The sequence below is a fragment of the uncultured Nostoc sp. genome (assembly GCF_964245575.1).
Lineage (GTDB): Bacteria > Cyanobacteriota > Cyanobacteriia > Cyanobacteriales > Nostocaceae > Nostoc.
This window is the reverse complement of the sequence record NZ_CAXTNP010000022.1, coordinates 1-47,530: the sequence shown is the minus strand read 5'-3', so window position 1 is coordinate 47,530 and position 47,530 is coordinate 1. Positions and strand designations below refer to the sequence as shown.

The 47,530-nt window shown below is 41.8% G+C and carries 49 protein-coding genes; 26 read left to right on the top strand and 23 right to left on the bottom strand.

Annotated features, from left to right (window positions below):
• Nucleotides 1–11 precede the first annotated feature (11 nt).
• The 3 genes from ACFFAP_RS05980 to ACFFAP_RS05970 form a co-directional block, all read right to left on the bottom strand.
• The gene (locus ACFFAP_RS05980; RefSeq protein ID WP_375510366.1) at nucleotides 12–458 is read right to left on the bottom strand and encodes a DUF4332 domain-containing protein; all 447 of its coding nucleotides are present in this window, start codon (nucleotides 456–458) and stop codon (nucleotides 12–14) included.
• 396 nt (nucleotides 459–854) lie between these two features.
• Nucleotides 855–1,655: a PhzF family phenazine biosynthesis protein gene (locus tag ACFFAP_RS05975; protein WP_375510365.1), complete on the bottom strand. Its 801-nt coding sequence runs from the start codon at nucleotides 1,653–1,655 to the stop codon at nucleotides 855–857.
• An 86-nt stretch (nucleotides 1,656–1,741) separates the two neighbouring features.
• Complete coding sequence (locus ACFFAP_RS05970; RefSeq protein WP_375510364.1) at nucleotides 1,742–1,867, bottom strand: hypothetical protein; 126 nt, start codon at nucleotides 1,865–1,867, stop codon at nucleotides 1,742–1,744.
• A 175-nt stretch (nucleotides 1,868–2,042) separates the two neighbouring features.
• On the opposite strand from ACFFAP_RS05970, the gene ACFFAP_RS05965 reads away from it, so the two are divergent.
• From ACFFAP_RS05965 to ACFFAP_RS05955, 3 genes are read left to right on the top strand one after another with little or no spacing between them, the layout of a single operon-like run.
• Nucleotides 2,043–2,288, top strand: a complete 246-nt coding sequence (locus ACFFAP_RS05965) for a hypothetical protein (protein WP_375510363.1) — start codon at nucleotides 2,043–2,045, stop codon at nucleotides 2,286–2,288.
• A 47-nt stretch (nucleotides 2,289–2,335) separates the two neighbouring features.
• Nucleotides 2,336–3,718, top strand: coding sequence for an aminopeptidase P family protein (locus ACFFAP_RS05960; protein WP_375510362.1), 1,383 nt, complete (start codon nucleotides 2,336–2,338; stop codon nucleotides 3,716–3,718).
• A gap of 53 nt (nucleotides 3,719–3,771) precedes the next feature.
• Nucleotides 3,772–4,257: a hypothetical protein gene (locus ACFFAP_RS05955; RefSeq protein WP_375510361.1), complete on the top strand. Its 486-nt coding sequence runs from the start codon at nucleotides 3,772–3,774 to the stop codon at nucleotides 4,255–4,257.
• A gap of 591 nt (nucleotides 4,258–4,848) precedes the next feature.
• Here the strand turns inward: ACFFAP_RS05955 and ACFFAP_RS05950 are convergent.
• Entirely contained in the window at nucleotides 4,849–5,478 is a 630-nt protein-coding gene (locus ACFFAP_RS05950) for a Uma2 family endonuclease (RefSeq protein WP_375510360.1), read from the bottom strand.
• Between the two features lie 215 nt (nucleotides 5,479–5,693).
• On the opposite strand from ACFFAP_RS05950, the gene ffh reads away from it, so the two are divergent.
• From ffh to ACFFAP_RS05925, 5 genes are all read left to right on the top strand, one after another.
• Nucleotides 5,694–7,160, top strand: coding sequence for a signal recognition particle protein (gene ffh, locus ACFFAP_RS05945; RefSeq protein ID WP_375510359.1), 1,467 nt, complete (start codon nucleotides 5,694–5,696; stop codon nucleotides 7,158–7,160).
• A gap of 174 nt (nucleotides 7,161–7,334) precedes the next feature.
• Entirely contained in the window at nucleotides 7,335–7,601 is a 267-nt protein-coding gene (gene rpsP / locus ACFFAP_RS05940) for a 30S ribosomal protein S16 (protein ID WP_109011669.1), read from the top strand.
• Nucleotides 7,558–8,001, top strand: coding sequence for a KH domain-containing protein (locus ACFFAP_RS05935; RefSeq protein ID WP_375510358.1), 444 nt, complete (start codon nucleotides 7,558–7,560; stop codon nucleotides 7,999–8,001). The genes rpsP and ACFFAP_RS05935 overlap by 44 nt, the downstream gene beginning before the upstream one ends.
• 500 nt (nucleotides 8,002–8,501) lie before the next feature.
• Complete coding sequence (locus tag ACFFAP_RS05930; protein ID WP_375510357.1) at nucleotides 8,502–9,455, top strand: PhoH family protein; 954 nt, start codon at nucleotides 8,502–8,504, stop codon at nucleotides 9,453–9,455.
• Nucleotides 9,456–9,504: 49 nt separating this feature from the next.
• Nucleotides 9,505–9,909 (top strand): ChuX/HutX family heme-like substrate-binding protein, encoded by a 405-nt coding sequence (locus ACFFAP_RS05925; protein ID WP_375510356.1) that lies wholly within the window; start codon nucleotides 9,505–9,507, stop codon nucleotides 9,907–9,909.
• A 5-nt stretch (nucleotides 9,910–9,914) separates the two neighbouring features.
• Here ACFFAP_RS05925 and ACFFAP_RS05920 read toward each other — a convergent pair whose 3' ends face one another.
• Nucleotides 9,915–10,253, bottom strand: coding sequence for a carbon dioxide-concentrating mechanism protein CcmK (locus tag ACFFAP_RS05920; protein ID WP_375510355.1), 339 nt, complete (start codon nucleotides 10,251–10,253; stop codon nucleotides 9,915–9,917).
• Between the two features lie 118 nt (nucleotides 10,254–10,371).
• Between ACFFAP_RS05920 and ACFFAP_RS05915 the strand changes: the two genes are divergently transcribed.
• Together ACFFAP_RS05915 and ACFFAP_RS05910 are read left to right on the top strand one after the other, a co-directional pair.
• Nucleotides 10,372–11,172, top strand: a complete 801-nt coding sequence (locus ACFFAP_RS05915) for a DUF6816 family protein (protein ID WP_375510354.1) — start codon at nucleotides 10,372–10,374, stop codon at nucleotides 11,170–11,172.
• A gap of 88 nt (nucleotides 11,173–11,260) precedes the next feature.
• Nucleotides 11,261–13,081, top strand: a complete 1,821-nt coding sequence (locus tag ACFFAP_RS05910) for an ABC transporter ATP-binding protein (RefSeq protein ID WP_375510353.1) — start codon at nucleotides 11,261–11,263, stop codon at nucleotides 13,079–13,081.
• Nucleotides 13,082–13,339: 258 nt separating this feature from the next.
• Here the strand turns inward: ACFFAP_RS05910 and ACFFAP_RS05905 are convergent, their stop codons facing one another.
• Together ACFFAP_RS05905 and ACFFAP_RS05900 are read right to left on the bottom strand one after the other, a co-directional pair.
• Complete coding sequence (locus tag ACFFAP_RS05905) at nucleotides 13,340–14,296, bottom strand: hypothetical protein (RefSeq protein ID WP_375510352.1); 957 nt, start codon at nucleotides 14,294–14,296, stop codon at nucleotides 13,340–13,342.
• Between the two features lie 190 nt (nucleotides 14,297–14,486).
• Nucleotides 14,487–14,609 carry a hypothetical protein gene (locus ACFFAP_RS05900; protein WP_375510351.1) on the bottom strand — a complete coding sequence of 41 codons (123 nt, stop codon included), beginning with the start codon at nucleotides 14,607–14,609 and terminating at the stop codon, nucleotides 14,487–14,489.
• Nucleotides 14,610–14,834: 225 nt separating this feature from the next.
• Between ACFFAP_RS05900 and ACFFAP_RS05895 the strand changes: the two genes are divergently transcribed.
• Entirely contained in the window at nucleotides 14,835–16,946 is a 2,112-nt protein-coding gene (locus ACFFAP_RS05895) for a M3 family metallopeptidase (protein ID WP_375510350.1), read from the top strand.
• A 356-nt stretch (nucleotides 16,947–17,302) separates the two neighbouring features.
• Here the strand turns inward: ACFFAP_RS05895 and ACFFAP_RS05890 are convergent, their stop codons facing one another.
• Together ACFFAP_RS05890 and ACFFAP_RS05885 are read right to left on the bottom strand one after the other, a co-directional pair.
• Nucleotides 17,303–17,575, bottom strand: coding sequence for a GlsB/YeaQ/YmgE family stress response membrane protein (locus tag ACFFAP_RS05890; protein ID WP_375510349.1), 273 nt, complete (start codon nucleotides 17,573–17,575; stop codon nucleotides 17,303–17,305).
• 572 nt (nucleotides 17,576–18,147) lie between these two features.
• Nucleotides 18,148–18,390 carry a hypothetical protein gene (locus tag ACFFAP_RS05885; RefSeq protein ID WP_375510348.1) on the bottom strand — a complete coding sequence of 81 codons (243 nt, stop codon included), beginning with the start codon at nucleotides 18,388–18,390 and terminating at the stop codon, nucleotides 18,148–18,150.
• A gap of 298 nt (nucleotides 18,391–18,688) precedes the next feature.
• Between ACFFAP_RS05885 and ACFFAP_RS05880 the strand changes: the two genes are divergently transcribed.
• From ACFFAP_RS05880 to ACFFAP_RS05860, 5 genes are all read left to right on the top strand, one after another.
• Complete coding sequence (locus tag ACFFAP_RS05880) at nucleotides 18,689–19,321, top strand: bifunctional 4-hydroxy-2-oxoglutarate aldolase/2-dehydro-3-deoxy-phosphogluconate aldolase (RefSeq protein ID WP_375510347.1); 633 nt, start codon at nucleotides 18,689–18,691, stop codon at nucleotides 19,319–19,321.
• A 113-nt stretch (nucleotides 19,322–19,434) separates the two neighbouring features.
• Nucleotides 19,435–19,947: a L,D-transpeptidase gene (locus ACFFAP_RS05875; protein ID WP_375510346.1), complete on the top strand. Its 513-nt coding sequence runs from the start codon at nucleotides 19,435–19,437 to the stop codon at nucleotides 19,945–19,947.
• Between the two features lie 502 nt (nucleotides 19,948–20,449).
• Entirely contained in the window at nucleotides 20,450–20,989 is a 540-nt protein-coding gene (locus ACFFAP_RS05870) for a L,D-transpeptidase (RefSeq protein ID WP_375510345.1), read from the top strand.
• Between the two features lie 558 nt (nucleotides 20,990–21,547).
• Nucleotides 21,548–21,742: a hypothetical protein gene (locus tag ACFFAP_RS05865; RefSeq protein ID WP_375510344.1), complete on the top strand. Its 195-nt coding sequence runs from the start codon at nucleotides 21,548–21,550 to the stop codon at nucleotides 21,740–21,742.
• Nucleotides 21,726–22,121, top strand: coding sequence for a type II toxin-antitoxin system VapC family toxin (locus tag ACFFAP_RS05860; RefSeq protein ID WP_375510343.1), 396 nt, complete (start codon nucleotides 21,726–21,728; stop codon nucleotides 22,119–22,121). The genes ACFFAP_RS05865 and ACFFAP_RS05860 overlap by 17 nt, the downstream gene beginning before the upstream one ends.
• Here the strand turns inward: ACFFAP_RS05860 and ACFFAP_RS05855 are convergent, their stop codons facing one another.
• The 4 genes from ACFFAP_RS05855 to ACFFAP_RS05840 all read right to left on the bottom strand — a co-directional run bounded on the left by ACFFAP_RS05855 (nucleotide 22,122) and on the right by ACFFAP_RS05840 (nucleotide 25,880).
• Nucleotides 22,122–23,720 carry an Hsp70 family protein gene (locus ACFFAP_RS05855; protein WP_375510342.1) on the bottom strand — a complete coding sequence of 533 codons (1,599 nt, stop codon included), beginning with the start codon at nucleotides 23,718–23,720 and terminating at the stop codon, nucleotides 22,122–22,124.
• A gap of 247 nt (nucleotides 23,721–23,967) precedes the next feature.
• Nucleotides 23,968–24,363: a hypothetical protein gene (locus ACFFAP_RS05850; protein WP_375510341.1), complete on the bottom strand. Its 396-nt coding sequence runs from the start codon at nucleotides 24,361–24,363 to the stop codon at nucleotides 23,968–23,970.
• A gap of 45 nt (nucleotides 24,364–24,408) precedes the next feature.
• Complete coding sequence (locus tag ACFFAP_RS05845; RefSeq protein WP_375510340.1) at nucleotides 24,409–25,095, bottom strand: hypothetical protein; 687 nt, start codon at nucleotides 25,093–25,095, stop codon at nucleotides 24,409–24,411.
• A 185-nt stretch (nucleotides 25,096–25,280) separates the two neighbouring features.
• Nucleotides 25,281–25,880: a hypothetical protein gene (locus tag ACFFAP_RS05840; RefSeq protein WP_375510339.1), complete on the bottom strand. Its 600-nt coding sequence runs from the start codon at nucleotides 25,878–25,880 to the stop codon at nucleotides 25,281–25,283.
• On the opposite strand from ACFFAP_RS05840, the gene ACFFAP_RS05835 reads away from it, so the two are divergent.
• The gene (locus tag ACFFAP_RS05835; RefSeq protein ID WP_375510338.1) at nucleotides 25,857–26,321 is read left to right on the top strand and encodes a WYL domain-containing protein; all 465 of its coding nucleotides are present in this window, start codon (nucleotides 25,857–25,859) and stop codon (nucleotides 26,319–26,321) included. The two genes, ACFFAP_RS05840 and ACFFAP_RS05835, sit on opposite strands and share 24 nt — an antisense overlap.
• 78 nt (nucleotides 26,322–26,399) lie before the next feature.
• Here the strand turns inward: ACFFAP_RS05835 and ACFFAP_RS05830 are convergent, their stop codons facing one another.
• The 4 genes from ACFFAP_RS05830 to ACFFAP_RS05815 all read right to left on the bottom strand — a co-directional run bounded on the left by ACFFAP_RS05830 (nucleotide 26,400) and on the right by ACFFAP_RS05815 (nucleotide 30,488).
• The gene (locus tag ACFFAP_RS05830; RefSeq protein WP_375510337.1) at nucleotides 26,400–26,639 is read right to left on the bottom strand and encodes a hypothetical protein; all 240 of its coding nucleotides are present in this window, start codon (nucleotides 26,637–26,639) and stop codon (nucleotides 26,400–26,402) included.
• Between the two features lie 339 nt (nucleotides 26,640–26,978).
• The gene (locus tag ACFFAP_RS05825) at nucleotides 26,979–27,962 is read right to left on the bottom strand and encodes a polysaccharide deacetylase family protein (RefSeq protein ID WP_375510336.1); all 984 of its coding nucleotides are present in this window, start codon (nucleotides 27,960–27,962) and stop codon (nucleotides 26,979–26,981) included.
• Nucleotides 27,963–28,495: 533 nt separating this feature from the next.
• Nucleotides 28,496–29,380 carry an aspartoacylase gene (locus tag ACFFAP_RS05820; protein WP_375510335.1) on the bottom strand — a complete coding sequence of 295 codons (885 nt, stop codon included), beginning with the start codon at nucleotides 29,378–29,380 and terminating at the stop codon, nucleotides 28,496–28,498.
• A gap of 52 nt (nucleotides 29,381–29,432) precedes the next feature.
• Nucleotides 29,433–30,488, bottom strand: coding sequence for a glutathione S-transferase family protein (locus ACFFAP_RS05815; protein WP_375510334.1), 1,056 nt, complete (start codon nucleotides 30,486–30,488; stop codon nucleotides 29,433–29,435).
• 727 nt (nucleotides 30,489–31,215) lie between these two features.
• Between ACFFAP_RS05815 and ACFFAP_RS05810 the strand changes: the two genes are divergently transcribed.
• On the top strand, nucleotides 31,216–32,703 hold the full coding sequence (locus ACFFAP_RS05810; protein WP_375510333.1) for a galactose oxidase-like domain-containing protein: 1,488 nt from the start codon (nucleotides 31,216–31,218) through the stop codon (nucleotides 32,701–32,703).
• Between the two features lie 251 nt (nucleotides 32,704–32,954).
• Nucleotides 32,955–34,100, top strand: coding sequence for a hypothetical protein (locus ACFFAP_RS05805; RefSeq protein WP_375510332.1), 1,146 nt, complete (start codon nucleotides 32,955–32,957; stop codon nucleotides 34,098–34,100).
• Nucleotides 34,101–34,504: 404 nt separating this feature from the next.
• Here ACFFAP_RS05805 and rbsK read toward each other — a convergent pair whose 3' ends face one another.
• On the bottom strand, nucleotides 34,505–35,467 hold the full coding sequence (rbsK, locus tag ACFFAP_RS05800; protein ID WP_375510331.1) for a ribokinase: 963 nt from the start codon (nucleotides 35,465–35,467) through the stop codon (nucleotides 34,505–34,507).
• Between the two features lie 242 nt (nucleotides 35,468–35,709).
• On the bottom strand, nucleotides 35,710–36,384 hold the full coding sequence (locus tag ACFFAP_RS05795; RefSeq protein WP_375510330.1) for a tetratricopeptide repeat protein: 675 nt from the start codon (nucleotides 36,382–36,384) through the stop codon (nucleotides 35,710–35,712).
• Between the two features lie 215 nt (nucleotides 36,385–36,599).
• Between ACFFAP_RS05795 and ACFFAP_RS05790 the strand changes: the two genes are divergently transcribed.
• The 3 genes from ACFFAP_RS05790 to ACFFAP_RS05780 are packed head-to-tail and all read left to right on the top strand — an operon-like array spanning nucleotide 36,600 to nucleotide 38,442.
• The gene (locus ACFFAP_RS05790; RefSeq protein ID WP_375510329.1) at nucleotides 36,600–37,361 is read left to right on the top strand and encodes a TIGR04255 family protein; all 762 of its coding nucleotides are present in this window, start codon (nucleotides 36,600–36,602) and stop codon (nucleotides 37,359–37,361) included.
• Nucleotides 37,351–37,974, top strand: coding sequence for a hypothetical protein (locus ACFFAP_RS05785; RefSeq protein ID WP_375510328.1), 624 nt, complete (start codon nucleotides 37,351–37,353; stop codon nucleotides 37,972–37,974). Before ACFFAP_RS05790 ends, ACFFAP_RS05785 begins: the two co-directional genes overlap by 11 nt.
• 9 nt (nucleotides 37,975–37,983) lie before the next feature.
• A complete protein-coding gene (locus tag ACFFAP_RS05780) occupies nucleotides 37,984–38,442 on the top strand; it encodes a hypothetical protein (RefSeq protein ID WP_375510327.1) in 459 nt (152 codons plus the stop codon).
• A 208-nt stretch (nucleotides 38,443–38,650) separates the two neighbouring features.
• On the opposite strand, the gene ACFFAP_RS05775 is transcribed toward ACFFAP_RS05780, so the two are convergent.
• The gene (locus tag ACFFAP_RS05775; RefSeq protein ID WP_375510326.1) at nucleotides 38,651–39,955 is read right to left on the bottom strand and encodes an Nramp family divalent metal transporter; all 1,305 of its coding nucleotides are present in this window, start codon (nucleotides 39,953–39,955) and stop codon (nucleotides 38,651–38,653) included.
• Between the two features lie 95 nt (nucleotides 39,956–40,050).
• On the bottom strand, nucleotides 40,051–41,733 hold the full coding sequence (locus ACFFAP_RS05770; protein ID WP_375510325.1) for a SulP family inorganic anion transporter: 1,683 nt from the start codon (nucleotides 41,731–41,733) through the stop codon (nucleotides 40,051–40,053).
• Nucleotides 41,734–41,777: 44 nt separating this feature from the next.
• Between ACFFAP_RS05770 and ACFFAP_RS05765 the strand changes: the two genes are divergently transcribed.
• From ACFFAP_RS05765 to ACFFAP_RS05755, 3 genes are read left to right on the top strand one after another with little or no spacing between them, the layout of a single operon-like run.
• The gene (locus tag ACFFAP_RS05765; protein WP_375510324.1) at nucleotides 41,778–42,116 is read left to right on the top strand and encodes a hypothetical protein; all 339 of its coding nucleotides are present in this window, start codon (nucleotides 41,778–41,780) and stop codon (nucleotides 42,114–42,116) included.
• On the top strand, nucleotides 42,101–43,909 hold the full coding sequence (locus ACFFAP_RS05760) for an ABC transporter ATP-binding protein (RefSeq protein WP_375510323.1): 1,809 nt from the start codon (nucleotides 42,101–42,103) through the stop codon (nucleotides 43,907–43,909). Before ACFFAP_RS05765 ends, ACFFAP_RS05760 begins: the two co-directional genes overlap by 16 nt.
• A gap of 39 nt (nucleotides 43,910–43,948) precedes the next feature.
• Entirely contained in the window at nucleotides 43,949–44,377 is a 429-nt protein-coding gene (locus ACFFAP_RS05755) for a hypothetical protein (protein ID WP_375510322.1), read from the top strand.
• Between the two features lie 65 nt (nucleotides 44,378–44,442).
• On the opposite strand, the gene ACFFAP_RS05750 is transcribed toward ACFFAP_RS05755, so the two are convergent.
• Together ACFFAP_RS05750 and ACFFAP_RS05745 are read right to left on the bottom strand one after the other, a co-directional pair.
• Nucleotides 44,443–45,990 (bottom strand): hypothetical protein, encoded by a 1,548-nt coding sequence (locus ACFFAP_RS05750; protein ID WP_375510321.1) that lies wholly within the window; start codon nucleotides 45,988–45,990, stop codon nucleotides 44,443–44,445.
• 247 nt (nucleotides 45,991–46,237) lie between these two features.
• A complete protein-coding gene (locus ACFFAP_RS05745; protein WP_375510320.1) occupies nucleotides 46,238–46,669 on the bottom strand; it encodes a biotin carboxylase in 432 nt (143 codons plus the stop codon).
• A gap of 137 nt (nucleotides 46,670–46,806) precedes the next feature.
• On the opposite strand from ACFFAP_RS05745, the gene ACFFAP_RS05740 reads away from it, so the two are divergent.
• Nucleotides 46,807–47,418 (top strand): hypothetical protein, encoded by a 612-nt coding sequence (locus ACFFAP_RS05740; RefSeq protein WP_375510319.1) that lies wholly within the window; start codon nucleotides 46,807–46,809, stop codon nucleotides 47,416–47,418.
• The last annotated feature ends 112 nt before the right edge of the window (nucleotides 47,419–47,530 follow it).

Below are 47,530 nucleotides of genomic sequence, written 5' to 3'. Positions count from 1 at the left end.
CTCCCCACTTCCTACTCCCCATTCCCCACTATTTTCGCTTGCTGACTCCACTGTTGTACTAATTCAATCGCTGGACACAAATCTCGTCGCTGCATTGTTGCTACCTGCAAGCGCATAATTTGTTGGTGCAATCTGTGAGTGGGAGTCTGAGCTAACTGTGCTACAGAAGCAATACCTGCATGAAGCAATAAACCACAATATTGTATGCCTACACTGGGAATACGCGCCAAGTCAGCTAAAGCCATCCATTTATTTACATACTGAAGATGAATCTGTAGTTTATTTGCTAACGCTAGTCTTTTCTCTAGAGTCTTTCCTTGTTTGACTAGCGCTACTGTGCTAGTAATCCCACAATGTTGCAGTTGAGATTGTTCCTCGTGGTTCAGTCCAGGTAATTGCTCAATTGGCCAGTCACGAGATGTGATAAGACTTGGATTATTTGTATTTTTAGCAGACATTTTTGAATTTAAAATATAGGCTTGTTTAGATATTGTGACAGTCGCTTCTTTGCAAAAGTAGGCTCTTGCAGTCTATTTGTATTGCTGTGCGATTTTAACCCAACCTCTTGCAATGAGATTGCATCGTCTTACAATGCGATTGTATCGGCTGACAATGCGATTGCATCGGCTGACAATGCGATTGCATCGACTGACAATGCGATTGCATCGACTGACAATGCGATTGTGTTGGCTTGCAATGCGATTGTGTCGGCTTACAATGCGATTGCATCGCGCAAAAATTAGGTAAAGTCGATGATCAATACCTTTGCCAAAAATAGAGTTAGGTGTAAGTTTTGCCGAAACAGTCCCAGATAGTGAGTTTTTACCGGATGCGATTGATTGGTAATATTAGGTTTATCCGGTAAATAATTCACCTCGCATCACAGTTACCGCTTGTCCGCCGAGAAAGACGCGATCGCCTCCGTCATAATACACCTTCACTACCCCACCGCGACTGGATGCCTGATAAGCCAACAGATTATCTTTGTGCAAGCGATCGCGCCAGAAGGGAGCGAGACAACAATGAGCCGCCCCAGTCACTGGGTCTTCATTAATACCTAATCCCGGTGCAAAGAACCGTGAGACGAAATCATATTGAGAATCAGATTGTGTGAGGCTGGTGACAATGACTTCAGTTACAGGCAATGTTTTTAGTAGCTGGAAATTGGGCTGCATTTGCCGCACTAATTCTTCAGATTCCAATTCCACTAAATAGCCAAGGGAATTTTGGCAGACAGATTTGTATGGTACACCCAAAGCTTGTCCCAGTTCTGGAGGAGCGACTGTGGCTTTGGAGTAATTCACGGGAAAATCTAACTCAATCCATTCACCTTGTAACTTGGCAACGAGTACTCCACTTTTGGTATAAAAACGCGCAACTTCATCAGGTGATAAATGTCCTTCTGACCAAAGCACATGGGCACTAGCTAAGGTTGCATGACCACAAAGTGGCACTTCCACCGTCGGCGTAAACCAACGCAGATTAAAGCGATCGTTTTGTTTGACTAGAAAAGCCGTCTCAGATAAATTCATTTCCTGCGCTATGTTTTGCATCCAAGCATCATCTTGGGGAGTAGGTAAAACACAGACAGCAGCAGGATTACCTGCAAACGCTGTATTAGTGAAAGCATCAACCTGAGTAATGATTTTTCCCATAAAATTACTTTCAAAGTACTATCAGTCGCTGTTCGTAAATCAGTAAAATGAGATCCACGTAGCCAAAGATAAATTTTACACAAGTTTTAGTAATCTATTAAGTCACCTGTCTTTAGACGGATATGCAGCAGTGGCTTTAAAGCTAGCCTTAACAACATCATCGTCACTGCTACTAATGAAATTTTGGCAACGCTGACTGGTATTAATACCACGACATTGACTGCCGCTAATTTCACTATCGTCTAGAATATGTTTTTGCCCACACACGGCGGTTTCTTTTCGTAGATGATAGCGATTTTTAGAGAAGCAAAATTGTACTTTCGCTTTGTTAACGCCTTTCTACATTCAACTCTAAGTAAATTCGACTTTTTGTTTTGGCACAAATCAATGTTGAATCCAAATGGAAACTTGAGGATAAAAATTTTCAGAAGCACCTTTGCTGTTATCAACTTAGCGCTCATTTCTGGAGGATTAGTTAGTTGTGTTGTTGAAGTACCGCAGCCACCAGCTCCAACTGAGCAACAAAAACCAGTCCTACAACCTACGCAACAGCCTAACCAAACAAACCAGAATGACAAAGATGACGATCGCAAGGATAATAAACACGATGACGATAAAGACGATAACGATTAAATAAAGGCAAAGCTATAACCTTTACCCTTCTTTTTGAATTTCCATTTATGCTAATCCAACAAACTTCTACTTCCCTAATCGATACTTTACGCCTCCGACGGCAACAACTAGCCAACCTGATTGATTTTCCAGTAATTCTGTGGTCAGGTAGCAATAGTTCGCGCAACTTTCCTGCAAATCCCTTTCCGTTTCGCGCTAGCAGTCATTTCCTCTATTTTGCCGGACTACCATTATCAAATGCGGCAATTCGTTTAGAAGCGGGCAAGCTAGAACTATTCATCGATGATCCATCACCCAGTAGCGCCCTTTGGCATGGAGAAATGCCAAAGGGCCAGGAAATAGCCCAGAAGATTGGGGCAGATGTGGCTCGACCAATGGCAGAATTAGAGTCTTGGGTAGAAGATGCCGCCACACTTGCTGTACAAGATGCAGCTACTTGGACGCAACAATCGCAGCTATTAAATAGATGGGTTTTACCACAAAGTCCTCCCCAAGGAATTGACTTGGAGTTAGCTAAAGCGATCGCTTCTCTTCGCCTCACTCATGATGAAGCTGCATTAACCCAGTTGCGAAAAGCTGCGGCTGTCACTGTTGAGGCGCACAAAGCTGGGATGGCTGCAACACCTAAAGCCAAGCTGGAAGCAGAAGTTCGGGCAGCGATGGAAGGGGTTATTATTGCCCACAATATGACTACCTCCTACAACAGTATTGTCACCGTTCACGGTGAAGTTTTGCATAACGAACAGTATCACCATCCCCTACAACCAGGTGACTTATTACTTGCCGATGTTGGCGCTGAAACTGAGACGGGTTGGGCTGGTGATGTAACTCGTACATGGCCCGTTTCTGGTAAATTTTCATCTACCCAAAGAGATATTTATAATGTTGTGCTGGCAGCCCATGATGCTTGCATTGCCAAAATATACCCTGGTGCAGAGTATGGGGATATTCATTTGCTAGCTGCTAGGGTCATAGCTGAAGGTTTAGTAGAGTTAGGCATTTTACAAGGAAACCCTCAAGATTTAGTAGAGATGGATGCCCACGCGCTGTTTTTCCCTCATGGTATCGGTCATCTACTAGGTTTAGATGTTCATGATATGGAAGATTTAGGTGATTTAGCTGGGTATGAAGAGGGACGTTCTAGGAGCGATCGCTTTGGCTTAGGTTACCTGCGTTTAAATCGTCCTTTGCGTCCAGGAATGTTAGTCACAATTGAGCCTGGTTTTTATCAAGTGCCAGCAATTTTAAATGATACCAATGTCCGCTCAAAATATCAGAATGTGGTGAATTGGCAGCGTTTATCTGAATTTGCTGATGTGCGCGGAATCCGCATCGAAGATGATGTTTTAGTTACCACAGAAGGTAGCGAAGTTTTAACAGCCGCATTACCGAATAGTGCCGATACGATAGAAAATTTAGTAGGTTGTTAATCTGTGCATCATGCCTTGCTAATTGATAGCGTAAAAGCATAGGATGTTAACTTATGAGAAAAAAACCCATAGGATTACTACTCAACGGAGTTATTGTCACCTTCGGACTATTACCATTATTAGCTCAAGCACAGCAGCCGGTTTCTGATACCCAAGTTGCGGCGATGGTAGAGGCGTTGCGACAGGCTGCACCGCAGACAAAAAACCCCAACGATGGACTTTACAGCCAATGGCAAGTTAAACCAGAAACCCTCAAAGGCTGGTCAAAAACTTGTCTCAAACGAGAACTAACACCGACGCAGTTTGAAAACAGCCCTGCGATCGCCCGCCAAGTTGTCTCTTGCATCACGCGCCGTGAGTTAACCAATCAGTTTCGCGCCACCAATAATAATGAAATTGCATCTGTGCGTGGTGCAGCTTGTTGGTGGATGACTGGTAGTTATACAGGTTGTAACAAAGGTTTCACTGCTGAGTATGTGCAAAAAGTTGTCCGCTTTTATCAACAACAGCTCTCAAAACCAGCGGCGACTCAATTATAAAAGGGTGACTCTTTAGAAAGAGTTAAGATAATTGCTTTACCTTTTCGACAACCCAATCAAGGCGATCTTTTGCCCAAAATCTTTCGCCTTCGACTACCCAAGTCGGGACTTTGGGACAGCCAAACTGCTCGTATTCTGCCAAAGCTGCCACTGCTGCAAGTTTTGGCTGCTTCCCCGTGGATTAACTCAAGAATGCGATCGCCATTCAGTCCAAGTCAACCAACCTTTGAATTCAAAATCTTTTCTAGAAACCGACATACACATTTGTTACACCCAGCACTACTTCAAGTTTAGTGGTTGGGAGGGGATAATATATATTCTTTCGACTGCATACTGTTGACCTTCTGTATGTGGGGTTAACTGAAGCCAATTTTGAAAGCTTATTCCTAGTTGTTGGATAACTTGCACTTCTACTAAATAAGCTTCAAAACGATTATAGGTTTCAATTATCTGTTCAATTGTTTTTAACTTTATTTCAAATGTAAAGGAATTAATCCTTTCTTCTCGAATATCCTCGCAACACTCATTCAATTTTAGTAGAAGCTACAATTAATATTATATATCTGTCTAAATTAATTCGTTAATTTAATATTAAATTTGGCTTTTAACCCATTGGCGAAATTCTTTAACTAATTCCAAATAATCTTTTTCTCCCACCTGCTCTAAAAAATTAGAAATTTCTGTTAATGGCAGATTGGGAAATACTAAACTCTGTTCAACAGATATATATTTCTGATTTTCTAAAACGTTAATACTAAAAGAATTGCCATCATATCGCCAGATTTCAGGCACACCCATATCAGCATAGACTTCAAAGCGATTTTTAGAGCTGCTAGTAATATCAATTTCTACTACCAAGTCTGGAGGTGGATCTTGCGTTAAATCTATTCTTTTTTTGCCTCTTATTAGATTAATATTTTCAATGTAAAAGCATTTGTCTGGTTCTGCACCACTAAGTTGTGGACGTTTAAAAGTAGTAGAACCAAGGCAGTCAATTCTAACTTCTAGTTCTTCTGCTAGAGTTTCCACAAATCGGCCCACAATTTCTTTGTATCGTTCATGTTCAGGTGAAGGAACCATGATTTCTAAAGTACCTCGATTGTAAGTAAGCCGGAGACGGCGACTAGCACTAAGTTCAGTTAGCAAGTTTTCATAGGTTTGCCAACTGATACCCGATAGGTGGATGATTTCTGTGGGTTGAAGCAGTGTGTTGCTAGTCATAGCGATATGTGATGTAGGTTCTCGCTGTACAATAGCCCTTCTTACCCTCATTGTACTTTAAGCTCAATCTTCTATAAAGGTAGGTATCTGGTTGCTACAGTCGGGGTGAAAAATACTAAGCTGGTAGATAGCACGTTTAAAATTTAGCGGAAATTCGGAATCGCATTCATCGGCGGTTTAGAATTCCTCATTGGCGAACTACCTGTAATTACATTATGTTTGATGCTCTATCTGACCGTTTAGAAGCCGCCTGGAAAAAACTGCGGGGACAGGATAAAATTTCTCAATCCAACATTCAAGATGCATTGCGCGAAGTGCGCCGCGCCTTGTTGGAAGCAGATGTCAATCTCCAGGTAGTCAAAGATTTTATTAGCGAAGTCGAAGCCAAAGCACAGGGAGCCGAGGTGGTTACCGGCGTGCGACCTGATCAACAGTTCATCAAAATTGTTCACGATGAATTGGTGCAGGTGATGGGAGAAGAAAATGTTCCCATCGTAGAAGCCCAGGAACAGCCTACTATTGTGTTAATGGCTGGGTTGCAAGGTACTGGTAAAACCACAGCTACCGCTAAGTTAGCCTTACATTTGAGAAAATTAGATCGTAGCTGTTTGTTGGTGGCGACAGACGTATATCGTCCAGCCGCGATCGACCAGTTGGTGACGTTGGGTAAGCAAATTGACGTACCAGTATTTGAACTAGGAAGCGACGCAGATCCCGTAGAAATTGCCCGACAGGGTGTAGAACGCGCTAGGGCAGAAGGTGTAAACACAGTAATTATTGATACTGCTGGTCGCCTGCAAATTAACGAAGACATGATGGCGGAATTAGCCCGGATCAAAGCAACTGTCCAACCCGATGAAACTCTGTTGGTGGTGGACGCGATGACTGGTCAAGAGGCAGCTAATCTTACCCGCACCTTCCATGAGCAGATCGGAATTACTGGGGCGATTCTCACCAAGTTGGATGGTGATAGCCGTGGTGGTGCAGCGCTTTCGGTGCGAAAGATTTCGGGAGCGCCGATTAAATTTGTGGGCGTGGGTGAGAAAGTCGAGGCACTGCAACCGTTTTATCCCGATCGCATGGCATCCCGGATTTTGGGAATGGGCGATGTGCTGACCCTGGTAGAAAAAGCCCAGGAAGAGTTTGACTTAGCAGATGCTGAAAAAATGCAGGAGAAAATTTTGTCAGCAAAGTTTGACTTTACTGACTTTCTCAAGCAGTTGCGGATGTTGAAGAATATGGGATCTCTGGGAGGCTTGATCAAGATGATTCCAGGGATGAACAAGCTCTCAGATGATCAGCTCAAGCAGGGAGAAACCCAGCTCAAACGCTGTGAGGCGATGATTAACTCCATGACTCGCCAAGAACGCCACGACCCCGATTTATTAGCCAGTTCTCCCAGTCGGCGGCGGCGAATTGCTTCTGGCTCCGGCTATAGAGAGTCAGATGTGACTAAACTAGTGGGTGATTTCCAAAAAATGCGATCGCTCATGCAGCAAATGGGTCAAGGTGGCTTCCCTGGAATGCCGGGAATGTTCGGCGGCGGCGGTATGGGCAACGCCTTCGCAGGTGCAGGCAATCGTCCCCCAGCCCCCGGATGGCGAGGTTATGGCGGTGATGCCACAGGCACGAAAAAGAAAAAAACCAAAGATAAAAAGAAAAAAGGTTTCGGCAATCTTTAGTTCTTGGGCATAGGGCACTTGTACTGAGCGGCGTCGAAGTATGGGGCATTGAGCATTGGTAATTTGCTAATGACAAATGACTAATGACTAATGACTAATAGCACCAAATGCTAGACGAGTGCTAAAATTAGCATTTCGGCATACTTACCAATTAGGAGAATAGATTCTTCAACCATGATCAAACTGCGCTTGAAGCGATACGGTAAAAAGCGGGAAGCAAGTTACCGCATTATCGCCATTAACAACCTCGCTCGCCGCGATGGTCGTCCCCTAGAAGAGTTGGGATTCTACAACCCCAGAACTGATGAAGTGCGACTAGACGTTCCCGGCATCGTCAAGCGACTACAACAAGGCGCTCAACCCACTGACACCGTCCGTCGCATTTTAGTAAAAGCCAATGTTTTTGAACAGGTCAGTGCCACAGCTACAGCCGCATCATAATTCCGAAACAATATCCCCAACAGCTAGTCCCAACTATGTTGGGCTGGTTCGGTTTTTAGTGCAGCCGTTTTTGGAATCTCCAGAGACTTTAAGCGTCGATTGTGAAATTTCTCAGGGCCTCAACCGGGCTTGGATTCGCATCGCCTTTGAAAGCACGGATAAAGGGAAAGTGTTTGGTCGAGGGGGACGCAATATTCAGGCAATTCGTACAGTAATTGCCGCCGCCGCCGCTGCTGCTGCTGGGCAATCAGTATACCTGGATATCTACGGCAGCACTACGCCGGGTCGCGAGGGTATGTCTTTTGATGAAGAGACAGAAGAGCGATCGCCACCGCCGACTAGGAGAGAACCGCGTGGAAATGATGGGCCTAAACCCATTGTTAAACCCCGCCTCCGCTAGGTTGAAACTAGAGAGCAAGTCTGAGCGGTTGTAGTTACCTCCGCTCAGAATTTTTGTAAAGATGGAAAGTAGCAAAAAGATTTTTGGATCTTTTTTTGAACTCTTCAGCGAAGAGGCAGGGGAGCAGGGGGAAAGGGGCCCCCACGCAGTGGGGATTGGGGGAGAGGGGGCAGGGAGAAAGATACTGAAATACACTGCCACAAACGTTAGAGAGCAACTAAATTTATTTATGCCCAAAAGTAAAAGTATTTATTTCGAGATGTGTAACACGAGAAATAATACGTCCTTACTTTCAGCAGCTCTACATTCATGTATGGGGATTCCACCCCCTGCCCCTTTTCCTTTTTTTGACCAGTAGGGGCGTACAGTTTTATGCCCCTACGACAATTCATTTGTTGCAAAAATTTTTCCAAAATGTAAGTAATAAAAGCGTAATTTCGCCAAGGGCGAAAAAACATTAACCTTTGTCAAACACAGATCCTCACCAATTTAGAAATTTTATGGCAGGTGCCTTAACAATTCAGCTGCCCAATATTCCCAGTGCGATCGCTCTTGCGGGAGATGCAGAAGAAAATCTCAAAATCCTATCTCGGCAAACAGGAGCCACTTTAGTGCTACGCGGACAGGAATTACTGATTTCTGGTAACGAAGGGCAAATTGATCTGGCTTCTCGATTAGTGCGATCGCTTGAAGACCTCTGGATTAAAGGCAATACTATTTCCAGTGCCGATATTTTAACAGCTCGTCAAGCCATAGATAGCGATCGGCAAAGGGAACTGCAAGATTTACAGCGAGATGTCCTTGCCAAAAGTCGCCGGGGTGAAGAAGTCCGTGCCAAAACCTTTCGCCAGCGTCAATATATCGACGCACTTCGTAGACATGATCTCACCTTTGGTATCGGGCCTGCTGGTACCGGCAAAACTTATCTCGCTGTTGTTGTCGCTGTGCAAGCACTTCTTGCTAACCAGTTTGAAAAGCTAATTTTAACTCGCCCTGCCGTCGAAGCCGGTGAAAAACTCGGTTTTTTACCTGGAGACTTACAGCAGAAAGTTAATCCCTATCTTCGCCCACTTTACGATGCTATTTATGAATTCATCGATCCAGAAAAAATACCAAGTTTAATGGAACGCGGTGTGATTGAAGTCGCACCACTCGCCTATATGCGGGGACGCACCCTCAATAACGCCTTTGTAATTGTGGATGAAGCACAAAATACTACACCTGCTCAGATGAAAATGGTTTTGACTCGTTTGGGCTTCCGTTCTCGGATGGTAATTACAGGCGACATGACACAAACAGATTTACCACTTCACCAACAATCGGGTTTAGGAGTGGCTTTACAAATTTTAAAACACGTTGAAGGCATTGCTTTTTGCGAATTTTCCCAAAAGGATGTCGTGCGCCATCCTCTAGTTCAGCGCATTGTCGCCGCTTATGAACAATACGAAAAATAGTCATTTGTCATTAGTCATTTGTCAAAAAACTGAGAAAGGATAGCAATTTATGAGTACTACTTTGAAAGAATTTTTAGCAGCTTGTGAGACTTTAGGAACTTTGCGTTTAATTGTTACTAGCAGTGCTGCTGTATTAGAAGCACGAGGCAAAATAGAAAAGTTATTTTATGCAGAATTGCCTAAAGGTAAGTACGCGAATATGCATACTGAAGGCTTTGAGTTTCACTTGAATATGGACAAAATCACTCAGGTCAAATTTGAAACAGGTGAAGCGAAGAGGGGTAATTTTACAACCTATGCTATTCGATTTTTAGATGATAAACAAGAGCCTGCTTTAAGCCTCTTTTTGCAATGGGGTAAACCTGGCGAATATGAACCAGGTCAGGTGGAAGCTTGGCAAGCTTTACGGGAGCAGTATGGGGAAACTTGGCAACCTTTACCAGCAGAAATTTAATACAGCTAAACTGATAGGGGTGGAGGAAATCGGATATCTGCACTGAACTGCTCCACATTAACGCTGCGATAAATCGGTAAAATATATTCTAAATTCTCGTGGGGGCGGGGAATAATATGAGAAGAAAGCACCTCACCACCGTTAACTCTCAGCACCGCCTTTAGTCCTGCTGTCACCGCCACATTTACCTCGCCCACAACCCCCCGAATTAACACGGTAATTCGTCCCAAGTCAGTATTTTCATAACCAACAAGGGTTACACGGGCAGCTTTACACATAGCATCTGCCACTTCCACTGCTGTAGGAACGCCATAAACTTCAATCATGCCTAGTGCCAATGTCATGCTATAACCATAATTTGGGATTGTAAGGTCAAATATTTTACTACAAAGTTTTAATTTTTTACACAAACTTACTTAATTTTTAATCGAGAAATAATAAACGTTAAATATAAAACTACTAATGCTTACAATCAAGGGAATTTGGAGTTTTTGCTTGCTGTTTTTATTCCTTCTGTGGGGTGGTGAAGCTTTTGCAGGAGAGTTGTCTGAACGGTTAGCAAATTTTCCTCAATGGGAAAAATTAACTTCAGTACAACCGGCTTCGGGTGATTTGGTTTACCCTGAATGGATGGCTGGTACTTGGCAAGTTACAAGTACTTTGGTAGATTTAGCTGCACCTTTAGCACCAGAAATCGTAACTCCAGGATTTGAAGGTAATCGCCGACAATTAAATCAGCCTGTGAGTTTTGTAGTCAGATTTGTCAAAGAGCAACCATATCTTTCGGCGTTAAAGATAATACCTCAGATAGATAAAAAATCCCCAATTTTAGTAGCAGATAGAGCGTTTAATAGCTTGAATTTGGCAAGAGCTTATTTAGGGGATGAAGCAGTATTATTAGTCAAAGTAGATCCAGATTCACCTAATCGTCAGATTACGTTCTTGCGTAGCAGTCGCCAACTAGTTTCCATTGTGACTGCACGGGCTACAGAAACTACCCCTGATGGCAAGTTCATCACTACAGAAGTGTTTCAACAACTATTTAAAGGCGGTTCACGCCCCTATTTAAACTCTGTAGAATCTACCACCGCTTATCATAAACTTCCAACAGCTAATCCGGCAATTGAGGCAGATCAAGTTACTGCTGTCTATCTTTCACCCCAAGATCCAGATTACTTTAAAGCTGGTTCTCGACCAGTTTCCCTCTATCGCTATCGCCTAGAATTTATCCCTGCACAAATGCCTACTACTCCAAAGGAGTGATTTAAATCTGTAGCCCTTGACTGCTTTGTAATACATTTGTAATATGTAAATTCCAAGTTTACGATCGCGCCCTTGGACAGTGTGCATCATGGCAAAATTTCGAGATATCGTCAATTACTTTCGCTCTTACTGGAAGCAGAGTGTTTTTAGTATTACAGCATCTAGCATTTACGAAGTTATTGATTTAGTGGTACCTTACGCGATCGGGCAGATTTTAAACGTTTTGTCTAATCAACCTTTGGATAAACCACTTCAAAGTGCGATCGCAAGTTTTTCTGACATCACCAATTACCCAATTAATAAAACTCTATCTTTAGGAGTATTACTGGGTTTAATATTCATTGTCACTGTAGTGAGAGCACCGACACAACCTTGGTTGACTGGTTGGTTTCACTGGGATATAGCTTTCAAGTCGCGTCGAGATAAAACCGAAGCGGCGATCGCCAAAATTCTTACTCTCCCACTGGAATTTTATGACGAAAATAACCCCGGACGCATCGCTGGAAAAGTAGCTAGAGGCGTTGAGAACCACACTTTTAGTTACCCTGAAGTTGCCGGACAGTTGATTCCTAAACTGGCTCGTGTATTGGGAATTTTTGTGTTTATCTTGTTCATTGAGTGGCGGATTGCAATTTTATATCTAATTTCTTTTGTAATTATTCTCAGCTTCAGCTTGAATAATTTACAACAACTAATTGGGTATGAAAGTCGTCTGGATAAATATGGAGGTGACACCGAAAGCCGCACTTCTGAATTAATCACCAATATCAAAACGGTGAAAGCATTTGCTACAGAAGCTAAGGAACTGAAACGCCAAAAGCAACGTTTAAATCGTGAACTAATGGTGCTTGATTATCGCATCCACAAAGGTTATGTGAAACTGGGTACTTGGCAAAGAATTGTAATTCAGTTTTGTGTGTTTGCAATTCTGGGTTTGACTTTAGCAGCAACAGTAAATGGGAAAATTTCTCTTGGTCACTTTGTCATGACTTTAACTCTTTCTAGCATGGCTTATGCCGAATTAGAACCAATTAGTAACTTGGCAGAAGTTTTCGCCCGTCGTTATTCTTCTATGCTGCGGTTTCACGAATTTCTGCAAGAGCCAACTCCATCTGATTCAGCTAGTCTTTTAGAAGAGAGTAACCAGACAGAATCACCTTATAAATTTACCGGAAAACTTGAGTTGTCGCACCTCAGTTTTGGATATGATTCCAACCGTCAAGTTTTGCAAGATATCAACTTGTTGATTGAGCCATACCAAACAGTGGCATTAGTGGGGCGTTCCGGTTCTGGTAAGTCTACTTTAGTGAAATTGCTGTTGCGATATTTTGAACCTCAAGAAGGTCAAATCCTGATTGATGGTCAAGATATTCGCACTTTGGATGTAGGTAAGTATAGACGAAGATTAGCGATCGTTCACCAAGAAGTAGACGTTTTCAACGGTACTATATTGGATAACCTTACCTACGGCAGACCGAACGCTAGTTTGGAGCAGGTTCAAGAAGCCTGTAGAATTGCCAGAGTCGATGAAGTAGTGCAGCACTTACCCAAAGGTTATTACACCGTCGTGGGAGAACGAGGTGTCAGGCTATCTGGAGGACAAAGACAACGGTTAGGAATTGCTAGGGCGTTGTTAGTGGAACCAGACGTACTGATTTTTGACGAAGCTACCTCTAGTTTAGATTATGAGTCCGAGCGTTCGATTCAGCTAGCGATGCGATCGATTCAAGGCACTTGCACCACCATTGTTATTGCCCACCGTTTAAGTACAGTGCGGGAAGCCGATAAAATTGTAGTTCTGGAGCAAGGAAAGATTGTAGAAGTGGGTAGCCACGATGAACTTTTGCGTCACGAAGGTATTTACCGCCGCTTGCACTCCCTGCAAGAAACAGGAGAACTCCTGAGTTAGGGGACATACAGATTTTGGATTTTGGATTTTGGATTTTAGATTGACTCCACGAATCAATTTTCTTGATTAAATTGACCTTATTGACAACACAATAAGGTCGATTTTTTTCTAATTGTCCCCAACAGTATTTAGTACAAAAATCAAAATTTTGAGCCACCAGTTATGATGTATACAATATGTGATAATAGATTTTAAGTAAAAATCATTGTCTACTGAATTGTGCCCGCTCAGTAATCGAAGTTTTCTAATAACAAAAAACTAAGATTTACTCTTATCTGCTTCTTTCTGCGCCGCCTCACTGTATTTTTTATAAAGTTGAGTACGAATCTTGGCTTCCTGATAACGGCTGTGTTTTTTTGGCACCGTACTCATTAAATCTGAAGCCCGTTGCCACTTAGCAGCTATATCTAACCATTGAGTTGAGACTGTAGCTGTTTTACCAGATGCAGAAGCTTGATTGGCAATTCGCACGGCTATGGCAAATTGGTCATCAGACGGGTCAGAAAGGTTATTCTTAGCAAGACTAAGTGGTGTTTGAACTTTCCGATCGCTCGTATTTTCTGGAGTTACAGATTTAGAAGTTTGTAATTGCATTAGGTTTATCAGGTTATTACCTAACTGGGCATAAACAACCCAACTAAGCAAAAAAAGTGAGCATAAACCAGCCGCGGCTATTATCTTTGTTTTCGACTTATTTTTGTGTTTTTCTTTGTTAATAAGTACTAAAGGACGAGAGACTTGAGTTCTAGGAAAATTTGGCTTTCCTAGTTCAGCTTGAGCTTCTGTGAAATCTGTAATTAATTGCTTTACAATATTAGGCTGAATTAACGTAATTTCCTGTGACCAAAGCAATTGGTTGTCGCGATCGCTATGTATTTCCTTTAACCACAGTAATTGTTGTTCCCGAACAATCCGACTGTTGATATTGACTCGCCGAATGTAACGCGGGGCGATGGAATCAAGAATTTGCTGGATTTGTTCTACGAGGGGAGATTGCTCAAGTTGCTCTATCCTAGCCGCCTCGCACAGAAGTTGTAAGACACCATCAGAAAAAATGGCTCTAGTTCTGACACCAGACTTGGCTAGCTTTTCGTTCAATAGCTGAATAATCGCAGCAACGCTACCTTGGTGAGCTTGCCAAACGATATCATTTATCCGGTCTACCACCTGAAATTTAGTGATAGCTCTTCCACCCTGGCTGATTAACGTACTCATTAATTTAGGGACTCTTTTCTACTGAGCTTGATCTTGTTTTCGATTTTACGAGTAAAAAGATGAGTTGCCAAATAAAATCATAAATATAGAGCTTCCTTTTTCGGTTCGGGAAGGACGCTTGATCGCACTCAGTTAATTTGGACACTCTCACGCCTTGAAAGCGTGGGATTCTTGAACTGAAACTGCGCTTTCAGGATAACGCCGATGCTGGAGGACGCGCTACCTGTTTGACATAGTACATTAATGATGTCTTTTTGCGATCGCCTTTGGTCAAGTTGAGGTTGGTGAATGCACTCTGCGATGGTGCGTCCACTACGTGAATGGCGATCGCTCTGATATTTCTGTAACTGTCACGCCGTCAGATATTGTTCACAAAGCAAACAAAATAGCTGTATTAGGATAATTTTCTGAATAATTATCGCTTTTTTTGCCTTTTTGTCAGAATGGCAAGAATAATTAGCACAGCGATCGCTACATTAGAAGATATATATATAAAAATCAACAATGATTTTTATTCCTTCACAGTTCACACAAAACCATGAGTGCAAGTACCATTATTTCCGACAATCCCTTACTCCAAGGCACTGGTTTACCTGCCTTTGCAGAGATTAAACCAGAACGAGTAGTACCAGCCTTCAATGAGTTGCTGGCAGAACTTGACCAGCAGCTTGCCACCTTAGAGGCTAATGTACAGCCTACTTGGAGTGGTTTAGTAGAACCCTTAGAAAAGCTGACTGAACGGCTTACCTGGAGTTGGGGGGTGGTGAATCATTTAATGGGTGTTAAAAATAGCCCGGAACTGCGCGAAGCTCATGAAATCGTACAGCCATTAGTTGTACAATTTATCAACAAGCTCGGTCAAAGTAAACCTATCTATAATGCTTTTAAAGCACTCCGTAGCAGTGATAGTTGGGTAACTTTAGAATTAGCCCAACAGCGCATTGTAGAAGCCGCCATCCGAGATGCAGAACTTTCTGGTGTTGGCTTAGAAGGAGAGGCAAGAGAGCGTTTTAACGCTATACAAATGGAGTTAGCAGAACTTTCTACCAAATTCTCTAACCATGTACTTGATGCCACTAAAGCCTTCAGCTTAACCCTAACAACACAAGCGGAAATTGACGGTTTACCACCAAGCTTAGTGAGTTTAGCAGCCCAAGCGGCTCGTGCAGCTGGCAAAAGCGATGCCACACCAGAAAATGGCCCCTGGCGGATTACTTTGGACTTCCCCAGTTATGGCCCTTTCATGCAGCACAGCACCCGTCGAGATTTGCGTGAAAAGCTCTACAAAGCTCATATCACCCGCGCTTCTGCTGGCGATTTGGATAACAATCCCTTAATTGAGCGCATTTTGAAGTTACGCCAAGAACTCGCAGAGATACTAGGCTTTAAAAGTTTTGCCCAATTGAGCCTGGCTAGTAAAATGGCTCCCAATGTGGAGGCAGTCAACGCCCTATTAGAAGAACTACGCCGCGCTAGTTATGATGCTGCTGTCAAAGACTTGGCAGAACTCAAAGCTTTTGCAGCAGCACAGAAAGCAGCAGAAGCTGAGGATTTAAAACACTGGGATATCAGCTTTTGGGCAGAACGCCAACGAGAAGCAAAATTTGCCTTTACCTCTGAAGAATTGCGTCCCTACTTCCCTCTTCCCCAAGTGTTAGACGGCTTATTTGGACTAGTCAAGCGGCTGTTTGGCGTCACTGTCACCTCTGCCGATGGTCAAGCGCCAGTATGGCATGAAGATGTCCGTTATTTCCAAATTGCTGACGAAACTGGTTCTCCCATAGCGTACTTCTACTTAGACCCTTACAGCCGTCCAGCAGAAAAACGCGGTGGTGCTTGGATGGATGTGTGCATCAATCGGGGCAAAATCACTGAAAATGGTGTGACTGCTATCCGCTTACCTGTAGCTTATTTAGTGTGTAATCAAAGCCCTCCCATAGATGGTAAACCTAGTTTGATGACTTTCTATGAAGTAGAGACTTTGTTCCACGAGTTTGGTCATGGATTGCACCACATGCTCACCAAGGTTGACTATACCGGAGCCGCAGGTATCAATAACGTGGAGTGGGATGCAGTGGAATTACCTAGTCAGTTTATGGAAAACTGGTGTTATGAGCGACCTACTTTCTTTGGAATGGCGAAGCATTACGAAACTGGTGAAGCCCTACCGGAGCATTATTATCAAAAGCTGCTAGCGGCACGTAATTATATGAGTGGTACTGCCACGTTGCGGCAAATCCACCTGAGCAGTCTTGATTTAGAACTACATTTCCGCTATCACCCTGGTAGTAATGAAACTCCCTCAGATGTGCGTCATCGCATAGCCAAGACTACTAGCGTTTTACCGCCACTTCCAGAAGATGCAATTTTATGTGCTTTTGGACATATTTTTGAGGGTGGTTATGCAGCAGGCTATTACAGTTACAAGTGGGCCGAGGTACTAAGTGCTGATGCTTTTGCCGCTTTTGAAGAAGCTGGGCTAGAAGATGAAGAGGCTATAAAAGCTACAGGTCGGCGTTATCGGGATACGGTGCTAGCACTTGGTGGTGGTCAACATCCAATGGAGGTGTTTAAAACTTTCCGGGGTCGTGAACCAAGTACGATCGCTTTGCTCAGGCACAATGGTTTAGTCAGTGCTGCTGTAAACTAAACAACATCCTTACTCGGATCAAATTTTTACAAACAATCCTTAGCGATCGCCAACCTGCGGAATATAAGCTGTAGGGTGTGTTATGCCGTAAGCTAACGCACCATCTTAGATTTTCGGTGCGTTATGAACATTAGTCCATAATGCACCCTAACAGATTCTAAGAAAATTGATCAAAAAGAATACCTCGTCTGCGCCAAAGCCTACAACTACAAGCTTAGAAGTACGCAGTTTCCGATTATCCTTAATCAAAAAAATAGCGCCACCTTAATCACAGGCTGGCGCTATTTTTCTGATTTAATTTACAATAGTTAAATGAATTTCCTAAATTCCCCCCACTCATTCTACTCAACTTGCTTTTATACAGCACTGCTACGGGTTATTAAGTTCCACAGGAAAACCGCAACAATTGCACCAAGAACTGCTAGCGCAATACCAGGAATGCTAAGACTAGGGGCAGCTAAAGCTAATGTTCGTGTAGTGAAGAATACGCCTAAGCTACCGCCAACAAAAGCACCGATGATTCCTAGTAAGATTGTTCCCAGAATTCCACCACCTTGATGACCGGGGTAGATAGCCTTAGCGATCGCACCAGCAATTAGACCTAAAACAATCCAAGCAAGAATATTCATTGTTATTAATTTGGTAAACGTTTTTTACTCGACAAATACATATTATCAATATTTATCTATTGTTCTATCTACCATCAGAATTAATCATTAATAATCATAAGGAAGAGTTTAATTGGAACTAAGTTTTTTGATATAGGACTCATATTTGATTGCGTGAAAAAAACTCAGTACACCTTTATTCCTTCTTCCCAGTCCCAAGTATTGAGTCCCCAGCCCCCAGTCTCTACGAGTAATTCAGAAATCAAATCGGATTGCTATATGTGCCCCCATTGACCTAGATAATCAATTAAAAAAAAGCTCCTAGTTGGTCTTTAACTAGGCGCTTATCAAACTATTGCTTGGTAATTGCAGTATATGCATTTTTAAGTAGCTCTCTCCTCTACTAGAAGAATTAAGCTGAGTTTTTAATGACTGTCTCTAAAGTAATGTAAAGGAAGCAAAATTAGGCGATGTATAGGACGAGTTTAGTCAATAGACATCTCCAGAAATTAAATATGCGTTACCCAGAACCCTTGTAGAGACGTAGCAATGCTACGTCAAAACAATTCTTTTTCACTCCTATATCTAATGACTCAATGGCTGAAAAATGGGAACAGTCGGCGATAAGACCAATGCATACTTAGGAAAATCAGACTGACTAAGGTTAGCAACATAACCCCTAGAATCGTTCCGTATGACTTAGTACGCCACCAAAATCCATTTATTTGTACTGCACCTAGTCGGACAAGCTTCCACAGACTGCCTATTTCCATGCTTTTGGAATCATAAATGGTAATTGGTAAATATCCTGCTGGGTTTTGTCGTGAAATTGTCATTTTAATTACTCCTTTAGTTCCAAAGGCTGAGGTACTTAATTTAAAAATACGGTAATTCGATAGACTTAGTGTTATTTATAATATCTCATAATTTGATACAAGAAGCAAGCTTGAGAGCTGATCGCTGTTACTATGTCACGCTTTTATTGGGGAATGAGGACTGGTGAGTGGGAAAATTTGCTTGATATTCGCCCAATCTATAATCCATAATCCTTAATACTTCGGCTCCCTTCTCTAGGGGACGCTACGCGAACGACTGCGGTCAGTACAAGTCCCCAATCCCTAATTTCCAGTCAAAATGCCTAATCAAATTTGGTTATCACAATTGCAAAAACATCGAGCGATCGCAGTCATCCGGGCCCCAAAAATCGAAGTGGGACAGCAAATGGCAATGGCTATAGCATCTGGGGGAATGCAGTTAATTGAGATTACCTGGAATAGCGATCGCGCTGGGGAATTAATCACTCGACTACGTTCGGAATTACCAGCCTGTACCATTGGCACTGGTACGCTATTCAATGTGCAACAGCTAGAAGAAGCGATCGCATCTGGAGCGCAATTTCTTTTCACACCCCACGTTGATTTGGCAATGATTCAAGCAGCACAAAAAAAAGATGTGCCTATTATCCCAGGAGCTATGACTCCTACAGAAATTATTACCGCCTGGAGTCAGGGCGCTAGTTGTGTAAAAGTATTTCCCGTGCAAGCAGTGGGAGGGGCTGATTATATTAAAAGTTTGCAAGGGCCACTAGGTCAGATTCCCTTAATTCCTACTGGCGGTGTCACTTTAGAAAATGCCAAAGAATTTTTGCAAGCCGGAGCGATCGCTGTAGGTTTGAGCGGGGAATTATTTCCTAAAAAGCTTGTCACAGAGGGGAATTGGGCAGCGATCGCATCTGGGGCAAGAAAGCTGATACAACAGTTAAGTTAACTTAGAATCAAATCATCAAAAGTTCACGTCCATTAAAGTAATAGATAGGGAAACAAAAGTAAAAACTGATAAGTTTCTCAAGACCCGATAATTTGAGTGTGAGTGTATCTAAAATGAAAAAACTGTATCCTGACTGGGTGCGTTACTTAAAAATACTCCTTACTGGTACAGCACTGTCCTTAAGTGTTTTTACTACTACTGGAACGAGTGAGGTTTGGGCGAGTACCAAAGATCAAGTGATTGCACAAAAAATCCAGACATTACAACAATCAGATCAGCGCTGGATTCAAATTGATCTTTCAAAGCAACGGTTAATAGCTTGGGAAGGTGACAGAGTAGTTTATGGCAGTGCCATTTCTTCTGGCAAAAAAGCTACTCCCACTCTTGTTGGTACTTTTAAAATTCAATCCAAGTTTAAAACTACGCGGATGCAGGGAGAAAACTACAATGTTCCCAACGTTCCTTATGCGATGTTTTACCAAGGGAATTACGGTATTCACGGTGCTTACTGGCATAAAAGGTTTGGCACTCCAGTTAGCCACGGCTGTGTGAATCTCGCACCTAAACATGCTAAATGGCTATTCGAGTGGGCATCAGTAGGGACACCAGTAGTTATCCAGAAATAGTAGGTGAAGCAACCAAAAGGCAATTTAGATAAAATCATTAATAACAACAAATCAAGACAATTGAGTGATTCCCAGCAATATTTTATGCTGGGAATCTTCGGAGTCGGAATTACTGAATTTGAAATAAAATACAGAAGAGGGCATTTAACGATTTGCCCAAAATAATAAGCGTAAATCCTGACAATTACTGTGTGAAATTAAAAATGCAAATATAAATTTGGGGAAAGTTTGTATTTAAGCATTTAAATGACAGATTTTTTGTAAAAGTGTCCTTTGTAATTAGTCATTGATCATTAGTCATTAGTTAGAACTCATCATTTAATTAAGGACAAATGACAAATGTTCAAATTAGATGCAGATTAGCTTAGGACTTGTTTTGAAAGCATTAGCGGATGAATTGCGTAAATCCTCAACAGGAAGCGAGTAGTCTATCTGGAAATTTGTAGTTTCCAGAAAATTACTTCACTTCATAATTTTTGCGTAGTTTAGAAGGTAAGGCATAATGCAATCTTGGATTGGCAGTGGTAGAATTCGTTTTTTAGGAACTTTTTGTACAGGTGTGGCGCTGATGGGGGCAACTCTATTTTCTTGGTCATCACCTTTAGCAGGTACACCCAACTTTACTACAGCAACAGCCGCGTCACTGGATGAAAACGGCATCACTGCATCTAATATCAGGCAAACATCCCAATCTCGCTGGATTGAAATTGACTTGTCAGAGCAACGCTTACGTGCATGGGAAGGTAAAAGACTTGTTTATTCATACCGCATTTCTGGAGGCAAGCGATCGACCCCCACACCCATAGGTAGATTTCGGATTAATTCTAAGTATCGCACTCATCGGATGCGAGGCAGGGACTACAATATTCCTGATGTTCCTTACACAATGTATTTCTACAGAGGCTATGCCATCCACGGTGCTTACTGGCACAATCGTTTTGGCACTCCAGTCAGCCACGGTTGCGTAAATTTACCTGTTAAGCAAGCTCGCAATCTTTATAACTGGGCTAGCAATGGAACTTTAGTAGTGGTGCGGAAATAATTTGTAATTCGTAATTAAAAGTTTCAATTACGAATTATGGTGAGGATGAATTAATCATTGCGGCAATTCTTACCTGTCTATAAATTCAGGTGAGAATTGCCGAGTGTAATGTACCCTACATCACTGATAGACTAAAAACACATCTTCGAGGGATTTAGGAGCTATGAGCTACTCAACTACTCAACTACTTACCCTTAGAAGTAAGTTCTAAAGTGCGACGCCGAATAGCCCGCACTTCTCTACGAGACGCTGCGCGTAGCAAAATCCACGAAGTAGTACGACAAAGCTACTTCGACTGCGGTTCCATCGAGCGACTTGTACTGAGTGTAGTCGAAGTAAGTCGAGATGCTCAGTACAAGTCAGTGACCATCGTAGACATCGCTTTCTGGCGAAAACCAAATTATAGGTATAAATCATGTCTATAATAGACATGATTATGAATAAAAGAGGTAGGAGAATGAACTGGAGAATTGCAGAAGCGAAACAGAGGTTCTCCGAACTGATTCATGCCGTAACTAAAGAACCGCAACTCATATACAACAGAAATCAACTGGTGGCTTGGCTGTTGTTGTCGAAGCTGAGATGTTTGAAGAATTTTTGACGTGGCGCAAGCAGCGCGAAAAGATTTCTTTAGCTGATGCTTTCAGAGAATTACGCCAGATAGCGACTGAGGAAGATTATATCCTCGAAGTACCCTCTTGCCAAGACCGTCCAAACCCTTTTGCTGATGCTATCGATGACTTTTCTCTGTGACACTAACATTATCAGCGAATTAGTAAAACTGCAACCTAACTCTGGTGTACTGAAATGGGTAGAAAGAGTTTCCTCAATAATTCTGAGTGCAATCACCGTTGAAGAAATATTTTACGGACTGACATCCAAGCCTAACCCTAGAATTCAAATATGGTTCGAGAACTTTTTGGAAAATAACTGTCAAGTATTGCCTATCACCATTGAAATTGCCAAGCGCTCCGGTGAATTGCGAGGTCAACTAAGATTAAGTGGGAAGACACACACCCAAGCAAATATGATGATTGCTGCTACTGCTCAAATTTATCAATTGACTTTAGTAACGCGCAACATCCGGGATTTCGACGGTTGCGGTATCCCACTTTTAAATCCTTTTAATTAATTAACTCAACTGTGCCACAAGTTGATTTTCCAACAGCGTATCATTCGTTAACAAGTCCTCAACAGTGATTCGCAAAAAGCGTTGCTCATCAACTTGAAAGAGAATTTTGATGCGATCGCTTCCAGGATATCCGGCTGGTGTCAGTTGGGCAATTGTCCTCGCGCCTTCTTGCTCGTTGAGGGGTTTGACACTGGTTTCACTATTGTCCATACGGCGAGTAATTAAGCGATCGCCATCAAAATAAACTTCGGTATTACCTGTATCTGCTCCCAATTCTCCCATAATTAGTTCAATGCTGGGCTGATTTTCCACAGAAGCGCCTAAGACTAATTCCACTGGCTGACTCATCGGGTATGCCTGTCCAGCTTTAATTAAAGAATGCCATTTGTGACGCTGATTGCGGCGATCCCAGTAGCGGATACCATAACTATGGTAGAGAAAGTCTTTAATTTGTATCCCTTGTGCTAGCTGTAATGCACCTTGAGCGATCGCTTCAAAAGGACGTTCGCAACGGATTTTTGCTGGCTCAAAATACTGTTTTATCCATGTCTGCACTGCTGGTAATTGTACTGTCCCACCAACTAACAAAACTGCATTAATATCTGGAAGTTCTATTCCTTGGCGTCTTGCTTGCTGCAACAGTGTCGTCATCGACTCATCTAGTAACTCAAAAAATGCATGTTCTTTGAGGATATTTTCAAAAGTGTCGCGGTTTAATTCCAGTTCATAGCTTTCAAATGTCTCATCATCAAAATAAACTTCACTAGCTTGGTTTTGGCTAGATAGCTGAATTTTTACCCGTTCTGCCAATCTTGTTGTCAACGGACTTACCGCCAGTTCTTGAGTTTTGGCAAAGTAATCTACTAACCAATTATCAATATCAGTACCGCCTAAATTCTGCCCAGCTTTCGCCAAGACACGGGCTGTTTTAACTTTTTGTTTTGAATCTTCAGCCAGGGACTTATTACCCCACTTGAGGATAAATCCAAGCGGTTTTGTGGTTGCTTGCACGCCTTGATCCAACCGGACAAGGGACAAATCCAAAGTGCCCCCGCCAAAGTCAATCACCAAGAGAATTTCTTGATCTGCCAAGCCATAAGCTAAGGCGGCGGCTGTGGGTTCATCCAGCATCCGCACCTGTTCAACGGGAAGGGCTTGGCAAACTTTCCCCAACCAGTGACGATAGGCTTCAAAACTGTCTACGGGTACGGTTAACACTAGAGAATCTAACCCACCTTGCAGGGGAGCTAGTTCTTCAATTACTTTGGTGAGGAACCATTGCCCTACTTGCTCAAAGGTGACAAGTTGCCCATCTAATTCGGGTAAGAAACCTTGGATATCTGCACCGATACCGCGTTTGAAGCTGCGGAAAAATCTAGTGTCGCCTTTGAGGTCAAGACCGCGATCGCGAACTTGTTGCCCTACTAAGACTTGATTTTTTGTGGCGTCTTCAACATAAACCAAGCTGGGAATCAGTGGTGGATTGAGACTTTGTGTAATTGATAAACCTGGTAGATTCAGGGTTTCTGGCTGTTGGGTTACGGGGTTCCAACGAGCAATGACTGTGTTGCTAGTACCAAAATCGATTGCGATCGCCATATTTTATATTTATTATCTCGCACAAAGAGGCTAAAGTTACTTTATTTGTGATTATTCTCTATAATTGGTTTCAATGATGTTTGCTTCAGTAGTTGTTATTTTATCTGTATCTTATTTATCTTTATTATTTCGGTTTCTACGTCGCCATACTCTGTTTTTGAATCTAGTTTGGTATTGTATAAAATAACTTACCCTAAGTTTTGCTCACCTCAATGATTTTTTCTCACTTGTGAGAAATCCGGGAAAACTAGTTCAGTCTGGCTTGTTTTGAAATCCGTCTAGTTATTTCAATTTCTTGCTTGATTTTATCTGCTTCGTCTTGACATTCCTCTGCTAGTCCTTCAAGATTATTCGCTACTGACAATACCTCTTGTGCTAACTGTTTCGTCTGTGCTGATTTCTGATCATATTTTTGAGAGGCTTCAGTAATTTCATAAAAAATATGTTTGTATTCTTCAGGTGGATTTTCCAACCACTCCTCAAGCTCAGTTTGCGGTTTTTGAAGAATAGCAATAGTTTTTTCCCAGGAGGTTTTAAGACGCATATCTAACGTCTTAATCTCCTGAATTTTTGCCTTGAGTTGTTTGGTATTATTTACTCCAGCTAACTCATAGACTTTAGCTTTTAACTCTTGAAGTTTCATGATTACTATCGAGCGTCCCCAATTTAGAGCATTTTATCGATCCGCTTATTTTAATTTTTGATAAAGTTTTTCATTCTCTTCACGAAGACGCTGACTCTCTTGAAATAATGTAGCAATTTGCTGTTTTTGCTGTTCAACTAAAGCTATTGCTTCATCTCTTTGCTGCTTATATCTTTTGGTATGGGCAACTCTTCCACCTAAACTCTTATTATTTTGAGCTAATTCCTGTCTTCGCTTCTCAACTTCATTGTATTTCTTTTTAAGCTGCTCTAGTTCTTTAACCAATTCCACCTGAGCTTTACTATTCTCAGCTTCCGATCGAAAGGCTTCATTTTCCGCTTCTAGCGAGGCAATTCGTGCTTCTAATCTCTTAATTTCTTTGTCTTTGCCAAACAGTTTCTCTTGTAATGCTTTGATCAGACTTAGGAGCTTGGATTTTTGTTGATCTTGTTCATGACAAGCTACTTCAAGCTCATTAGCGCGATCGCGAAGACGACCAGCCCGATTCTGTAGAACTTTAGCTGTACATTCATACTTAATAATAGCAATAACCCTGCTACGATCTGGTTCTCCTAGTTGTTGAACTTCAGGGCTACGCCAAAGTTCATCGTAGTTGGTACAATCATGGCGTAGATCCTGGGTTTTGACGTGTCCAGGATCTGCAATTAACTCAGAATTTTTCAACCGAACTTGGTCATGCCAGTAGTCAAACAATGCCTTGCTGTCGTCCATTAGTGTGCGATCGCTTGTAAAGTAGCTTATTTATCCTTAAAAGATAGAGTAACTGGTAGCTGAGTTCCATCTGTATTAACTCTCAACTACTTTAAGAAATCTTCACTTTGTTGCATCATTTGTCACCTTCGCTATGATTTAGACGGTATTTGATAAATGCGTACCCTGCAATTGAACTAGGAATTCTATTTTTGGGGAACGAGCTTAGGCAATACCTGCTCAAGGATTCGTTTTTGACCATTAGGAGTCAGAGCAACTTCATCCTTTGCAACAGGTCGAATATCCTTACTTTTGATTAGCCTAGATATAGCAACATTAACGTTTTGAGGGTTCTGGCTGGTAGCATGTTCACGTAGTTCAGCCCGACTCAAACGATTATTGGCGGCATGATACAGCAGCAACAGAACTTCATCCGTTGCATAAATATCCCTTGCCAGAACTAGAGGTTTTCCGTCCAATTCATGAATTACTGAATGTTCTAATTGAACAATTTGGGCAATGGTTTCTGCAACAACCTTTCGATCTCGATTCCAAACTAGGCGGAGAAATTCTGCAAAAATCCATTTGCTTGCATGAAGCACTAGCATTGAATCCATATAGTTTGCGGTGTACTCGGTTGATATGTGAACAGCACCGCGATCAGAGCGAAATCCATATACAACCTTAATCACTTTAGCCAAATGATAACGATCCTTCGAGCCAAGTTGATGAGGAATATTTTTGTTCAATAAATCCTCACGAACCTTACCAGGCAATTTTCGATGATCAATCTTTCCGGTATCCATTTGAAGCAAGCAACGCTGCTGGATAGCAAAGGCCGAGGGTTAAATATCCAATGGAAAAGCGTGCATATCGCTCATCGGCTCTTAAAGGCAGGTTGGGGGTTGAAGTTGGGTTCAAGACAAGATCAGCGACGGGAGATTTGTGGAGAACTAGAGCTTGTGGAAGTGAAAGTTCGATTTTTTCCTGAAGTTATGGAATTTATCCAAGAGGGCGAGAAGCGACATCCTAAGCAAAACATTGAACTGGGCCCGAAGGGAAAAGATGGCAAACCTACTTACGTAGATTACATTGTTAAATTACCTAAGCGATCGCTGGAGGAGTTTTGTCGCTGGGTGTACCGCTTCATGGGCAATGCTCAGTTCATCTCTCCTCAATATCTAGCTGAACAACACCAGAAATTTGCTCGTGCATTAATAGATCGGTATTCTTCCAAAGCCACATAAATCAGGAAGATCCACCGCCCAACTTCAACAGAAACTAATCTAACCCGGAGTACCGGGTTAGTGGTAAATAGTTTACGCTCAATCTTCATGCCGTAACTGCCATACAGCACCGAAAGCGGCCCCAGCCCCAGCTAACAATCCGGTACTCATTCCTTGGATAGTTTTTTGGATCGGATCTTGGATTAAACACTCACTTGTAACCTTACTGTCTTCCAGGCAGAGACTACTTTCTGCCCAACCGGCAGTACCTCCTAAAATTACACCAGTTATACTACAGCAAACAACTAGCAGCAAAAGACGTTGGGTTTTTCTAACCATAGATAGATGTGTCAAAAATTAGATATAGTGATTGACTCTCAATTACTTTACACATACTTGCTAGCAAATGTCAGCTGGTTTGAAGATAACTTGCTGATATCAAAACTTAGACAACGATTAAAAAATCTGATTAGGCATTGCATTTAAAAAAAATAACCTCTGGGGAAGGGATATCACCAGAAGTTTTTAATAAAGACATTGGAATAGAATAGGTAAATATTATAAAAATAAATTTATCTTTTTGCCAATACTGGTTTCTCATTCTCAAAAACAGGTCAAAGTTAATTTTATTTGTAATTAAGAATACAAATTGGACTTATCAATCGCATAGTTCATATTTTACCTCTTTTGAGGCACTAATACAGGCAGTTGACGGCCACTTGCTACGGATTTGGCATGTTGTCCAACAGTCAAAACATTAAACTGACTGGATATAATTTCCAAACTTTTGTTGACTATTGCCAGCTTTTTGTAGGTGGGAAGGCTCATTCCAGGGAAGAATGATAGCTCTGGCACGTCCTCTTGACTTACAAAGTCTGTAGGATGGAATAGCAAAGAAGGCTGGACATGCATAAGTTTACATAGCCACAGGGCAATTCGCAAGTAGAGTAACGCCACTTCCGACGAAAAGGTACTCAGATACATTATGTAACTGAAGTGAATTGGCACCTTGAAAATTGGCATGGTGGTAACAGGAATTTCAGTGAGTCTATCCTTACCCATCTTCCACTGGTAAGGTTTCAGAGGCTGCAAACCATCTTTGAAACCGCCAAACAGGGCTTCACGTTTCTTGCGTTCTTCCTTGCTCAGTTTACAAGTCATCAAATAATATGCTCGGGCGATGGGCCCCAAAAATGTGGGAAAAGTCGAAGCATCATATTCGTATCCCCGTCGTGCTAAGACTTTCAATACCGCAGGAGAAAAACTGTATCCAGGCCCCCGGAAGCCGATAGGATGTTGATGAGTGACGCGCTTGATATGTTGTTCGGCCAAGGCCACCTCTTTTTCAATCTCATCCTCTGAATACAGATGTAGCCAAGGATCATGGTAGAATGAATGATTGCCAATTTCGTGACCTGCGATCGCGATCGCTTTTAATGCCTTGGTGTTTTTTTCCAGCGCTGCATCCTGACCCACAATGAATACTGTGATTGTCAAATCCCATTGCTGAAAAATATCTAAGAAACGAGGCACTGCAATATCTAAGTAAGAGGGGAAAGTCTCCCAACCCGGAGCGCCCTGATTTTTTAGAAAAGACCAAACATTATCCAAGTCTAAAGAAAGACTGGCTATTGGTTTGTTTCCTTGTCGCTTGATTTTCATTATTAGTTCAAGTATTTGGGCAATTTTAAGCGTAAATAGAATGTTAGGTTTGGGCTTTATCAATCAAGTTTGTACTTCAACTCAGCGCTGCTTTTAGCGAAAATCTCAAGCCAGAAGGTTTGCGGCTCATCCGATCATTTTCAAAATTAAGAGTGATTTTAAGAGCTGCATTCTGTAGGCGTACCTCGTTGTAAACATCGCCTAGATTGAACACTAGGAAGTGTCCCATATTTATCTTCAAATTCTGCTTGTCTAAAAGATATTCCCGGTGAATTAGATAATGGGTTTTCAGCGCTCCTTTAATTTCGACTTAATTAGCCCGTCGGACAACTTTTTACCCTGATATTTAATTGCTGGTCATCAATATATTATAACCAAGACACATTTAAAATATTATAACCAAGACACATTTAAACGTATCACTAAGTTTTAACGATGCGCTAGATGATATAGAAGTAATTGATGATTTGGATGCTCAATTTATGTCATCACTTCCTATAAAAAGCGATTATACAAAAAATTTTCTGCACATCCTAGATATTGATTTGCTGCTTTTGGGTAAAACACATTGCAATTCCTTTTTCGTAATAAGCTGCCTCATTAATAAAAATCGGCCAAACGGTAGATGCACCCTCATAAAAAATTGTTTTATCATCAAATGTTATAAAAATTGGCTCTCCTGGGTTTAAGGCTTGATAATCCTTATCCTGAAGCTCTGGATGAATCATCCCAAAGATAGTGCCATCCTCTTGTTTTGGATAGTCCACAACTGATAAATGGTCATAGAGAATCAACGTTTCCTTACTTGATGAAATTCCCCCCTGATTAAACCGTTCTAGATAGTTTAGAATCGCATAAACAAGTTCCTCTGTTTGTTGGAACAGCGTCGCTTTTAAGAGTCCTTGGGCAATAGGGCCAACCTCGATCGCAAAGCCTAATTCGCACAGAGAATTTACAAATGGGTTTTCTTGAATTGATTTAAAAGAGCAGCGATAAACCCTAACTAAAGGATTAATCTGGCTCAGATAAGCAGCCAATTTCAAGTTAAAGGGATGACTGTTTACCAAAATAATTGTCAGACCCATATTAGCTGTACTGCTGTGCAAGTCTAAGATAAAATCTGCTTGTTGATCCCTGTTTGATACTAGGGTATCCTGGATTGATTTAGCTTGCAATTCTTCGTAACTGCTCAGAGTCGGATCTTGTAAATCTTGTTTGAGAAAACAGCGATTTAAATCCTTTTCTACATATCGCCTCCCCGCCGCAAAAGCGTTAGGATTTGCTAACAGAGTGACTGTCTCAAAACTTTGTCTAGTAATCAAGTCAGGAAACTGGGCGAATTTTTGGATTAAGTATGCCCCTGTAAACTCATTGCCATGAGTTCCACCGACAATTGCAACTCGATTAATCTGGTTCACGATTACACCAACTCTAGAATGCAGCCATCGAGGTATCAGTTCTCAATGTAACTTATGAAGCATTCACTTTGCCGATGCGATCGCGCCCAGATGGTTGATAAAGATAAGACATATCAGGCCCATCGGGAATTATCCCGCCCGGATTGAGTGGGAATAGGTTCCCGTAGTAGTCCCGCTTCACACTCTCTACATCGCAGGTGTCAGCTACACCTGGAAGCTGATATAAATCGCGTAAGTAAGCTCCCAAGTTCTGATAGTCTCGAATTCGCTGCCTATTGCACTTAAACAACCCGTAATAGGCACTATCAAACCTAAATAACGTCGTGAATAAACGGACATCTGCAAGCGTGAGATCGTCCCCACACAGATATCGACTAGTCTGTAATGCAATGTCAATCTCATCAAGAGTTGCGAACAGTTCATTACAGGATTGATTGTATGCTTGTTGGCTCTGAGCAAAGCCGCAGCGATACACACCGTTATTTACCGCGTGGTAAATCTTCTCATTCCACCAGTCAATCTTTTCTTTTAGTGCTTCTGGGTAAAGATCCAGCGTCGGATTGTTGGCGAACTCGTTAAACTCAGAGTTCAGCATCACGATAATCTCTGAACTCTCATTGTTGACGATGGTTTTTGTTTGGTTATCCCATAATATTGGAACTGTAGAGCGTCCACTGTAACCAGGTTCTGCCAGTTGATAAAATTCAGCCAGTGTGCGACAACCTTCTTCTTCTGAGTTGAATATCCAACCGCCTTCAATGGGAGAAGGAGAGACGATACATACTGATATTACCGCTTCGAGTTTTTTGAGCGATCGCACAACTAGGGTTCGGTGCGCCCAAGGACAGCCCAGCCCAACATAAAGTTTGTAGCGCCCTGCTGCTGGTGGGTGTGGATTTCCTTCTTCTGTGCCAATGAACTTCCGAAACTGGCTATTAGGACGAATATAAGCTCCCGACTGATTGCTAGGAGCAAGCTTTGACATCATGATCTGCCACATAGTCGTCCAGACAAACTTTCCCAGCCAGATGAGCAGCTTAGGAGGGAGTGTCCTGCCCTTTTTCTTGGGAAGATTTTTCTGGTCATCCATTGGAGTTGAGTTGCTCATGGCGACAATTTTGTTTCCGGAGCGATACACCTTACCACTGTATCTACTAAGTAGGTTTCGATTTTTATAACTTATTCTGAGTTTTACTATTTTACTTTACTACGCTTTGCCTGTGCTTTGTATCATGCTCATGGCCGAAAATCTCTTAGCTTTGAGCTTAATCGTCTCAAATTGGCGAGCGCACCTTATAGCGAGCGATCGCGATCCTCTTAATTCTATTGACTATGTATTCAGTATTGTATTATACTTGTAATTAAAATTTAAGCTAATCATTTTTCTTTTAATAAAAAATAAACCTAAAAATATTTTGATTTTCATCCTCAAAAAAACCAATCTCTTGTGGGGTAGGCATCTTGTCCGCCCTAGTTGTGCAAATTAAATGTGCGACACCTGAATATTTAATTTAGTCACAAATCGAAAGTCAAAAACACAATTTTTTAGCCATTAATGCCCAATACCTAGCCCTGAAAGGTATATGCGTCATATTTAAAAACATGGTTTATCCTTTCCGATAAAATACAGTACAAGGCTTAATTAGATACTAGACAGTAGGGAAAATTGACAGCGTAATTACTAATGATCAAACGGTATTTACCTGATCTTGTTATAAAAAACATCACATCTTAATATTAGACAAGCCTAAAAAAGTATAAATATAATTTTAGGAATAAGTTACTGAAACAAAAAACAAAAAGATAAAAATTACGTAGGAATAATTGTAAATAAAGTGACTCAAACTCATAACCACCCTAACCTTCTAGAGGAAACGGATTTAGGAACTTTCATCGCTCAAGCGACTACCACAGATAAATGGCAAGTATTGTCGTACAGTGCTCCAATCCTACCTATACATGCCGCTCTACTTCGTACTGGTAAAGTATTCTTTTTCTGCGGTTCAGGTAATGATCCCAGTCAGTTAAATACTCCGTATGACAGTGTGGTTTGGGATGTGAGTAAAGGAACCTTCACCCGTCAAAAACCCCCATTGGATACTAATAATGAACCTATTGACCTTTTTTGCGCTGGTCACTCTTTTCGCCCCGATGGTAGGTTATTAGTTGCGGGTGGAACTTTGCGCTATGACCCATTTTATGGTTCACCCTCTGCTCTGATATTTGATCCTATTGGGGAGAAATGGGTCAAGATACTACCAATGAACAATGGCCGGTGGTATCCTACTCTGTTGACACTAGGTAGCGGTCGGATCTTTGCAATCTCTGGGCCGGATAAAGATGGCAACCTCAACAGACAACCAGAAATTTATTCTGCTTTCTTTCCAAATGGTTGGAACGCTTTTCCAACAACTCGTTTCTACCCGCCATACTTAAATCTGTTTCTACTCGAAAGTGGAAAAATTTTTTATTCAGGTGCTCAGATGGGCGGCAACTATGGAGTTGCGCCAACTATACTAACCTTGCCGGAGACATTTACGGAATCCATTAGAGAAAAAGTAGTGCCAGGGCTACAAGACCCAGATTTTGGAAATCAAGGTACCAGTGTGCTTTTACCACCTGCACAAGACCAAAAAGTGATGATTATTGGTGGAGGTAGTGCTACTACGGCAACAAACAGGGTAAATATTGTAGATTTAAAAGCTACTAACCCAACTTACGTAGCAGCAAAGCCTCTAAACTATGCTCGGATGCATCACAGCGCAGTTTTGTTACCCGATCGCACAGTGTTTGTTTGCAATGGTAGCAAAATGAATGAGGACACAACACTATCAATGCTGCCAGCAGAAATCTACAATCCAGCTACAAATACCTGGACAGTAGTAGCTAAACAAAATGTCCCCCGCGTATATCACTCAGTGGCCTTGCTCCTACCAGATGGTAGCGTAGTCACAGCTGGGGGTAACCCTAAACGGAAGGCCAATGAACTGCGATTAGAAATCTACAGTCCTGCATATATGTCGCGATCGCGCCCAATTATTCAGAGCGCTCCTCAAGAATTGAACTACGGACGGCAATTTACAATTCTGACACCCCAAGCTGCGAATATTAAATGGGTTAGTCTGATTAGACCAATGGCAACCACTCATTCCTGCGATACAGAACAAAGGTTACTGGATGTGCCGATTAATTTTAGGAACGCTACTTCTCTCAATGTCACGCTAACAAGCAATCGAAACATAGCAGTACCAGGCTGGTACATGCTTTTTATTAGTGACTACAATGGAACACCCTCAGTAGCAACCTGGATGCGAATATCATAGCCTCACCCGTTTATGTTCACACTGCTACTTATTGAAGGAGGCAGTTTTTGCTGGAGGAGCAAATAATGCCTTTATTCAAAGAGAGGATGATTTCACAGCCCTGAACTCTCGCAAAGAGCGGGAAGCTAACGCAACAGTAGGGGTCTTAAACCATGCATCCTGATTGGTCACGGCAGTTCTTAGCGATCGCCAAAGATGATCGATAAGAACTACCTTCCTCGATAAAAGTCATTAATTCAAGGAGTGGAAATATGAGTTACAAGGTTTCACGTCGGCAGTTTGGCCAGTTAGTACTTGGTGCAACTATAGTATCTGGGCTTAGTTATCTAAGCAGCAAAACTTTGGCGCAAACACCAAGTTTCAAAATTATAGGTATAGATTCTGGCTCTATTATCAACGCTGACCAAACGGCTGTTCCAGAGGTAAATACCACTGAATTAGATAGCGCTGCCCCAAACTTTCTACCCACAGATATTAAGCCTGTAGGGCTAGGACTTGTTTTAGGATCCTTTGTTTTGCAATCTTTAAATACAGGAAAGGTTCAGCTTCTAAGTCCACTAGTTACTCAGATACTTGCCGAGCGCGGTACATCTTTAGTACAGTCTAACGAGACATTGAGTAGCTTCGCTGTTTTAAGCGATGGCACACTTGCCAAGGTCGGTACAGCTTTAGGAAAGGTTGATAATATATTGAGTAACCTCCCTTTGTTAGGGAATGACGCATCTTCAAGCAATGACACAGTTGCCAATCAGGTTACACCTTTAGTAGAGACTAATGAGACATTGAGTGGCTTCACTTCTTTAAGCGATGGCACACTTGTTGTAGCCGCTACTCCTGTTAGTACTGGTAGGAAAGAGGCGACATCGACTCGCATTACATTTTTGAGTACGCCTATAAGAACTTTGATAATCTCAGGACTTAAACAGAATCAACAGCTTGGGAGTTTGCTAGGCACTAATGATGGCCGACTCATCGGTTTAGTAGGTAAAAAGAACGGTACACCACCGATCACATTGGTAGATATTAACGTTCAAACAGGAGAGATCAGTTTTATTAGTAAGATTAAATTCCCGAAGGATGAGCGGGTCAGCAATCTAGCTCAGTGCCCAGATGGAAAACTCTATACCTCTTTAGTTGGATTAAATGGCGATACAACTTTGGTGCAGCTAGATTCAAATCAAAAAAGCCCGATCAGACTGGCACAATTGAAACTTAATGGTCAAGTATGGAATAATGGCTTACAAAGCTTGGTTTGCTCTGGAACAGGCCAACTCCTAGCATTTGGAGCGCTAAGGTATGAAACACCTAATGGTGTGTATAGCATAGATAAGAACAGTGGAAACATGACTCGCCTACAAGACTTTGACGCTGCCCAGATTACGCTTGCTCGTGGGTAGAAGAGATTGAGCCGATATCTATAGAACTTATACATGGTACATAAGTACTACATGCAATTTGGGTATTTCAGCCATGTTTAGCACGCAGCGATGTCTACGACGGGCTATGAGGCTCGAACGCAAGACCGTGCCGTAGGCAAGACTTGCTAACGCAACTCTTGGAGACGCACTCGCGTTCGCTATCGGCGTCGCAAAGAAAGCGAGTAAATCAGAGTTATGTGAAGCGTCTGAAACCACCAAATATCATAACTCACATTATGGTTAATTTGTATAGTGCATAAGTCCTAGCAAAAAAATGCCAAGCCCTCATCTTACCTTGAGGGCTTTTTATTGGCATTGATTGCTACACCTCATTATTAAGAATATTTTGAGTATTTTAATTGATTGACAAAAGGCGCTTTATTCTAACTCTTTACAGATGCATCTTTCTCATCTTTGCTACTCCCCACTGCCCTTTCCCTAAGAAATGCATCAAATGTAAACCTATCCGGTAGCGAAGTTTGTGCGCCTGGTTTTGTCGTAGCTAAAGCACCGGCTGCTGCACCCCAAACAACTGCCTGGTGTAAAGAAAGTCCTTCAAAAAGTGCCGCCGTCAAGCCGCCATTAAAAGCATCGCCAGCAGCTACTGTGTCAACTGTATGAACTGGAAACGCGGGTACAAAAAACTTTTCCTTAGCAGTGGCACAAAAAACACCTTTAGCACCCAGTTTAACGATCGCACATTTCACACCCCGTTGTAATAAAACTCCAGCTGCTTTAGCTGCAAGTTCTTCTCCATCCACAGAAAAACCTACTAACTGCGCTGCTTCAACTTCATTCGGTGTAATAATGTCCACTAACGGGTAAAGTTCATCTGGAAAATCAGATTGTGCGGGTGCAGGGTCGAGAATTACGGTTATTTTAGTTTTTCTTGCGGCTTTAGCTGCTGCAACCACAGCATTAATCGGAATTTCTAATTGTAAAAGTAGTGCTGTCGCTTCTGGTAATAAATGAGACAATCGTTCTACATCTTCTTGATTGACACGCCCATTTGCACCAGGAATTACAATAATTTGATTTTCACCAGCATGATTTACAGCGATGATGGCGACTCCAGAACTAACAGTCTCATCCACAAAAATATTGTCAATCTGCACACCAGATGCTTGTAAATTGTTGACAAGTTCCACACCAAAACCGTCTGCACCTACACGCCCCACCATTTGGGTAGGAATTCCCAATTGTGCTAATGCTACAGCTTGATTAGCTCCTTTGCCTCCCGAAACTTTAAAAAATTCTTCTCCTAGCAACGTTTCTCCGGCGACAGGCAAGCGGGGTGCTGTTGCTACCAAGTCTATATTTATGCTGCCGAAGACGATAATGCTCATTTTTGTTGATCTTTAAAGTCATTTAGGCTAATACTACAGCAAGCGATCGCAACTGTTGTTTTGGCAATGATATTTGCGATCCCATTTTTTGATTTTGACGCGAATATTATTTGGTATGAAACTAAAAAAACAATCTTGTTACTCAGTTAAATTTAAATCACTCTGAGCATTTAAATTTCTCTGAACCTGATTTGGAAGAAAAGCGGGTTTCTTAACGCTTCTATATTACCCTGAACAAATTACTAACGCTGAACTTGCTGAATCAGAGTTTGTGTTTGTTGATAAGCTTGGGTATCACCTTTTTTAAGAAATAATCTTGCAGCTGACTGAAGGTCTGTGATCGCACTCTTACTATCTCCTAAAGCATATTTTGCCAGTCCTCGATTGCCGTAGGCATCAGCTAGGCTGGGATTGATTTGTAGTGCTTGGTTAAAGTTTGCGATTGCTTGTTGATGATTTCCCTGTCTAAAATGGGCTAGTCCTAGATTGTAATAACCATCTTGTGAGGTTGGATCAATTTTTACTGTCTGATTAAAGTCGACAATGGCTTTCTGAAAATCTCCTAGTTCTACATAAGAGATTCCCCGACCATTATAAGCATCTGTATGGTTGGGATTTAAACGCAGCGCTAGGTTAAAGTCAGTGATTGCTGCACTGAAGTCTTTTAATTGAGATTTAGCCAAACCTCGAAGGCAAAAACCCTCATAAAATCGTGGATTCAGCCGCACTACAGAATCAAAATCTGCGATCGCTCCTTTGAAGTTGCCTTGCTCAAGCTTTTGCACCCCTTGGTTATAGTAATCTTGAAAGTTCGCCGCTTTCAGAGGTATTTGTGCTTCTTGTGCATAAACAGCAGGCATTACACTCAGTACACTTGTTATTCCCAAGAGGGCTATTGTTCGCTTGATATGGTTCATGGCTTTACCCCTTTATAACTTGCAGCACGACGTTGGATTGCCACGGAATCTGTTCAATCTGTTCCTTCACTCTAACAATTGGGGATTGAGGAGTGTGAAAAACTTTTTATAAGAACAGACTTAGATATCTTAAAATTAATAAACAAGAATCGTTTTTTTTCGTTTTAAATTTGTAGCTTACTAAAACGTGAGGTTATACTGCACTTGAGTAATTTATGACACGCCGTCACTATAGTAATCCACCAATAGAAGAGGCGGTCTGTGAGTTTCGCTTTGCTCCTGGACAAGCATGGAATTTTACAGTGCCAGGCTTGTTTTATGAAAAAGCAAGAGATTTATACACAGGTGAGCCAAGTGAGCAAAACTCAATAGCAACGGAATTTAAATTTTCGCAGATGCAGGCTGTAAACCCTGAAGTTACGGTAACACAAGACTCGCCCAAGTTTTTGTTTCCTTCCGCCGATGGCACAAAATTAGTAGGCGTTGGGCCCAATCTACTGAGCATCCATAGCCTTCGTCCTTATGAAGGCTGGGATGAATTTAGTAAGAGAATCGAGCAGGCACTTCAATTGTATTTAGAAGTTGCTAAACCTGTTGGCTTAACCCGTATTTCTCTTCGCTACATAAATCGAATAGTTATTTCATCTCCCGAAGAGGCAATTGACCTTAGTGATTATGTCAATATATATCCTCAGTTACCGGATAGCGTTCCAAGTCACATCTCAGGATTTGTGACGCAAACTGAATTAATTTATGAAGATATTCCAGCTAGACTAGCAATAACCTTATCGGATTCCGAACCGCAACCTGGAGAAGTTGTATTTATACTTGATTTGGACATTTCTCAAGCCTGGGTAGAAAAGCCTCTATCTTTTGAGGAAGTGGCTTCTAATTTACATGAATTAAAGAGTAGAGAAGGACAAGTCTTTGAGAGTTTGATTACCGATCGCACAAGGGAGTTATTCGATGTCAAGTAAAGCCGCCTATTACACAAAGGACGAACGTCGCAATTCAGAGACAACAGCGCTATCTCAGATACGCGGCAAATTAACCCTACTTCCGCTTTCTCAATCAGCAGAAGGCTTACAAAGTGCATCAGATGGGCAAAACTCCAATCTTGTTATTCTTGCGACAGACAGAACATCAACCGTGGGGAGTTGGAAATATCGGTCTAAGATAGCTGCTTCTTCAGTTCAAAGGGTCAAAGCTATCTCTGAGCAATCTGATAATTATGCAGTCCTGGAACTTTCAAGCTGGAGCTATTCACCAGCTCACAAAACTCACAGAAGAATTGCTGAACTAGGATCTGACAATGAAACTTATAAATACGCCATAGAATGGTTGAAGCAACTACACATGGTTGTTGCTGCTAACCAAATGTGGTGGGGTGAACCATTGGTAAATCTGAGCTTTGACTCAGAAATAGTTTTTGAGTGGTGGCACGAAACCAAAAAGTTAACTGTTTATATTCTGGGAAATACCGCAGAATACATCAAAGTTTGGGGAACTGACATTGACAATGAAATGGAAGATGGCACGTCTTCATCACCTGCTGAACTTACGGCTCTCTGGAAATGGCTAGTTTCATAGAGGTTTGCAGTGAGCGATGTGGTTACAGATGATGAGCTATTGTATCGGTGCATTTTCCGTGGATTAGACAAATATTACCGCATTGGCGAGTTTGGATTAGAACTTAGCTCACAAGCGTTTACAGATAGAAATCAAGCTCCTTCTGTTGACAGAGCAAAGCTTTGTGGTTATGACCCACAATGCACACAGAAAAACCAAGATGATGGTGTTGTGAGTCTAATTACTGGCGAAGTTCGGATGATAAATATTTCTCAAAACGATCAAAAAGGCAACCCACTTTTTGATTACAAAATTGATGTCTGTCCAAAGCCAACAGATGACAATCCATCTCACGCACAAATTGAGCCATCTCCTAATTACACGACCAAGGCAACTTTTAGAAAAGTTGCAGAAAAGCTGGCACGGCTTGCAACTGAGAGAATCAAGAAACAGGATTGGGAGATTAAGCCACAGGAATTACGAACTTAGGCGATGACATATCACCTCGGCGTGCATAAATACGGTAATTAAAAACTGTATCACTTTCAAAGAAGCATAATGCCTTAGGATAAAAATGTTGTGGACGATAGGTCATTTCTAATGAGTAGCATTTGAGTAGCGCGATTGCAATGCCTGACCAGGCCAATTCTATAAGTGCGATCACTAAAAATTCATCTTAACTGGGAACTTGGAACAGTCATCCCAAAAGAGTTTGTAATAGCAACCAAACATTTAAACCTACGATAACAATAGCAGCTAACCAGGCTAAAGATTTTAACCACAAGGGATTCACAAACTCACCCATCAAGCGGCGATTACTTGTAAATATCACCAATGGAATCACTGCAAAGGGTAACTGTAAGCTGAGGATAACTTGACTGAAAACTATGAGTTGGCTTGTACTCTTTTCACCAAAAAGAATGATTGTAATTAAAGCTGGAATAATGGCAATTAAACGGGTTATTAAACGGCGTAACCAAGACGGAAAGCGAAATTGCAAAAAGCCTTCCATAACAATTTGTCCTGCTAAAGTTGCAGTTAGCGTTGAACTTTGCCCAGAAGCAAGTAAGGCAATGCCAAAAATAGCACTAGCAGCACTAACGCCTAATAATGGTGAAAGTAATTTATAAGCATCTTGAATTTCTGCCACATTCTGATTACCAGAAAAATGAAATGTTGCGGCAGACACAATTAAAATTGCTGAGTTTATAAACAGTGCTAATGACAAAGCAAAAGTTGAATCAATTGTGCCAAATCTAATTGCTTCCCATCTTTTTTCAGTATTAGGTTGCCAATTACGGGTTTGCACAATCGAGGAGTGTAAATATAAGTTGTGAGGCATCACTGTTGCCCCTAAAATGCCGATAGCAATGTATAGCATTTCTGAATTCTGTAAAATTTCTTTTTTGGGCAAATATCCCAACAAAATACCCCCCATATCAGGGTGGGAGAAAAGAATTTCTGCTGTAAAACAGATGCCTACTGTTGCTACCAGCATTATTACTAGGGCTTCTGTATAGCGAAAACCTTTATGTTGCAGGAATAACAATACCAGAACATCCAGTGCTGTGATGCAAACACCCCACACTAAAGGAATACCGAATAAAAGTTGCAGTGCGATCGCACTTCCCAATAGTTCTGCTAAGTCACAAGCGGCGATCGCAATCTCACACAGTACCCACAAACAAAAGCTTACCCTTCGGCTGAAATAGTCCCGACAAGCCTGCGCCAAATCTCGCCCCGTAGCAACTCCCAAACGTACACATAGTGATTGGAGTAATATCGCCATCAGGTTCGACAGCAGGATTACTGTTAACAGAGTATAACCGAACTTTGACCCACCAGCGATGTCTGTTGCCCAATTTCCAGGGTCTATGTATCCGACTGAAACCAGATACCCTGGGCCTGTATAAGCCAGCATCTTGCGCCAAAAGCTGCTGTTCGGGACTTTAACACTACGGTGAACCTCTGGTAAGCTAGGTCTGTTTTCTGGGGGAGTCATTTACTTTACCGTTAAATATTATCATATTGTTTTCATAATGTCAGAAAATGTAGAATAAACATCAACTATTTTGCTCTCTTGATGGCAAAATATTGTCAGTCATTTAATTCCATCAATTCTTTTGTTTTCAAATCAGTTGCGACAGGTTGAGAACATCCTTCAATCTCAGGAGAGATAGAGCAAATCGCATCTGTGGTTGTTTCAAAACAATTTGATAACCCAATTGTTTTTAACAATCCTGAACGTTCTAGTAGTTGTTTAACTTCGGATTGTAAACCTGTGAGAATTAAGCGGCAATTGTGCCGTTCCATGTCGTGGTAAATATCCTCTAAGACTACTAACCCAGTTGTGTCCATATTTGGCACAAACCGCAACCGGAGAATTAAATACTTCACTTCCGGTTCATGGCGGAGGAAGGTAGCAAAACGTTCAGCAGCAGCAAAAAATAGAGGGCCATCTACCCGATAAACAGCAATTTCCTTACCTAATTCCAGAGGAGTACCAGGGGGAAATACTTCGGTTTCAGGTATTTTGACTAGGCTCAATTCACTCATCCGTTTGATGAATAAGACTGCGGCTGCAATCAATCCCACTTCTACAGCCAGAACTAAGTCAAACAAGATTGTCACTAGCCAGGTGAGAATCATCACAGCAAAGTCGGAGTAGGTAGCACGCATTAATAAACCAATGGCTTTCCATTCAATCATCCGCACGCTAACCACCATCAAAATGCCAGCAAGTGCTGCTAAAGGAATCTGTGCTGCTAGGGGTGCTAAAGTTAAAATAAAAATGGCTAAGGCAACGCCGTGAATTACCCCAGATAGTCGGGTTTTAGCGCCAGAACGGACATTGATTACAGTCCGAGCGATCGCACCTGTTGCGGGGATGCCACCAAAAAATGGCACAATAATATTTGCCAATCCTTGACCAATTAATTCGCGATCGCTATTGTGTTTTTCGCTCACCGTCATCCCATCAGCCACCACCGCCGACAGCAACGATTCAATACTTCCCAGTGCTGCTAAAGCCAAAGCGGGATTAATCAGTTCCCGAATCACACTAAAATCATTCCAGTGAGGAATACCTTGGGGCATCGGTAAAGATTGCGGAATGCTGCCAATTGTGGCTACATGCAGATGGAAATAAGCAGCGATCGCTGTTGCCAATACCAACCCCATTAAAGAACCTGGGATTGTAGAATTAATTTTGGGCCACAAAACCGTGGTTGCAATCACTACCATTGCTAACCCAACAGCAGCCCAGTTTAAAGCTTCTACATGACTTAGACTTTGCCAAACTCCTGGCAGAAAATGTTCACTACGCGGTAGTTGTAAACCAAAGAAATTATTTAATTGACCACAAAATATAATCACGGCAATACCATTAGTAAAGCCTGCCGTCACTGGATAGGGAATAAACTTCACTAGCTGTCCAAGTTTGGCAACCCCCAAGGCAATCTGGATAATCCCAGCCATCACCCCAGCAATCCAAACTTTTTCAATGCCATACTTGGCGACAATCCCCAGCAAAACTACAGCCATTGCACCTGTTGGCCCTGTAATTTGGACTGAGGAACCACCAAAAATTGCCGCTACAATTCCTGCCACAATAGCCGTGTAAAGTCCAGCTTTTGGTTCTACTCCACTTGCCACCGCAAAAGCTAAAGCTAAAGGCAAGGCTACCACTGCTGCTGTCAATCCTCCTGTCAAATCCCCACGCAGTCCACTAAAGAAGCGACCCAGACGCTGTGGTTCTTGAAGGATATCAGATATTGCCATATTCCGTTTCAACTCTCATAGACAATTTGTTGATACACAGATAGATGTCATATGATATCCGGGCAATTAAGCATAATACCCGGAACCTCAAAGAGCCTGAGGGGAAAAGCCCTTTCATTATAGATATCTCTGAAAAAAGTCAAAATTATATTGTTATTAATTTGTATCGTGCAGTCTTGAAAAATCTGCTCATTTGGGTTTCAGATGAAGCTACCTTGGCGGTGGATAATCAGACAGAAGCAGCAATCTGGCGATCGCTCGAACAGATTACAGTAGATAGAACTACAATTGCGTTCGCCCATCTTCAGACTCACGACTCAGAACTTTGTTCCGTGGTAATATCAGTTGCACGAAACCGTAAAAAGCCGTGGCTACTGTATTAAAATCTCATCGGGCATCAAGAAGGCGTAAACATTCAACGCATCCTCTCCAGCGCTTGCTTGAGTATGGACACCAGTATCGTAAACAAATTTGGCTGGCGACTACTTATTCTACTCTCAATAAATTTTTTGACTTAGCACCACCCGGCTTAATTGGCGTCGCGGTGGATGTGGTAGTCAAGCAGCAGGATTCGATCATTGCACAATTAGGGGTACGCGATGTCTTTCAACAATTTTTGATTATTTCCTTCCTGACTGTGATCATTTGGATACTAGAATCTGTTTTTGAGTACGCCTACGCTCGACTTTGGCGGAATTTGGCTCAAAATATTCAGCATGACTTGCGTTTGGATGCATACAAACATTTGCAAGAGTTGGAATTGGCTTATTTTGAAGAACGCAGCACTGGCGGCTTAATGTCTATCCTCAGTGATGATATTAACCAATTAGAGCGGTTTTTGGATGGGGGAGCGAATGATATTATCCAAGTTTCCGCAACTGTTTTAATTATTGGCGCTGCTTTCTTTATTTTGGCTCCAAGTGTAGCGTGGATGGCTTTGTCACCGATGCCATTTATCCTCTGGGGTTCCTTTGCTTATCAACGACTACTTGCTCCTCGTTACGCCGATGTGCGAGAAAAGGTAGGTTTCCTAAATTCGCGTTTATCAAACAATATTAGCGGAATTACTACTATTAAAAGTTTCACTGCTGAAGCTTATGAAGCTTATCGTCTGGAATTAGATAGTGAAGCTTATCGCCGTAGTAACTCTAAAGCAATTACCCTTTCTGCTGCTTTTGTGCCTTTAATTCGGATGCTAATTTTGGTGGGTTTCACGGCATTACTTTTATATGGCGGGATGGCAGCAGTTTCTGGAACAATGTCTGTAGGTACTTACAGCGTATTAGTGTTTTTAATCCAGCGATTGCTGTGGCCTTTAACAAGATTAGGCGAAACATTTGACCAATATCAAAGGGCAATGGCTTCTACTAATCGAGTCATGAATTTGTTAGATACTCCTATCGCTATTCATACAGGTGATGTGGCCTTACCTGTGAATGAAGTGCGCGGTGAAGTGCAATTTAAAAATGTTTATTTTGCCTATAAAGATAGATTTCCAGTTATTAAAAATCTGTCTTTGGATATTCCGGCGGGGAAAACCATTGCAATTGTCGGTTCAACTGGTTCTGGTAAAAGCACTTTAGTTAAACTTTTGTTGCGGTTATACGAAGTGCAAACAGGAAGCATTACTGTCGATGGCATTGATTTGCAAAGTTTGAATTTAAAAGATTTACGGCGCTGTATTGGTTTGGTGAGTCAAGATGTCTTTCTATTTCATGGCACTGTAGCGGAGAATATTGCTTATGGTAGCTTTGAGACTACAGAGCAAGAAATTATCACGGCGGCGAAGATAGCCGAGGCGCACGAATTTATTATTGAATTGCCCGAAGGTTATGAGACAATTGTGGGGGAAAGAGGACAAAAGTTATCTGGTGGACAAAGACAACGGATTGCGATCGCCCGTGCAGTCTTGAAGAATCCCCCGATTCTGATTTTAGATGAGGCTACCTCGGCGGTGGATAATGAGACAGAAGCAGCAATCCAGCGATCGCTCGAACGGATTACAGTAGATAGAACTACAATTGCGATCGCTCATCGTCTTTCCACCATCCGCAATGCCGATTGCATTTATGTCATGGAACATGGGAAATTAGTAGAGTCGGGAACCCATGAGCAATTGCTGGAGAAAGATGGGATTTATTCTAGTCTCTGGCGTGTACAGTCAGGTTTGAGATAACTTTCGCGCAAAGTTTTGTGTCTTCATTACGAATTATTTATGTTTTTTGGTAATAGTCAACCAGAATCAGGTGATACTAAGTGGCGTCGCCAGTTGGATAAGTTTGTCAAAGCAAATCAGCAGGAATTGGCGGCGCTGTTTTGGGGATTGTGGTTAGCAAATGGTGAGAGTCAGGGTACTGTTGGTATTGATTTGCAACCAACACCGCATTTTGTTTATTGTCCAAAAGAGCAAATAGAGAATTTAAATAATAAGGTTGATAATCGGCTTCAGGAAATTTTGGGAATTGTTGAGAATCACAAGCCGGAAATGGAAGTTGTGATGATTGGGATTGGGAAGGGGGAAATTAAGTTAATTCAGTTTGCACCGGAACCAGCGCCACCGATTTGTTTTGAGCAAGCTGGTAAGGATGTGGATGGGTTATTGGATGTGCTGGAAGAGAGGATGAGGGAGGAGATTGTTTTTTAACGCAAAGGGACTCTAAGGGAAGCGCACAGGAACGCGGAGGAAGAGAAAGATTCTGCGCTTATTGTTTAGTTTATTGCTTTGTAGAAGTCTTGGTAAGTTAGATTTTCGGCACAATGCCAGATAATGTTAAATACAGCCTCGTAGCGATAAGAACTGTTTTTGTAGAACTGTTTACTCAGATAACCTTTTAGGCTTATGACTACTTGTGGTAAATGTTCGCTTTGGAGTATTTTTGTTAAACTATCAGCTATATCCAAAAGACAGGATTCATAGGGTAGACGAATAGTGGCGTCATTGCAGCAGTTTTTCTTGTCATCATCTTGTTGAAAGATTTGAATAAATCGGAGCAGAGTAGGGATAACTTCGTTAAGCTTCTCTTTAACCAATTTGTTTTCTGGATCAAGTTGTTCTAAATCTTGAACTGCATCCGTCAAGATTGATTCATGTTGATAGGGATTGCTTTGCTGTATTTGGCATAAAGTAATGATCGCCTTTGGATTGACAGGATCAATTTTCACTAAGTTTTCGGCTGCATACAAGCGTCTACATTCATCTTTAGTGGTTTCAAGTATCTGAAATAATGTGCTAAGTGCCACTTTATTACCTGAATCAATTTTTTCTAAACTCCCAGCTGCATCGCATAATAGGTAATCATCTTTAGTGGAAGCGATTAACTCAATTAAAGTTACAATTGCAGTTTCATTACCAGCACCAAAACGCCCTAAGTCCTTCACTGCTAAGTTGAGGTAAGAATGATCCTGAGCAGTCCTAATCAGCTCAACTAGAGCATTAATTGCAAGTAGATTACTAGGGTCGATTTGCGCTAAAATCCTAGCTGCTCTGTCCGCGATATACTGGGCATCATCTGGATGTTTTGGGGATTGTCCCAGATTTTTAACTAGCTCGAATAGAACATTAATTGCAATTTGATTCTTAAAGTCTACTTGTAGGAGACTTTTAGCTGCTTGCAAACGTTCGTTATCAGACTGAGAGGTTTCAAGTGTTTTTGATAGAGTAGCGATCGCACTTTCATCACCAACTGCTAATTCCCTAGGATTTTGATTTATCTGGCAGAATGTTTGTTTATTTTCAACAACCGATGTTAACAGTGTCAAGGCTGCGATCGCACTTTTATTACCCGGATCGAGTTTTCCTAACTTCTCGGCTGCAACTCGGAGAATTGAACGACTTTCAGTAGTATGAACCAAATGCACAAAAGCCGCAATAACCCGTTTTCTGTCGGTTAATTCCAGCGTTTTTCTGGCTGTCTTCACCAATGGTTTTGGTAGTATCTGCCAATCTCGCTTATCGTGCCGAAAATAGGCATAACTCCATTTGAGTAGTTGTTCTACAATTGCATCTCCCAAACTACATTCTGGGAACTGGGATAAAGCCTCAGCCGCCAAAAAGTAGGCGCGATACCGATAAAAATCGCCGCAGCTGTCATCAAAATCTATTAAAGCTTGGATAAAATCTTCTTTTTGCTGCTTATCCACATCCTTTTGGCTAAACCAATGGAGAATATCTGCTTTCCACTCCGGCTCAAAGATGCGGTAAGTGCCTTGATTTAAATTGCTGCGATCATGGTTAAAGAAATATTGCCAATCATGCATTGCCTCCTACCCACTTCGAGATGTGGGACGAAAGGGACTTAAATAGAATCTTGCTACATCAGTTGGCTTGCGGTCAAGTCTACACGCGATGAGGAACTGTAAAGTTTTCCTTCTTATGATTCAAAAAAAGCAGCAGGCGAAATGTTAAAAAACAGCAGTTATTCCTGGAAAGTCATGGGTTGCTCCCACGCTTCGCTAACATTAACACCAATGCACTTGCTTTAAAATCTCAAATTCAAAATTGGTATTACTTACGCACTTGGCCGCTAAATCCAGCTGCTTTAAACTGCTTCAGTTTCAACGGAGTAGGCTGATTCGCGGGTACAGAAATTCTCAATTCAAAATCGCTAATCCCTGGTGGTACCTCAGCAATAGAACCTAAGCGAGTCCGGTTTTGCATTACTGAGTCATTGTTAGCATCATAGATGCGTCCAAAAATATCTGCGTCGTAGACTGTTTTATAAGTGCCATTTTCTGCCTTGCCAATGACAAGAAAACAATTAGCAGCCGTGCTACCACTACTTGTAACAGCCCCTTGTGCTAGTTCTGGTGGACAATCTTTATAAGAAACATCAAATAATCTAATCTGTGTTAATGCTACAGCAGGGGGAATGCTCACCCACGATAGAAAGGTGATGAGACAGGAAATAAAAACGACCGTGAGTGAGCGCAAGCGCATAAAAGACTCCGTGGCTTAATCTAACAATATGTAACTTCTAACCTCAGCTTACCTGAATTTAACTACAAGGAATTGAAGACTTTAATTTAACCTTTGTAATAATTAGGGAAATAAACCCTCAATTGCTATTAACTTATATGACTCCAGATGAGATTGAAGCATCTATGCTCGCAGCCTTTAATGATTGTGATGCAGCAAGCTGTCCTCTCACTGACACGCAGAAAGAGATATTACTACAAGTCGTCGAGCAAATTCAGGGAAATTCTACCTTTAGAGCATCAGCTATTGCTAATCCTTTAGACGAACTTACCCCAGAGGAGTTAGAAGCATTTTTACAATTTGTTAAGGATGAAGAACAACGCAACCGCACTTGGAAAGTGCAATTACTCAACGACTGGCTACTAGAAAATGACTCTGGAACAGTACAATTTATTCGGCAACGCTATGGTTTACAGTGGCTCAATCGTGTTGAGTCATATCATTTTGATAAATATTCTTATTTTGAGGATGCACTAAAGCTAAGAATAGGCGATCGCATTGAAGTTTCCAATGCACTATGGGAATGGGTGCAAGAAGATGGGCCTTGCAAGCGCGAATGGTTTCCCTGTATGGTGATTAAGGTCGAGGAAATTAGCAACGGTGATGATACCTCTACTAACTGCGTTGTCCGCTTCTTCAACGGCGCTGAGTATGAAATTCAAGGAATCTACGAATGGAATCGCTATAACTGGCGCTGGTCGCAGAAATAGTGAGGAATGAGAAGTTAGGAGTGCTGAGTAAATCTCATTGAGTCTTTGATACTCGTGAATGAGTCTTTGAACTCCATTAATGAGTCTTTGAACTCCATTAATGAGTCTTTGA

Excerpts from the sequence above, each read along its gene's own strand:
- ACFFAP_RS05980 (WP_375510366.1), bottom strand. The coding sequence starts at position 458 with ATGTCTGCTAAAAATACAAATAATCCAAGTCTTATCACATCTCGTGAC.
- ACFFAP_RS05975 (WP_375510365.1), bottom strand. The coding sequence starts at position 1,655 with ATGGGAAAAATCATTACTCAGGTTGATGCTTTCACTAATACAGCGTTT.
- ACFFAP_RS05965 (WP_375510363.1), top strand. The coding sequence starts at position 2,043 with ATGTTGAATCCAAATGGAAACTTGAGGATAAAAATTTTCAGAAGCACC.
- ACFFAP_RS05960 (WP_375510362.1), top strand. The coding sequence starts at position 2,336 with ATGCTAATCCAACAAACTTCTACTTCCCTAATCGATACTTTACGCCTC.
- ACFFAP_RS05955 (WP_375510361.1), top strand. The coding sequence starts at position 3,772 with ATGAGAAAAAAACCCATAGGATTACTACTCAACGGAGTTATTGTCACC.
- ACFFAP_RS05950 (WP_375510360.1), bottom strand. The coding sequence starts at position 5,478 with ATGACTAGCAACACACTGCTTCAACCCACAGAAATCATCCACCTATCG.
- ffh (WP_375510359.1), top strand. The coding sequence starts at position 5,694 with ATGTTTGATGCTCTATCTGACCGTTTAGAAGCCGCCTGGAAAAAACTG.
- rpsP (WP_109011669.1), top strand. The coding sequence starts at position 7,335 with ATGATCAAACTGCGCTTGAAGCGATACGGTAAAAAGCGGGAAGCAAGT.
- ACFFAP_RS05935 (WP_375510358.1), top strand. The coding sequence starts at position 7,558 with ATGTTTTTGAACAGGTCAGTGCCACAGCTACAGCCGCATCATAATTCC.
- ACFFAP_RS05930 (WP_375510357.1), top strand. The coding sequence starts at position 8,502 with ATGGCAGGTGCCTTAACAATTCAGCTGCCCAATATTCCCAGTGCGATC.
- ACFFAP_RS05925 (WP_375510356.1), top strand. The coding sequence starts at position 9,505 with ATGAGTACTACTTTGAAAGAATTTTTAGCAGCTTGTGAGACTTTAGGA.
- ACFFAP_RS05920 (WP_375510355.1), bottom strand. The coding sequence starts at position 10,253 with ATGACATTGGCACTAGGCATGATTGAAGTTTATGGCGTTCCTACAGCA.
- ACFFAP_RS05915 (WP_375510354.1), top strand. The coding sequence starts at position 10,372 with ATGCTTACAATCAAGGGAATTTGGAGTTTTTGCTTGCTGTTTTTATTC.
- ACFFAP_RS05910 (WP_375510353.1), top strand. The coding sequence starts at position 11,261 with ATGGCAAAATTTCGAGATATCGTCAATTACTTTCGCTCTTACTGGAAG.
- ACFFAP_RS05905 (WP_375510352.1), bottom strand. The coding sequence starts at position 14,296 with ATGAGTACGTTAATCAGCCAGGGTGGAAGAGCTATCACTAAATTTCAG.
- ACFFAP_RS05895 (WP_375510350.1), top strand. The coding sequence starts at position 14,835 with ATGAGTGCAAGTACCATTATTTCCGACAATCCCTTACTCCAAGGCACT.
- ACFFAP_RS05890 (WP_375510349.1), bottom strand. The coding sequence starts at position 17,575 with ATGAATATTCTTGCTTGGATTGTTTTAGGTCTAATTGCTGGTGCGATC.
- ACFFAP_RS05885 (WP_375510348.1), bottom strand. The coding sequence starts at position 18,390 with ATGACAATTTCACGACAAAACCCAGCAGGATATTTACCAATTACCATT.
- ACFFAP_RS05880 (WP_375510347.1), top strand. The coding sequence starts at position 18,689 with ATGCCTAATCAAATTTGGTTATCACAATTGCAAAAACATCGAGCGATC.
- ACFFAP_RS05875 (WP_375510346.1), top strand. The coding sequence starts at position 19,435 with ATGAAAAAACTGTATCCTGACTGGGTGCGTTACTTAAAAATACTCCTT.
- ACFFAP_RS05870 (WP_375510345.1), top strand. The coding sequence starts at position 20,450 with ATGCAATCTTGGATTGGCAGTGGTAGAATTCGTTTTTTAGGAACTTTT.
- ACFFAP_RS05860 (WP_375510343.1), top strand. The coding sequence starts at position 21,726 with ATGACTTTTCTCTGTGACACTAACATTATCAGCGAATTAGTAAAACTG.
- ACFFAP_RS05855 (WP_375510342.1), bottom strand. The coding sequence starts at position 23,720 with ATGGCGATCGCAATCGATTTTGGTACTAGCAACACAGTCATTGCTCGT.
- ACFFAP_RS05850 (WP_375510341.1), bottom strand. The coding sequence starts at position 24,363 with ATGAAACTTCAAGAGTTAAAAGCTAAAGTCTATGAGTTAGCTGGAGTA.
- ACFFAP_RS05845 (WP_375510340.1), bottom strand. The coding sequence starts at position 25,095 with ATGGACGACAGCAAGGCATTGTTTGACTACTGGCATGACCAAGTTCGG.
- ACFFAP_RS05835 (WP_375510338.1), top strand. The coding sequence starts at position 25,857 with ATGATCAATCTTTCCGGTATCCATTTGAAGCAAGCAACGCTGCTGGAT.
- ACFFAP_RS05840 (WP_375510339.1), bottom strand. The coding sequence starts at position 25,880 with ATGGATACCGGAAAGATTGATCATCGAAAATTGCCTGGTAAGGTTCGT.
- ACFFAP_RS05830 (WP_375510337.1), bottom strand. The coding sequence starts at position 26,639 with ATGGTTAGAAAAACCCAACGTCTTTTGCTGCTAGTTGTTTGCTGTAGT.
- ACFFAP_RS05825 (WP_375510336.1), bottom strand. The coding sequence starts at position 27,962 with ATGAAAATCAAGCGACAAGGAAACAAACCAATAGCCAGTCTTTCTTTA.
- ACFFAP_RS05815 (WP_375510334.1), bottom strand. The coding sequence starts at position 30,488 with ATGAGCAACTCAACTCCAATGGATGACCAGAAAAATCTTCCCAAGAAA.
- ACFFAP_RS05805 (WP_375510332.1), top strand. The coding sequence starts at position 32,955 with ATGAGTTACAAGGTTTCACGTCGGCAGTTTGGCCAGTTAGTACTTGGT.
- rbsK (WP_375510331.1), bottom strand. The coding sequence starts at position 35,467 with ATGAGCATTATCGTCTTCGGCAGCATAAATATAGACTTGGTAGCAACA.
- ACFFAP_RS05795 (WP_375510330.1), bottom strand. The coding sequence starts at position 36,384 with ATGAACCATATCAAGCGAACAATAGCCCTCTTGGGAATAACAAGTGTA.
- ACFFAP_RS05790 (WP_375510329.1), top strand. The coding sequence starts at position 36,600 with ATGACACGCCGTCACTATAGTAATCCACCAATAGAAGAGGCGGTCTGT.
- ACFFAP_RS05785 (WP_375510328.1), top strand. The coding sequence starts at position 37,351 with ATGTCAAGTAAAGCCGCCTATTACACAAAGGACGAACGTCGCAATTCA.
- ACFFAP_RS05775 (WP_375510326.1), bottom strand. The coding sequence starts at position 39,955 with ATGACTCCCCCAGAAAACAGACCTAGCTTACCAGAGGTTCACCGTAGT.
- ACFFAP_RS05770 (WP_375510325.1), bottom strand. The coding sequence starts at position 41,733 with ATGGCAATATCTGATATCCTTCAAGAACCACAGCGTCTGGGTCGCTTC.
- ACFFAP_RS05765 (WP_375510324.1), top strand. The coding sequence starts at position 41,778 with ATGTCATATGATATCCGGGCAATTAAGCATAATACCCGGAACCTCAAA.
- ACFFAP_RS05755 (WP_375510322.1), top strand. The coding sequence starts at position 43,949 with ATGTTTTTTGGTAATAGTCAACCAGAATCAGGTGATACTAAGTGGCGT.
- ACFFAP_RS05750 (WP_375510321.1), bottom strand. The coding sequence starts at position 45,990 with ATGCATGATTGGCAATATTTCTTTAACCATGATCGCAGCAATTTAAAT.
- ACFFAP_RS05745 (WP_375510320.1), bottom strand. The coding sequence starts at position 46,669 with ATGCGCTTGCGCTCACTCACGGTCGTTTTTATTTCCTGTCTCATCACC.
- ACFFAP_RS05740 (WP_375510319.1), top strand. The coding sequence starts at position 46,807 with ATGACTCCAGATGAGATTGAAGCATCTATGCTCGCAGCCTTTAATGAT.